Here is a 55,893-nt window from a genome sequence, read left to right as displayed (position 1 = left end):
CGGTGAACTCATCTTGTGCGGTGATGTCACAAGTCTGGCCGCCGTCGCCGAGGGGGCCAAACGAGTGTGAGCGCCGCCTCAACCCATAATCGAAAGAACCGAAGGTGAGCTAACGATCGGAGCGGGTGTGGTCAGAGCGGAAGCACCCGTGCGATCACCGCGCTTGTTGGTGGCCGGGCTGTCCGTCGTGGTCATCACCGTCGCTGTCCTGCAGACGGCCGTGGTGCCGGTGCTGGGCGTCATCGCCGAACAACTCCACGTCTCCACGATCGCCGTGAGCTGGGCGGTGACCGCGAACCTGTTGGCGGCGGTGGCCGCGACGCCGTTGGTCGGGCGGCTGGCCGATCTGCACAGCAAGAAGCGGGTGCTGCTGTGGGTGCTGGCGATCGTGCTCGTCGGATCGGTGCTGGCGGCGACGACGTCCTCGCTGCCGCTGCTGATCGTCGGCCGCGTCCTTCAGGCGGCCTCCTACGCCCTCTACCCCATCAGCATCGCGATCCTGCGTGAGGAGCTGTCGCGTGAGCGGTTGATGTCGGCGATGGCGGTGATGTCGGGGGCGTTGGGTTTCGGCGGCGGTGCGGGGCTGGTGGTCGTCGGGCTGTTGATGAGCGGCGACGCCGGCTATCACCGGGTGTTCTGGCTGACCACCGCGTTCACGATCATGGTCATCGCCATCGTGGTGTGGGTCGTCCCCAACCGTGAGCGCAACGCGGTCGGAACCATCGATTGGCTCGGGGCGGCCGGGCTGGCTGCCGGGTTGTCGACGGCACTGTTGGCGATCACCCAAGGCTATTCGTGGGGCTGGGCCTCGCCGGCCACGCTGGGCTGCGCGGCGCTGGGCATCGCCCTGCTCGTCGGTTGGTGGCAGTGGGAACGCCGCGCCCGCCAGCCGCTGGTGTCGACGGCGATGCTGGCGCGGCGACCGATCATGCTGACCAACCTCGCCACGATCTTCGTCGGGATGGGGTTGTACTTCGCGTTTCTGGGTTTGACGCTGTTCGTGCAGATACCCCGGGAGACCGCCGGCTACGGCTTCAGCGCAACGGTGTTGGAAGCCAGCGTGGTGTACCTGTTACCCGGCGCGGTCACCGGCTTTCTGGTCGCGATGGCCAGCGGCAGGTTCATCGACCGGTTCGGCGCCCGGCCGGTGCTCGTGGTCGCGGCCGTCGCCGGCATCGCGGGGTTCTTGTTCGTCGCGTTCGCCCATTCGCAGGCCTGGCAGGTGATCGTGGCCAGCATCCTGGCCAACGCCTACATCAGCCTGGGCTACGGCGCGCTGCCCGCCCTGATCGTCAGCGAGGTCGACGCCGACGAGACCGGGGTGGCCACGGGCATGAACGCGATCGCCCGCACGATCGGCAGCTCGATCGCCGCCGCCGTGGTCGCGATGTTGCTCGCCCGCACGATGGCCGGGTCCGATGTGCCGGTGCAGAGCAGCTACGTGGCGATCTTCCTCGGCGGCGCGGTGACCGCCGCCCTGGCGCTGATCCTCATCGCGTTCACAGGCGCACGTAGCCAGACCGCGAAAACCTTTGAGGCGCAGTATGAGACACGCGCCATGAACCGTGAGTGGGGTTAACGCAGCGCCGCGAGGTTGTTCACCGACTTGCGCACGTCGGACTCGACGACCTTGGCGACCAGGTTGCCGACCGGGGTGTTGAGCAGACCGCCGGTCAGTTCGGCAACCACCCGGAACGTCGTTCCAGGCTCGCGGCTTTCGACGTGCAGGCACAGCCGGATGCAGACGCCGCCACGACCCTTGCCGATCAGCTCGATCAACTTGGGTTCGTCGTAGCGTGTCACGTGCCAGTGAATGACGTTGCGGAAGCCCTTGACCTTGATCAGCGACGACACGCATGTGCCGACCTCGATGTCGGCGGGCACGTCGCTGCGCCAGCCGCCGAAGATGGTGAGCCATTCGTCGAAGCGTCTCAGGTTCGAGGCCAGCGCCCAGGCCTGCTCGGGGTTCAGCTCCGACGACACCGCCACGTCTACCGTTGCCATGCCCTATCACTACCCGACGACGCGGTTTGGGAAACGAACATCGGCACCGACCGCGTGAGGCACGTAAATTCATCACGGAATCGCTTGCGAAGGTCCGTCTCCCTTCCGAATGAAAGGCACGGTCGTCATGCCGTCTTCCCCCGAGGCACTCGATCCCCGGTTCGCCACCTCGCGGCGGCGCTTCATCGGTGGCGGCGCTGCGACCGCCGCCGCGATGGTCCTCGGTCCGTCGTTCCTGGCGGCGTGCGGTTCCGAGGCCGGCCCTTCGGAGACGACCACCCGCACGGACGGCCCCGCCAGCGGCACGCTGCGCATCTCCAACTGGCCGCTGTACATGGCCGACGGTTTCATCGCCGGCTTCCAGGACTCCTCGGAGATCACCGTCGACTACAAGGAAGACTTCAACGACAACGAGGAGTGGTTCGCCAAGGTCAAGCAACCGCTGTCACGCAAACAGGACATCGGCGCCGACCTTGTGGTACCGACCGCGTACATGGCCGTGCGGCTGCGTAACCTCAACTGGCTCAACGATTTCCATGACGCCGCCGTGCCGAACAAGAAGAACCTGCGGCCCGACATGCTCGACGCCCAGATGGACCCTGGTCGCAAGTTCAGCGCGCCCTACATGACCGGCATGGTCGGATTGGCCTACAACCGAGCGGCCACCGGGCGCGACATCACCAGTCTCGACGACGTGTGGGATCCGCAGTTCAAGGGGCAGGTGAGCCTGCTCTCCGATGTGCAGGACGGCCTCGGGATGATCATGTTGGCGCAGGGTGGCGATCCGGCGGCGCCGACGACCGAATCGGTGCAGCGGGCCGTCGACCTGGTCCGCGAACAGAAAGACAACGGCCAAATCCGCCGCTTCACCGGTAACAACTACGTCGAGGATCTGGCATCGGGCAATGTCGTCATCGCGCAGGCGTATTCGGGTGATGTGGTTCAGCTGCAGGCCGACGACCCCGATCTGCAGTTCGTGGTCCCCGAGTCCGGCGGTACCGACTTCGTCGACAACATGGTGATCCCCTATACGACGCAGAACCAGGCCGCGGCCGAGGCGTGGATCAACTACGTCTACGACCGGGCCAACTACGCCAAGCTCATCGCGTTCACCCAGTTCGTGCCCGTGCTCTCCGACATGACCGATGAGCTCAACAAGATCGATCCGGGGTTGGCGAAGAACCGTTTGGTCAATCCCCCGCAGACCACCATCGACAAGATCACCGCGTGGGCGCCGCTGGCCGACGAACAGAAGCAGCAGTACGCGTCCATGTACGCAGCAGTCACCGGCGGGTAGCGGCTACCTCACATCGGGGTGACGGTGACCGACACGCGCCCCTTGGCGTCGCGGTGGGCCACGGCGTGCGCGGCGCGGTCTACTCCGCCGAAGTCAACCAGGGTGATCGGCCCGCCGTCGCCGAGGAAGTTGCGCCACCAATTCTTTGCGTCGGGCGCCATGACGTTGATGACGATGTCGTCACCGGATCGCCGGTAGCCCACCGGAATCTCGAACGTCCCTCCCGAGCGGCGCCCGACATAGCGGATCTTCACCAGCCCGCGCCGCACGACCGAGCCGAGCACCGGCGCGTTGAGCAGACCGACGAAGAACCCGTTGACGACACGCACGACCGGCGAACCGAAGATGCCACGCGCCATGGGGGAAGCGTAGATGAGCGACGTCAGGTTCGCTGGCGCAGCCAGTCGCGCTGCCGACGCACGAACTCCGCGTCGACGACGGCGCCGTGTCCTGGCACGTAGAGCGCATCGCTGCCGCCCGCGTCGAGCAGTCGGTCCAGCGTGGCGGGCCAGGCCGCCGGATCGGAGTCGTCGTCGACGCACGGGTCGCCGGATTCCTCGACGAGGTCGCCGCAGAACACCACCGTGGTATCCGGTGCGGGCACGATCGCGATCAGGTCGTGGTCGGTGTGGCCGCGCCCCGGGTGTCCGACGGTCACGGCGATTTCGGTCAGGTCGATGACGGCCGCGTGCACCGGATGTTGCGGTTCGGGCAGCGCGTCGATCGCCCGCTGTACCTCACCGGCGTCGGCGCCGTGTTCGACGGCGTCAGCGCGCAGATGATCGCGGCGCTCGGCCATGGTCGCCGCGACCTGCGGCGCGCAGTAGATCTGCGCGTCGGGGAACGCCGACGATCCGAGGATATGGTCAAAATGGTTGTGGGTCAGCAGGATATGGCTGACATCGCGGTGCCCCATCGCCGCGATGTCGGCGGTAATGGCCTCGGCTTCTGTCGGGGTGGTGCCGGTGTCGATCAACAAGGTTCCCGCCCCGCCGGCCACCACACCGATGGTGACGTCGAGAAACGGTAGGCGGCAGCGAAATACGGCGTCGGTTAGACGCTCCCACGAGTAGTTCACCGCAGCGTCAGCGGTTGTGCCGTCCGGTATTGGTCGAGCACCTGCGGGGTGGGCTCGGCGGTGTAGGGCGTTGTCACGCCGGACGACCATACCGGTGGTGAATCCTGTTGTGTCAGTGTCCACGCCGCTTGTCTGGCCGCTCCCAGCGCGACGTACTCGGCCGGGGCAGGCACGTCGACGGGTGCGCCCCAGACCGCCGGCGCGATGCGGCGGATGGCCTCCGAGCGCATCGCGCCGCCAACGAGGATGAGGCGCCTTACGTCGATGCCCTGCGCGGTGATCTTCTCGATGCAGTACGCCATCGAGGCCAGCAGCCCCTCGACCGCGGCGCGGGCGACGTTGGCGGCCACCATGTTCCGGGTGGTCACGCCATGCAACGCGCCTGCGGCGTCGGGCAGGTTCGGCGAGCGCTCCCCTTCCAGGTAGGGCACCAGCGTCAACCCCTCCGCGCCGGCGGGCGCCGACAACGCCAGCCTGTCGAACTCGTCGAAGTCCACGTTGAGCATGCGCGCGACCGCCGCAAGCACGGGTGCGCCGTTGAGCGTGCACACCAGCGGCAGTTGGCGTCCCGTCGCGTCGGCGAATCCGGCGACCAGACCTTCGGGGTCACGTGGGGCGGTGTCGCTGACCGCGCTGACCACGCCCGAGGTGCCCAGCGACACGACGCCGTCGCCCAGCGCGGCCCCCAGGCCCAGCGCGGCCGCGGCGTTGTCCCCCGCCCCCGGCCCGAGCACCGTCCCGGACTCCAGACGCCCCGCCGACTCGGTCGGGCCCAGCACCGTCGGCACCGCCGGGCGGCGGCCGCGCATCGCCAACTCGAGCAGATCGGATTGGTAGGCGTCGTCGGCGGCGGAGTAGTACCCCGTCCCGCTGGCGTCGCTGCGGTCGGTGCGCAGCGAAGCGATGTCGGTCGACCCGCCCAGCCGCCACATCAGCCAGTCGTGCGGAAGACACACCGCGGCTGTCGCGTCGGCGTGCGCGGGTTCGTGATCGGCCAGCCAGCGCAGCTTGGCAGCGGTGATCGACGCGACCGGCACCACGCCGACACGCTCGATCCACTGCTGCGCACCGCCGAGTTCGGCCACCAACTCCGCAGCTGCGCCGCTGGACCGAGTGTCGTTCCACAGCAAGGCATCTCGAACGGCACGCCCAGACGCGTCCAGGCACACCATGCCGTGTTGCTGCGCGCCGACCGACAGCGCCGCCACATCGTCGAGGCCACCTACCTCACCGATGGTGGTCTGCAACGCGGACCACCACAGCTCCGGGTTGACCTCCGTGCCCGCCGGGTGCGGCGAGGACGCCGATCGGACGATTTCGCCGGTGTCGGCCCGGCACACCACCACCTTGCACGACTGGGTGGACGAGTCGATTCCGGCTACCAGATCCACGCCTGCGAACCTACCCCGAACGTTGATCGCGCTGCAGCGAGTCGGTCGGGCTGCGAGAATCAGCGGCGTGGACGTCGAGCGGCCAGGTGCACCCGAACCGTGGGATCACAACCGCGGCGAGACGGAAGCCCAACGGCTGGACCGCAATTGGGCAGCCTTGTTGCAGGAGCTGCGGGTCGCGCAGACCGGTGTCCAACTGCTGACGGGGTTCCTGCTGATCCTGCCGTTCTCCGATAAGTTCGACCAACTCGACGCGGTGATGCGCGGGGTCTATCTCGTCACGGTCATCTGTTCGATCGGCGCGACCGTACTGTTCGTCGCGCCGGTGACCATGCACCGGTTGTTGTTCCGCCGTCGCCGGCTCAAGACGCTGGTGGCCACCTCACACAGGTACGCCGTGGTGGGAACCTTTTTGCTGGGCTTCGCGCTGTCCGGGGTGGCGACCATCATCTTCGACACCGTGATGGGCCGCGCCTTCGCCTGGATCGCCGGTGGCTGCACGCTGGCGACCCTGGGTGCGTTCTGGTACGCGATGCCGCTGCGGGGGCGCAATTCACCTGGCGACCCATACTGAGCGTTTGTCGGGGCGTGACCCTGGGAACACACGGTGCATGTTGATCCGACGAATCGCGCGCCCCATGCTCTCAGCGGTGTTCATCACACGGGGCGTCGACGCCCTCCGAAGCCCCAAACCGGCGGCCGACGCGACGCGCCCAACCCTCGAAGGGCTGAGCAAGCTGCCCGACCCCGTCGGCACGAACGTCCCCTCCGACGCCGAGACGGTCGCCCGCATCAACGCCGCCGTCCAGATCGGCGGCGGCGTGCTATTGGCCACCGGCAAACTGCCCCGGCTGGCGTCGGCGGCGCTGGCGCTCAGCGTCGTCCCGGGCAGCCTTGGCGGCCACGCCTTCTGGCAGGAGACCGATCCGCAGCGCAAGGCCGACGAACGCCGGGCCTTCGTCACCGATATCAGCCTCATCGGCGGGCTGATCATCGCGGCGGTCGACACCGAGGGCAAACCGTCACTGGGCTGGCGGGGCCGTCGCGCCGCGCACAAGGTCACCGAGGCCGTCGGCGCCGCGCTGCCCGCCGGTGCGGCCACGGGCGGAGCGCTCGCCGACAGTCAGCTGGCGGAGAAGGTCGGCCACGGGCTTCAGGTCGGCGCCGAACGGGGTCGTGAACTCGCCCACGTCGCACGTGAGCGCGGCACCGAACTGGCCGAGGTGGCGCGCGAACACGGCCCGGAATGGGCTGAGGCGGCGCGCAAGCGCGGGTCAGAACTGGCCGTGGTCGCCCGTGAGCGCGGTGCGGAACTGGCCGAGGTCGCCCGCGAGCGGGCCCCCGAGTTGGCCGAGACCGCACGCAAACGCGCGCCGGAGTTGGCCGAGACCGCGCGCAAACGCGCGCCCGAGTTCGCCGAGACCGCGCGCAAACGTGCGCCGGAGTTCGCCGGCACCGCGCGCGCTCAGGTCAAACAACGCCGCGGCCGCAAGCGCTGACATCACACCACCATCCAGAGGGCCAGCGCCACCACGAACGCGGTGAGACCGAGCGTCGTCTCCATCACCGTCCAGGTCTTCAGCGTGGTCTTGACGTCCATCCCGAAGAACCGGCTGACCAGCCAGAAGCCTGAGTCGTTGACGTGTGAGAGCACGGTCGCACCCGCGGCGATGGCGATCACCATCAACGTGAGGTGAAAGCTGGTCAGGTCGGCCTCGGCGGCCGCGGCGCCGAGTAGACCGGCCGTCGTCGTCAGGGCGACCGTGGCGGATCCCTGCGCGACGCGCAGCAGCGTGGCGATGACGAAAGCCTGCACGATAAGCGACATTCCGAGGTCAGACAGTGAGTCGCTGAGCGCGTCGCCGATACCGCTGAGTTCCAGCACGCCACCGAACATGCCGCCCGCGCCGGTGATCAGGATGATCGAACAGATCGGGCCGAGCGCGTTGTCCAGGATCGTGTTGACGTCGGCCATCCGGTGCTCGCGCAGGCCCAGTACGACGATGGCCACGATTACCGTGATCAGCAGGGCCACCGTGGTGTTGCCGAGCAACATGAGGTACCGCGCCCAGGTGGCGTCTTCGGCGACCACACCGGCGGTGATAAGCGTGTTGAACACGGTGTTGAACGAGATCAGCACCATCGGCAGCAGCAACAGTGCGAGCACGGTCGGAAACGACGGAGCCGTGCGGGTCCGGGTCTGTGTCCCCGCACCGCCGCCGTCGGCGTCGTCGCCGTCGGTGTCCTCGTCACGTCCGCCGTTCAACGGGCCGAACAGCGTCTCCGGAATGTCGACGTGCACCCGGTGTCCGAGCACCCGTGACACCAGCATCACGCCCACGTACCACGACACGATCGCGATCGGTACACCGACGAGCAACGTCAACCCGATGTCGGCGTCGAGCGCCTCAGCGGCCGCAACGGGTCCGGGGTGCGGCGGCACCAGGGCGTGCATCGCGGCGAACGCGCCGGCGGCCGGCAGCGCGTACAGCAGAAGGGATCCGCCGAAGCGGCGCGCGACCGTCATGATGATCGGCAGGAAGACGACCAGACCGGCGTCGAAGAAGATGGGGAACCCGAACAGCAGCGCCGCCACCCCGAGCGCCAGCGGTGCGCGCTTTTCGCCGAACCGGCCGATGAGCGTGTCGGCGAGCACCTGTGCGCCGCCGGTGATCTCGAGCAGGCGGCCGAGCATGATGCCGAAACCGACGAGGATGGCCACCGAGCCGATCGTGTCGGCGAAACCAAACGACAGCGCGTCGGGGATGTCACCCACGGGGATACCCGCGGCGATCGCGGTCAGCACGCTCACCAACACCAGCGCCACGAACGCGTGCAGCTTCAGCTTCATGATCAAGAACAGCAGAAGGGCGACGGCTGCCGCGGCGATCAGAAGCAGTGTGCCGGCGCCGTAAGCCGGTTCGATTGCTTGCACGAGCCCTCCCAGTCCTATTCGGTTGTGCTGACGTAGGTTTCGATGATCGAATCGATGCTCTGATCGACATCGATGGTGACGCCGTCCTCGTCGCTATCGAGCGGCTCGAGGGTGGCGAACTGGGATTGCAGCAGTGATGCGGGCATGAAGTGGCCGGGACGGCTGGCCTGGCGCCTGCCGATCACTTCCGGGGTGCCGCTGAGGTGCACGAATTCGATGGCGGGACAGTGACGGCGCAGTTGGTCGCGGTAACTGCGCTTGAGCGCCGAGCAGCTCATCACCCCGCCGCGTTCGCCCCGCTCGGCCAGCCACTCCCCGATCGCGTCCAGCCACGGACGGCGGTCGTCGTCGTCGAGCGGTTGTCCCGACGTCATCTTGGCGATGTTGGCCGGCGGATGGAAATCGTCGGCGTCGGCGTACGGCACCCGTAACCGCTGCGCCAACGCCGCCCCGACGGTCGACTTGCCCGACCCCGATACGCCCATCACGACGATTGGCGACGCCATGTGTTGCACCTACCCGTTGTGGCTGACGTCACAACCATGCCGCAATGGTCATATGATTGCAAGACAGTTATGTAAAGATATGTCTTTAAGTGTGGCAATGCAGTTATGACAGGATGTATCCGTGTCGTCGGAATCGAACGTCGGCGCCTTGCACGCCAATTTGCTTACCGCGTTGGGCACCGCGATCGTGTCCGGTGCATATCCGGCGGGCCATGTGCTCACGCTCGACGGGGTGAGCGCCCAACACGGTCTGTCGCGCAGCGTCACCCGTGAGGTCGTGCGCGTACTCGAATCGTTGGGCCTCGTCGAGTCGCGGCGCCGAGTCGGCCTCACGGTTCAGCCGGTCGAGAAGTGGAATGTGTTCGACCCCATGCTCATCCGTTGGCGCATCGACGTCGGCGACCGCGCTGCCCAGCTGATGTCGCTGTCGGAGTTGCGGCGCGGCTTCGAACCCGTCGCCGCGGCCCTGGCCGCGCGACGCGCGAACCCCGACCAGTGCCGGACCATGGCCGCGGCGGTCTCCGACATGGTGGTGCACGGCCGGTCCGGCGATCTCGAGTCATACCTGTTGGCCGACAAGCTCTTTCACCGCACCGTGCTGGAGGCCAGCGGCAACGAGATGTTCCGCGCGCTCGACGGCGTCGTCGCCGAGGTACTCACCGGCCGCACCCACCACGGCATGATGCCCAGCAGACCCAACCCGGACGCCATCGAACTGCACGACCAGGTGGCCCGCGCCATCAGAACCGGCGACGGGACCGCCGCCGAGAAGGCGATGCGCGCCATCATCGACGAGGCGGCGGTTGACCTCTGCCGGGAGCTGAATGGTTAACTGCCACCGTGGACAGGGAACCGAAACTCGCCCGGCGATTCTTCGATCGAATCGAACCAGTGCACGCCGTCACCTACTTCGCGCCCGAAGCCCGCGCGGGCCTCGATGGGCTTGGCTTCAAAGGGTTCTGGATGGGTTACTTCGCGGCCCGGTCGGCTCCGTTCGGTGTAGTGCCGGCCGAAGTGGTGACCGCCGCGTTCTACAACTTCGCGCCGCACCGGGTAGCCAAGGCCCTGCCCGCCGCGTGGGACATCGCCACGCCGGCCGACGCCCTGCGGGTGCGCAGGGAGGCAGCGGTGGCGGCGCTGCGCCGCAACGGCGTCGGCGACGACGAGAACGTGAGCCAAGCCGCCGAACTGGCCGCCAAGGCCGCCCGCAGCGCACCGCTGGACGGCCGGACGCTGTTCGCCGCCAACGCGGCGCTGGACTGGCCCGACGAACCGCTGGCCAAGCTGTGGCACGCCGCCACGCTGCTGCGGGAACAACGCGGCGACGGCCACATCGCCGTGCTGGCGGCCAGCGGCATCTCCGGTCGCGAGGCCAATGTGCTGCACGCGGTCGCGGGCCGGGTGCCCAAGGAGATGATCATGCGCAGCCGCGACTACGACGAGGAACAGTGGCGGCTCTACCGTGACCGGTTGGCGCAGCGCGGACTGCTCGACGGCGATGAACTGACCTCTGCCGGACGCGAACTCAAAGCCCATATCGAAGACACCACCGACCGGCTCGCGCTGTCGGCGCTCGAGGCGTTGACCGACGACGAGGTGGAGACGCTGTTTCGGGCGTTGACGCCGATCACCCGGGCCGTGGTGGCCGGCGGCGATCTGCCCAACGCGACGCCGATGGGCCTGAACCGCGACGACCTCGACAACGACTCGGCCCGCTGACCTTTTCCCGCGCGAGCGTGCGTGTTTGAGGGCGACACGCCGTCACTTCGTAGGAGTTTGCGCACGCTCACGGCAGGCTGGGAGCCGTGATTGTGCTCAAGTCGATGCTGCTGTTCGCGTTGGCCGCGGTGCTCGAGATCGGCGGCGCCTGGTTGGTGTGGCAAGGGTTCCGCGAAAATCGCGGTTGGCTGTGGATCGGTGTCGGCGTCATCGCACTGGGCGCCTACGGTTTCGTCGCGGCATTCCAGCCCGACGCCAACTTCGGCAGGGTGCTCGCGGCGTACGGCGGCGTCTTCGTGGCCGGCTCGCTGGCGTGGGGCATGGTGGCCGACGGCTTCCGGCCCGACCGGTGGGATATCGCCGGGGCGACGATCTGTCTGCTCGGGGTCGGCGTCATCATGTACGCGCCGCGGTGAGGTCGACAAAGCTCCCCCGCGAGCGTGCGCAAACTCCGTCCGAATGGCGGCGTGTCGCCCGGGAACACGCACGCTCGCGCTGATGAAGGGTGAGCTACTGGTTGCGGTTCCATTCCAGCCAGCCGACGCCGGTGCGGCCGTCGGCGGCGGTGACGGTGGCCCACGCCCGCGGGAAGTCGCTGACCCGCCCGTCGGGTGAGGTCAACCGCACCGGCGCGTGACCGCGCACGGCGATGTTCACCGTGACGTCACCCGGCGCCAGTGTGAGCGTCGTCTGCAGCGGTAACCCGTTGTCGGCGATCTCTTCTCGCGCCGTCACCGTCTGCAGTTCGATCAGCTCCCGCTCCGGGTGCTGGATGTAGCCGATACCCACCGGCGGTGCGCCCGGGATCCGGACGTCGACGCCGTGCAGACGGGTGCCGTCGTCGAGGTGCAGCGCGCTCCACACCCACTCCATGGACCACCAGTCGCGCACGCCCCACGAGTGGTCGCGCTGGCCGGGCACCGAATCCAGTTGGTAGCTCTGCCCGTCGGCGGTCACGCTGCCCGACACCCCGCACGGGATCTCGTAGCGCGGGGTGATCCGGTACTGGTACGGCACGCCTTCGGTGCGCAACACCAGGTCCATCGTCAGCTCGGTCGGCCGGCCGGTCTCGCCTCGCAGCAGCGCGGCCGGATCGTCGTAGGCTTGCGCGGGCCCGCGCAGCGTCACCCGGTAGGTCTGCAGCGGCTCGGTGATCTCCATCGTGAGATCCCCTGCCGCACAGTGCACCTGCATCGGGTCGTCCGGCAGCGGGGCCTCGAGGTCGACGATCGCGATGGTGGGCATATCCGGTCCGCACAGCAGCCCGTTGATCCACGCGACATTCTGGTTCGGCACCAGGCCCAGCCGGATCCAGCCGCCGATCTTCTGCGCGGGGTCGACGAAGTCGAAGTACCAGCTCTCGTTCCACAGGTCCTCGTCACCCGGTTCGTGAGCGCCTTCGTCGGTGGGCTCGGGACGCAACGGTTCCAGCCCAACGGGTTCGGGCAGGATCGCCGCGGCGTCGGTGTCCAGCACGTGGTGGCAATGCCGTTGCAGCATCGTCATGAACATCTGATCGCCGCGCTCGGTGCGCTCGACCAGCATCGAGGACACGATCGACATGACCACCCCGAAATAGCTCTGCCTGCGCACGCCCTCGCGGACGTCGTCGAGGGTCAGCGGCGCGTCGGGGCCGAGGGCCTCGTGGTAGGCGCGCAGCAGCGCGTCGTAGTGCTCGCGGCGGTCCTCCACGGGCAGCGCGCAGCCGAGGAAGTAGGCAACGTCGGTCAGCGCCGGTCCCCACGTGACGGTCTGCCAGTCGACCACGGTCAGCGCGCGCTCGGCGCCGGGTTCCCCGAAAAGCATGTTGTCCAGCCGGTAGTCACCGTGGATCAGGCCCATCGGGCGCTGCGGGTCGGCCTCGGCGACGAGGTAGGCGTCGAAGCTGGCCACCAGCCGCTCGCACACCTGGCGTTGTTCGTCGGTGATCCGGTCGGCGAAGCGCTCGGCGAACCCGGCGTAGAGCTGACCGATCAGCGCCTGGTTGATCGGCGCGTCGCGGTTGAGCCAGTCGGCTTGGGCGGCCGTCGTGTCACCGAGCAGCGGGGCGTGCACCCGGCCCAGTTCGGTCAGCGCCAGCGTCGCCTGCTCGATTGTGGCCCCGCGGATTTCGTCGCCGACGGTGGCCGGCGCCGCATCGCCGAGCAGCAGGTGAAACGCTCCCGTCTCACCGTCGTAGCCGGCCGAATGGCACGGCGCCACGGGGCCACCGATGCGCGGCGCGATGTCGGTGTAGAACCGCACCTCGCGTTCATAAAGGCCCAGCGCCAGGCCGGTCTGGCGGCTGGCGGCGTCGGTGGCGGCGACCTTGAGCACCACCGACGGCGGACCCGCCTGCCCGTCGGCGTAGGTCAGCGTCACCCGGTAGCACTCGCTCATCTGGCCGGTGCCGATGCGTTCGGTGGTGAATCCGGTGACGGTTCCTGCGCCGACGGCGGCGGTCAGCCAGTCGGCGCTCAGATCGGTTGGACGTTCGATAACAGCGTTCTGAGTCGGAGCCACACTGGCAACCTAGCAGTGCATCCTTGACGGGTGTCAAGAATGGCGGCAGCGGGTGCCGAATCACCCGGTGGCCAGTGAAAACTCCTCCCACACCTGCCTGCGGGCGGCGTGCGGGTCGTACTCGATGCGGGGACGACGATCGAACACCATCACCGCCCGGTCGGCCGCGTCGTAAGCGGGCCACTCGCCGCCGGGCACCCCGGTGCGCGCGAAGGCACGCCACCGGCGCTGCACCTCGTCGCTGACCCGCAACGCGCTACGGCGATCCGCGCCCGCGGTGAGCAGCCGGCCCAACCCGCCGCGGTAGACGTCGAACACCGCGAACAACTCGGTGGCGTGGGTGGCGCCCAACCCCGACCAGCGCAACGCGCGCGGCGCGTAGTCGTAGCGGTACAGATACGTCGGCGCATGCCTGCTGTGCGCCTCCGCGATCTGCCACGCGGCCGCGCCGAACGCGAAGTCGCCGCCGAACTGAACACACGCCTTGGGGTCCGGGTAGCCCGGGTAGGCGGCGGTAATGCGTTCGCGCTCATCGGGTTCGACCTGCGCCAGCAGCCGTTCGATCATCGGCTCGGTCATCGGCAGCAGTTTGAGGAACCGGCCGAACAGCCGCGCCTCCTCCTTGTTGGTTCCCACGATCAGCGGCACCCGGTGGGCTTTTCCGCTGCGCATCGCCTCGATCGGATCCAGCGGCAGGTAGTCGCCGCCGCTGGTGGGGCCGGCCGCGAACGCGCCGAGCATCTCGCGTTGGCCCTGTTTGATCAGCCGGTCGAACGCGGTCACCAGATCGGTCGGGTGCGCGGCCATCACCGCGTTGGCGCCGTCTGCCTTGCGCGCGCCGAGCAGCGCGGCGAACCGTTCCGCGTACTGCTGCGCGACTTCTTTGGTGCGCACCATACCCGCCGCGGGGCTCTCCGAGATCGCCTGCGCGAAAAGACCTTTGGCTTCCGGTACGGCCAAAAGGGTGGCGACGGCGTGCGCGCCGGCGCTTTCGCCGAAGATGGTCACGTTGTCGGGGTCGCCGCCGAACACCGCGATGTTGTCGCGCACCCAGCGCAACGCCATCACCAGATCACGCAGGTACAGGTTGTCGTCGAAGGTGAACTCGTCGTTGGACAGCGACGACAGGTCCAAACATCCCAGCGCGCCCAGCCGGTAGTTCACCGAGACGTAGACGCAGCCGTTGCGGACCAGCGATGCGCCGTCGTAGATCGGGGTGGCCGACGTGCCCATGAAATAGCCGCCGCCGTGGATGAAAACCATGACCGGAAGCGGCGCTTCGGGCGGCCGCTTGGGCGCGACCACGTTGAGCGTCAGACAGTCCTCGCTCATCGGCTGGTATTTGCCGGGCGCCAACATCGTGTACATGCGCTGCTGGGGCGCACAGTTGCCGTACCCGTGGCAGTACCGCACACCGCGCCACGGCTCGACGGGCTGCGGCGCACGCAGCCGCAGCGACCCCACCGGCGGGCGGGCATAGGGAATTCCCCGCCAACGGTTCACTCCGTCACGGGTGAAACCCTCGATGGTTCCGGCGTCGATCTTTGCGCGGACGGTGCGTTCGTGCATCACCCGACGGTAGCGAATGCCCGCCCGCCGCCGCGCCTGGCCGGGCCTGCCGTGTCGGCCCGCTAACCTGGCCGGTATGCGAATCGCTGGGCTGATCGCGGTCTCGGTGCTGCTAGCCGGATGTTCCCAGTCGGTCGGCGGCGAGGCCGAGCGCATTGAGCCCATCCCCCCGGATCCCGGCCGCACCACCACGACGGCGCCGACCACCACCCAACCTGCCCAGCCGCCCGCTGCCGGCACGCCCATCGCCGACGTCATCGCCTGGATCGAGGCGGGCGACCCGGCCGACGCGGCTCAGTACAACGTCGCGTTCCGCGAGGGCACCACAACGCAACTGGGCGACGACGTCGCGTTCCGCACCCCGACGAGCACCACGCGATGCATGACGGACGGCGCACTGGTATGCCTGGTCGATCTGGCCGACCCGCCGCCGCGGCCGGCCGACGCGTACGGCGAGTGGAAGGGCGGCTGGGTCGACTACGACGGCACCACCGTGGCCGTCGGCTCCGTGCACGGCGATCCGGGACCGTTCACCGCCGGTGTGGGCGCGGAACTGCCCTACGGTCAGGCGCTGGCGTTCGGCGACTACCGGTGTCGCTCCGACACCGTCGGGCTGTTCTGCGTCAACTATGCGCACCAGTCGGCGGTGAAGTTCAGCGACGCGGGCGTCGAACCGTTCGGCTGCCTGCGACCGGTGAGCGCCCCGCCGCAGATCGGGCGGATGTTCAGCTGCTGAGGAACTTCGCGTCAGCGCCAGCCGTCGGCGGCCTTGGCGGCCCGCATCAGCTCGGTGCACAGGTGGCGCAGTTCGTCGCCGTCGGCGCCCTCTTCTATGGCGGTCGCGACGTCTTCGGCGGCGCAGCGGACCTGATACACCCGGTCAGCGAGTTCGGCGGCCTCTTCGGCGGTGAGCACCACCGCGTCGGGCGCCAGGGATGTGCCCTTGACGAGCGAGCGTTGTTCGTAGGCGCGCTGCCGGCACGACTGTCGGCAGTACTGTCGACGCCTGCCCAGGCCTGCGTCGGCGACTTCGCGGCCGCACCAGCGACAGGGTTGGGGACGTAAACGCCGTGCCACAGAACCTGACTGTAAACGTAGGGACCGGCCGATCCCGGTAGCATGGAGCATCGAGTCGGGAACTTATCTGGCGCGTTGGGGCGTTCACATACCGGACAACCAGGGTTAATTTGAGGAGTGTTGACGATGGCTGATCGTGTCCTGAGAGGCAGTCGCCTCGGAGCTGTGAGCTACGAGACCGACCGCAACCACGACTTGGCGCCGCGTCAGGTCGCCCGGTACCGCACCGACAACGGCGAGGAGTTCGACGTCCCGTTCGCCGACGACGCCGAGATTCCCCACACCTGGCTGTGCCGCAACGGCATGGAGGGCACGCTGATCGAGGGTGACGCGCCCGAGCCGAAGAAGACCAAGCCGCCGCGGACCCACTGGGACATGCTGCTCGAGCGGCGTTCGATCGAGGAACTCGAGGAACTGCTCAAGGAGCGCATGGACATCATCAAGGCGCGCCGCCGCGGCAGCAGCTAGCGGGTGACACCGACTCCGCGGGCCCGGTCCATGCGCCCGCGGATCCCCCACTCCGCGACCTTGAACAGGGCTTCGCGGATGTTGGAACCGCTCATCTTCGACACCCCGAACTCGCGTTCGGTGAAGGTGATCGGCACCTCCACCACCCGAAACCCGTTGTTGATGGTGCGCCAGGTCAGATCGATCTGGAAGCAGTAGCCCTTGGAGTCCACGGCGGTCAGGTCGATCTTCTCCAGCACCTCACGCCGGTAGGCGCGGTATCCGGCGGTGATGTCGTGGATGTCGACGCCGAGCAGGATGCGCGAGTAGCCGTTGGCCGTGCGTGACAGCACCAGCCGCCGCTTGGGCCAGTTCCGCACCTCTCCCCCCGGCACGTAGCGCGAGCCGATCGCCAGATCGGCTCCGGCGTCCACGGCGTCGAGCAGGCGGTGCAGTTGTTCGGGCGGATGGCTGCCGTCGGCGTCCATCTCGATCAGCACCGCGTACTCGCGGCGCAACCCCCACTCGAACCCGGCCAGGTAGGCCGCGCCCAGCCCGCCTTTGGCGGTGCGGTGCATGACGTGCACCGTGTCGGGGTCGGCCAGCGCGAACTCGTCGGCGAGGTCGCCGGTGCCGTCGGGGCTGCCGTCGTCGACGATCAGAATGTGCACCTCGGGGCACGACTGCTGAACGCGCCGCACGATCAGCGGCAGGTTCTCCCGCTCGTTGTACGTGGGGATGATCACCAGCGCACGCTGGCTTGGGCGTTCCCCGGGGCCCGGGCCCGTCGTCATGTGGCTCCTCTTACCTTGTCGCCGCTGGATCGACGACGCGCAAATGTCCAATTGTGCAGTATCGCGGCGATCACACTGCCGACGCCGACGGCGATCAGCAGCCCCTGGATCGCCGGACCCCACCCGGTCGCCACTGTGAGCTGGCTTTTCAGCCGAACCGCGGTGTCGAGGTAGGCGGGTTCGAAGAACTGGGTGCGGGCCATCTCATGGCCGTCGGGGGCGATGACGGCGCTGATCCCGGTGGTGCCCGCGACGACGGTGTAGCGGTCGTGCTCGACGGCGCGCAGCCGCGCGAACGCAAGCTGCTGTTCGCTCATCGCCTCGTCGAAGGTGGCGTTATTGGTGGGCACGGCCAGTAGTTGCGCGCCGTTGCGCACCGATTCGCGTGGCGCACGATCGAAGATGACCTCCCAGCAGGTGGCGACCCCGACCGGAACGCCCGCCGCCGTCACCACCCCGTCGCCGTCGCCGGGGATGAAGTAGCCCGCGCGGTCGGCGTACGGCGACAGGTGGCTGAAGAAGCTGCGCCACGGCAGATACTCGCCGAACGGCTGCACGATCCGCTTGTCGTGGCGGTCCACGGGACCACGCTCGGGATTCCACACGATCACCGAGTTCGTCGACACCGGGTTGTCGGGGCTGTGGCCGTCGGCCGCCACCACCCCACCGACCAGGATCGGCGCGTCGACGGCCGCTGCGGCGTTGGAGATCAGCTTGTTGGCGTCGGGGTTGCGCAGCGGATCGATGTCCGACGAGTTCTCCGGCCACACCACGAACATGGGCTGCGGCACCCGCCCGGCGCGCACATCGGCGGCCAGCCGCATCGTCTCGCGCACGTGGTTGTCGAGAACCGCGCGACGTTGGGCGTTGAAGTCCAGCCCCAGGCGCGGCACGTTGCCCTGGACGACGGCGACGGTGACCGGCTGGTCTTCGCCTGCGCCCATGCCGGATTGGCGCACCGCCGGCCCGGCCAGCGCGGTGGCCAGCAGCACGACGGTGATACACGCCCCGGCCAGCACCACGGCAGGCGGGCGCGCCTTGTGCGCTTCGTCGCGGCGCCACCACTGCACGACCTCGAAAACGATGGCGGCGAAGCTGAACCCGACCAGCACCACGGCAAACGACAGCAGCGGCGCCCCGCCGATGCGGGCCAGCGGCAACAGCGGCGCATCGGTCTGGCTGAAAGCGACCACACCCCAGGGGAATCCGCCGAACGGCACGGTGGACTTCAGCCACTCCTGGGCCGCCCACAGCCCCGCGAACCACAGCGGCCAGCCCGGCAGCCGTCGCACCAGCACGGCCAGTGCGCCGAACAACGCCGGGAACAGCGCTTCGACGAGCGACAACGCGATCCACGGAACCGCCCCGACGAACCCGCTGACCCACGGCAGCAGCGGCAGGTAGAAGGCCGCCCCGAATAGGAACCCGTATCCGAAACCGCCTGCGATCGTGGTCGTTTCACGGGTCAACACCCATGCCAGCGCCCCGAACGCGACGACGGCCAGATACCACCAGTCAAACGGCGGGAAGCTCAGACACAGCAGCAGGCCCGCGACGATGGTCACCGTTAGCTGTGGCAGCCGCGCCAGCACCGCCCGGCCGAACCGCTCGGCCCGCGCGCGCCATCTCGGCGGCTCAGCCATGGATGACGACACCACGATGGACCGTCTGTCGGCAACGGGGCAGTTCCCCGTCGAGTCGCGGCAGCGCGGGCACCCGCGAGCGTTGATCCGTCGACCAGCGTTGCACCGCGTCATCAGGTGCGGCCACCTCGAGTTCGCCGGTCTCCCAGAGGGCGTACGAGGCGGGCGCGCCGGGGACCAGCGTGCCGGTGATGCCGTCGCGCACCCCTGCGGCCCGCCAGGCGCCCCTGGTGGCCGCCGCGAACGCCGCGCGCGCCGACAGCGCGCTGCCCGGCGTGCGGTGCCGGATCGCCGCGCGTACCGTCGCCCAGGGATTCATGCTGGTGACGGGCGTATCGGAGCCGAAGGCGAGGGGCACGCCTTGGGATGCTAACAGCGCGAACGGGTTGAGCGCCCCGACGCGGTCGGGCCCGAGGCGCTGCGCGTACATCCCGTCGGCGCCGCCCCACAGCGCGTCGAAATTCGGCTGCACGCTGGCGAACACCCCCCACGCGCCGAGCCGGCGGGCCTGCTCGTCGGTGATCATCTCGAGGTGTTCGAGCCGGTGCCCGCAGCGGGCCACCGCGGGCGCGCCGAAGGTGTCGACGACGCGGTCGAGCGCGTCGACCACGGCGGTGACGGCCGCGTCGCCGATGACGTGGAAACCCGCGGTGACGCCGGCCTCGGTGCAGGCGTGCAAATGGGCGCTGATCGCGTCGGTGTCGAGATAGGTGTTGCCGCAGCAGTTTTCGGCGTCACTGTAGGGCTGGTGCAGCCACGCCGTCCGGGAGCCCAGCGCACCGTCGACGAACAGGTCGCCGGCCAGCCCGTGGGCGCCGGTGCGCTCGATCAGCGCTCGGGCCTGCTGCGCGTCGCTGACCGGTTCACCCCAGTAGCCGACGATGTCGACGCCGTGGTCGATGCGCCGGATCTCGGTCCAGTCGTCGATGCCGCCGATGTCGGGGCCCGCGCATTCGTGTACGGCGACGATGCCGAGCGAGGCGGCGGTGTCCAGGGCGGCCACCCGGGCCTTGTGCCGCTGTTCGGGGGTCAGCCGGTCGCGGGCGGCGGCGCGCACGAGGTGGTGCGCGTCGGCGGTCAGCGGGGCCTGCGCGGCGTGACCGGGCGCGTCGGGCAGCCCGGAGGTGAGCCGGCGCAGCGCGGTGGACGCGACCGCCGAGTGGACGTCGACGCGGGCCAGGTAGGCGGGCCGGTCGCCGACCGCGGCGTCGACGTCGGCGGTGCTGGGCGGGGTGCGCTCGGGCCATCCTGACTCGTCCCAGCCGTGCCCCCAGAGCACACCGTCGGGATGGGCGGCGGCGTGCTCGCCGAGCAGCTGCAGACAGTGCCGAAGCGAGGTGGCGTCGCGCAGGTCGAGCCCGATCAGGGTCAGGCCGGTAGCGGTGAGGTGGACGTGGCTGTCGACGAACGCCGGCGCGACGAAGGCGCCGTCGAGGTCGGTGATCTGGGCGTCGGGGAACTGGGCGCGGCCGACGTCGTCGCTGCCCAGCCATGCGACGACGCCGTCGCGCACCGCCAGCGCGGTCGCGTCGGGCATGGCGGGGCTGTGCACCCGCCCGTTGAGCAGGAGGTCAGTCACTTATTCGGGCTTGCGCTCCACGGCGTGCGGATCGGTGTCGACGACGTCGATCACCTCGCCGTCGATGTAATCACCCCGCGGCTGCGTGGTGTGTCGCAACCCCGCGGCGCCGACGGTGATCAGCGGCATCCGGCGCGCGGCCAGCGCCGTGACCATCGGGCGCGCGACCGCCCTGGTCGGCGGCAGCAGGAGCAGCAAACCCAGCACTGAGCTGGCCAGACCGGGTATCACGACGAACACGGTGCCCAGCGCGACGAGCAGGCTGTCTTGGGCCGCGTCCGGTACGGCGGCGGCGCTGAGCCCCGACCGCAATCGGCGCAGTTGGCGTCGCAGCTGCGATCCGGCCAGCACCAGGCCGGCGCCGAAGGCCCCGACCAGCAGCAGGAGGGTCCAGCCGATGCCGATGGTCGCGGTCAGCGCCACGATCACCGCGATCTCGAGGACCACGTACAGCAGAAACAGCCGCATCGCCATATCCGCACAACGTCCGAAACCACCGGTCTGGTTCCGTAGATTGGCGACGTGACCAAGATCAACCTCGAACCCCCCGACGGCCCGATCGACGCGCTGCTGGACATTCCGCAGGGTGACGGTCCATTTCCGGGCATCGTGGTGGTGCACGACGCGATCGGTTACGGGCCCGACAACGAGGCGACCTCGCAGCGGATCGCCGCGGCCGGGTTTCTCGCCGTCACACCGAACCTGTATTCCCGCGGCGGCCGCGCGCGGTGCGTGACCCGGGTGTTCCGCGAGATGCTCAGCCAGCGAGGCCGCGCGCTCGACGACATCCTGGCCGCCCGCGACCATGTGCAGGCCATGCCGCAGTGCACGGGCGCGGTCGGCATCGCCGGGTTCTGCATGGGCGGGCACTTCGCGTTGGTGATGTCACCCAAGGGATTTGGGGCCTCAGCCCCGTTCTACGGCACACCGCTGCCGCGTAATCTCAGCGACACGCTGGACGGGGCGTGTCCGATCGTGGCCAGCTTCGGCCGTCGCGATCCGCTCGGCCGCGGGGCGCCGCAACGGTTGCGCGAGGTGGTCGAGGACAAGAACATTCCCGCCGATATCCAGGTGTATGCCGACGCCGGCCACAGTTTCGCGAACAAACTGCCTGCTCAGCCGCTGCTGCGGATCACCGGGTTCGGCTACGACGAGGCGGCCGCCGACGACGCGTGGCGGCGCGTGTTCGCGTTCTTCACCGAGCACCTGACGACCGTCTGACGGGCCTAGGTCGCCGGCGACACCTCGATCGCGGAGTGCACCTTGTCGATGCCACCGCGGACGATCGCCTGCGGAATCCACCACCACGCGTGGTACCAGTAGCGCTTGGTGACCTTGTCGAAGACCCGGCGGGTCTCGGACTTCGGCAGGTTGCGCGCGACCGCCTCCACCGGATCACCCTTGGGTTTGCCGAGCGCACCGGACTTCTGGATGGTGACCCTCGGAGTGTTGTTGATCCGCTTGGTTTTCCAGGAGCCGTCGTCGGTGATGATCAGCAGCTTGTCGCCGTCGCGCACGCCCCACACCGGTGTGCGCTTGGGCCTGCCGTCCTTGGTGAACGTGGTCAGCAAGAGGTATTCGGAGTCGGCCACGTCGAAGAACGCGTCGGTCTGGCTCATGCCCTGTTGATTACCGGCGTGATCTCGATCGAAACGTTGTTCTTCATGCCGCCGCGCAGCTTGCTGAAGAAGTTGAACGTCTTGCCGAGCAGCCCATAGCGCTTGCCGAGCGCGTCGTAGGTCTCGGCGTTGGCCGACTTGTCGAGGATCGCCGCGGCCGCCTCGACGGGTTCGCCCTTCGGGTTGCCGCGCGCATCGCATTTCGCGATGGTCACCCGCGACGTGTTGCGGATCCGCTTGACCTTCCACGACTTTTCCTGCGTGATCACCAGCAACCGGTCACCGTCGGGCGCCGCCCACACCGCGGTCGGCTTGGGCCGACCGTCTTTGGTGAACGTCGTCAGCAGGATGTATTCAGATTTCGCAACGTCGGCGAAGGTGACAGACACGTCATCCAACCTAGCCTTCGAGGTCGCCCTCGGTTTCCAGCAGCACCTGGCGCAGGCTTTCCAGCGTCGCCGCATCGGGTTGCGCCCACATGCCGCGGTCCACCGCCTCCAACAACCGCTCGGCCATCCCGTGCAGCGCCCACGGGTTGGATTCGGCCATGAACTTGCGGTTCTCGTCGTCGAGCACGTACTCGGCGGTGAGTTGCTCATACATCCAGTCGGCCATCACCCCCGCGGTCGCGTCGTAGCCGAACAGGTAGTCGACCGTGGCGGCCATCTCGAAGGCGCCCTTGTAGCCGTGCCTGCGCATCGCGTTCATCCAGCGCGGGTTGACGACGCGGGCCCGGAACACGCGGGTCGTCTCCTCCGACAGCGTGCGGGTGCGCACCGAGTCGGGCCGCGTGTTGTCGCCGATGTAGGCCGCCGGGTCCTTACCGGTCAGCGCCCGCACGGTGGCGACCATGCCGCCGTGGTACTGGAAGTAGTCGTCGGAGTCGGCGATGTCGTGTTCGCGGGTGTCGGTGTTCTTAGCGGCCACCGCGATCCGGCGGTACTGGCGGCTCATGTCCTCAGAAGCAGGCCGGCCGTCCAAATCTCGGCCGTAGGCGAACCCGCCCCACGCGGTGTACACCTGGGCCAAATCGGCGTCGTCGCGCCAGTTGCGGCTGTCGATCAGCTGCAGCAGCCCGGCGCCGTAGGTGCCGGGTTTGGATCCGAAAATCCTTGTGGTGGCGCGTCGTTGGTCGCCGTGCTCGGACAGGTCGACTTGGGTGTGCGCGCGCACGTAGTTGTCCTCGGCGGGCTCGTCGAGGTTGGCGACCAACTGCACGGCGTCGTCGAGCATGGTGACGACGTGCGGGAAGGCGTCGCGGAAGAACCCGGAGATGCGCACGGTGACGTCGATGCGGGGTCTGCCGAGTTCGGCGAGGTCGATCGGTTCCAGGTCGACCACCCGCCGTGACGCCTCGTCCCATACCGGTCGCACCCCCAGCAGGGCCAGCACTTCGGCGATGTCGTCGCCTGCGGTGCGCATCGCCGAGGTGCCCCACACCGACAGCCCGACCGACTCCGGCCAGCGGCCGTGGTCGTCGCGGTACCGGTCCAGCAGCGAGTCAGCCAGCGCCACACCGGTTTCCCACGCCAGCTTGGACGGCACCGCGCGGGGGTCCACGGCGTAGAAGTTGCGTCCGGTGGGCAGCACGTTGACCAGCCCGCGCAACGGTGAGCCCGACGGGCCGGCTGCGATGAACCGGCCGTCCAACGCGCGCAGGATCTGATCGATCTCGGCTGCGGTGCCTGCCAACCTGGGCACCACCTCGGTGGCGGCGAACCGCAGCACCGCGGCGACGTCGGCGTTGTCGGTCAACGTGTCGACGATATCGGGGTTCCATCCCGAACCTTGCAGCGCGGCAACGAGTTCGCGGGCTTGAGATTCTGCTGCATCGACGGCGCCGCGTTCGTCGTTGCCGTCCTCGGCCAAACCGAGCGCCTGACGCAGCCCGGGTACGGTGTGCTCGCCGCCGAACAGCTGGCGGGCCCGCAGCACCGCCAGCACGAGGTCGAGTTCGGCTTCGCCGGTGGGTGTTTGGGCCAGGATGTGCAGGCCGTCGCGGATCTGGACGTCTTTGATCTCGCACAGCCAGCCGTCGACGTGCAGCAGCATATCGTCGAACGAGTCCTCGTCGGGCCGGTCCTCGAGCCCGAGGTCGTGGTCCATCTTCGCCGCGCGCATCAGCGTCCAGATCTGCTGGCGGATAGCGGGCAGCTTACCGGGATCCAGCGCGGCGATGTTGGCGTGTTCGTCGAGCAGCTGCTCCAAACGGGCGATGTCGCCGTAGGTTTCGGCTCTGGCCATCGGCGGGATGAGGTGGTCGACCAACGTCGCGTGCGCGCGGCGCTTGGCTTGGGTGCCCTCGCCGGGATCGTTGACCAGGAACGGGTAGACCAGCGGCAGGTTGCCCAGCGCGGCGTCCGGTGCGCAGGCGGCCGACATGCCCAGCGTCTTGCCCGGCAGCCACTCCAGGTTGCCGTGCTTGCCGAGGTGCACGACGACATCTGCGCCGAAACCTTTGTCCAGCCAGTGGTAGGCGGCCAGGTAATGGTGGCTCGGCGGCAGATCGGGGTCGTGATAGATGGCGACCGGGTTCTCGCCGAAGCCGCGTGGTGGCTGCACCATCAGCACCACGTTGTCGGCCCGCAGCGCCGCGATCACGATCTCGCCGTCGCGGTCCTGGCTGCGGTCGACGAACAGTTCCCCGGGCGGCGGACCCCATTGCGCCGTCACGGCCTCGGTGAACTCCGCGGGCAGCGTGTCGAACCATGCGCGATAGTCCTTGGTGGACACCCGGATCGGGTTGCCTTCCAATTGGCCTTCGGTGAGCCAGTCGGGGTCCTGTCCCCCGCGTTCGATCAAGGCGTGGATCAGCGCGTCCCCATCGCCGGCGTCCAGGCCGGGGATGTCGCCGACCGCGTATCCGTGCTCGCGCATCGCCCGCAGCACGGCGACGGCGCTGGCCGGTGTGTCGAGCCCGACGGCGTTGCCGATGCGGGCGTGCTTGGTGGGATACGCCGAGAACACCACCGCGACCCGCTTCTGCTGCGGCGGGATCGCGCGTAACCGGGCATGGCGCACCGCAAGCCCGGCGACGCGGGCGCAGCGTTCCGGGTCTGCGACATAGGAGATCAGCCCTTCGTCGTCGATCTCCTTGAACGAGAACGGAACCGTGATGATGCGCCCGTCGAACTCGGGAACCGCGACCTGGCTGGCGACGTCGAGCGGGGACAGCCCGTCGTCGTTGTCGTGCCACTGCGCCCGCGAGCTCGTCAGGCACAGGCCTTGCAGGATCGGGATGTCGAGGGCGGCCAGATGCGCGACGTTCCAGGTGTCGTCGTCACCTCCGGCGGTGACGGCGGCGGGTGTGGCACCGCCGGCGGCCAGCACCGTGGTCACCATCGCGTCGGCGGTGCCGAGCAGCTCGAGCAGTTCGGCGTCGGCCGTGCGCAACGACGCGCAGAACACCGGCAGTGCCCGCCCGCCCGCGTCTTCGATCGCCGCGCACAGCGCATCCACATAGGCGGTGTTGCCCGCCAGGTGTTGGGCGCGGTAGTAGAGCACCGCGACCGTGGGGCCGGCGGCGTTGCGGACCGGGCGCTCGAGAATGCCCCAGGTCGGGGTGGCCACCGGAGGAGCGAACCCATAGCCGGTCATCAACACCGTGTCGCACAGGAACGCGTGCAGCTGCCGCAGGTTCTCCACCCCGCCCTGCGCCAGGTACAGGTGAGCCTGTACGGCCACACCGGCCGGCGCGGTGGAGTAGCCCATCAACTCCGCGTCGGGTGTCTGCTCGCCGCTGACCACCACCGCGGGCAGCCCGCTGGCCACCACCGTGTCGATGCCGTCCTCCCACGCGCGGTAGCCGCCGAGGATGCGCACGACTGCGATGTCGGCCGCGCCGAGCAGTTCCGCGAGTTCACCGTCGACGAGCCGCGACGGGTTGGCCCACCGGTACCGCGCGCCGCTGGCGCGCGCGGTGATCAGGTCGGTATCGGAGGTCGACAGGATCAGGACGGTCGGGGTGCGCTGGGGCTGAACCACGCACCATTACTACCCCATGGCCGGGCCGCCGGGGCCCACCACCGGTCGGGCCCCGAGGGTCAGCGCCGATTCCACCGATCGTGGGTGTTGTTCGGATACGGCAGGCCGAGCGCGGCAACCAGGACGACCAACAGCGCGCCGAAGATCAGGAGTTCGAACATCGTTGTTCCTTCCAAGAGATCCGGATGGGCAGAAGGTACGACCAAAGCCAGCCCAAGTGATCGACATGTGTGGCACGGATCACTGCGGCCGGCGCTGTGGCCGGCGTCACACGCAACGGTTCAGAGGCGGTCCATTTCGCGGCTCATGAGGGAGTTTTCGAGCCACGCGTGCCGCTTCGGGTACTGGCGTCGCGCCGGCTTCTGCTTCTTCTGCTTTGCGGGCGGCTTCGCGGAGCGCGCGACCGCGGTGCCCCACAGCACCTGCTGTTCGGTGATCAGGACCGGCTCATCGACGGGTGCCTGAGCGGGCGCGCTCCGCGTGCTCAAGGTGGCCGATAGGTCAGAATTGGTTGTCAGGCTGGTCATTTCACATTCTCCACCGTGGTTGTCCGGTATCTGATGAGAAGAGTCTCGGCCGCTGACGCTCAGGGGTCATGCGTAGCCGACTACCTGTGTTTCGGGTGGCCCCGGCGTACGGTGAGGCCATGGCTCGCACCCGCGATCACGACGCCTGCCCGGGCGCACTGCACGTGCACCGCGCCGCCGACGGCGCGCTGGCGCGGGTCCGGCTTCCCGGCGGCATGATCACCGCCGCGCAACTGGAGGCGGTGGCGGCCGCCGCGACGCGGTGGGGTTCGGGCACTTTGGAACTCACGTCGCGGGCCAACATCCAGATCCGCGGCATACAGGACGACCCATCCGAGGTCGCCGACGCGATCGCGGCGGCGGGACTGCTGCCGTCGCCGACGCATGAGCGGGTCCGCAACATCGTGGCCTCGCCACTGTCGGGCCGCACCGCGACGGCCGCCGACGTCCGCGCCACCGTCACCGCGCTCGACGAGGCGATCCAGGTGCGGCGCGCGCTGGAGGCGCTGCCGGGCCGGTTTCTGTTCGGCATCGACGACGGCCGCGGCGACGTCTCCGGGTTGGCCGCCGACGCCGGCGTGCACTTTCTCGGCGACGCGGCGGCGTTGCTGCTGGCGGGCCGCGATACCGGTGTGCGGCTGTCGGCACCTAAGGTGGTGCCGACTCTGATCGACGTCGCCGCGCGGTTCGTCGATATCCGTGGAAATGCTTGGCGCGTCGCCGAACTCGACGACCCTAGCGAGCTCATCGCCGATCTCGCGGTGACCGCGGACGCCGGGGCGACGTGGGAACCGGTCACCCGACCACCCGTCGGCTGGATCGACCAGCACGACGGCCGCATCGCGTTGGGTGCCGCCGTGCCGCTGGGCGTGTTACCCGCCCGCACCGCCGAGTTTCTGGCCGCCATCGACGCGCCGATGGCGATCACCCCGTGGCGGTCGGTGCTGGTCTTCGATCTCGACGAAGCGCGCGCCGACACCGCGCTGCGGGTGCTCGCCCCAATGGGTTTGGTGTTCGACGAGCGCTCGCCGTGGCTGTCGATCAGCGCCTGCACCGGCAGCCCCGGCTGCGCGCACTCGGCCGCCGACGTCCGCGCCGACGCCGCGGCCGCCGTGACCCAACCCGCCAGCGCGCACCGCCATTTCGTCGGCTGCGACCGGGCCTGCGGCAGCCCGGGCGTCGGCGAGGTGCTGGTGGCCACCGGAGACGGATATCGGCCGCGCACCGCGCCACCGTAGGGTGAGCGGATGCTCGACTACATCCGCGACGCCGCCGAGATCTACCGGCAGTCGTTTGCGACCATCCGCGCCGAGGCGGACCTGGTGCGCTTCCCCGCCGATGTGGCCAGGGTGGTCGTGCGGCTGATCCACACCTGCGGGCAGGTCGACGTCGCCGAGCACGTCGCCTACAGCGACGACGTGGTCGCCAAGGCATCCGCGGCGCTGGCCGCAGGCGCACCGGTGCTGTGTGACTCGTCGATGGTGGCCGCGGGCATCACGCGGTCGCGGCTGCCCGCCGGCAACGAGGTGGTGTCGCTGGTGGCCGACGAACGCGCACCCGAACTGGCGGCGCGACAGGGCACCACCCGCTCGGCGGCCGCGGTGGAGCTGTGGGCCGACCGCCTCGGTGGCGCCGTGCTGGCCATCGGCAACGCGCCGACCGCCTTGTTCCGGCTGCTCGAACTGGTCGACGACGGCGCGCCCACCCCGGCCGCCGTGCTCGGCGGCCCCGTCGGTTTCGTCGGCTCCGCGCAGTCCAAACAGGAACTCATCGACCGGCCCCGCGGGATGTCCTACCTCGTGGTGACCGGTCGCCGCGGCGGCAGCGCGATGGCAGCCGCGGCCGTCAACGCGATTGCCAGCGACAAAGAATGAGCACAACACCCGGACAGCTGTGGGGAGTCGGGCTCGGACCCGGCGACCCCGAACTGGTGACCGTCAAGGCGGCGCGGGTGATCGGCGAGGCCGACGTCGTCGCCTATCACAGCGCGCGGCACGGGCGAAGCATCGCGCGCAGCATCGCCGAGCCGTATCTGCGGCCCGGCCAGATCGAGGAGCATCTGGTCTATCCGGTCACCACCGAGACCACCGACCATCCCGGTGGATACGCCGGCGCGATCGAGGACTTCTACCGCGAGGCCGCCGACCGTATCGCCGCCCATCTGGAAGCCGGCCGCGACGTCGCCCTGCTCGCCGAGGGCGATCCGTTGTTCTACAGCTCCTACATGCACATGCACACCCGGCTGACGCAGCGGTTTGACGCGGTGATCGTGCCGGGGGTGACGTCGGTGAGCGCCGCGTCCGCGGCCACCGGCACCCCGCTGGTGCAGGGGGACGAGGTGCTCTCGATCCTGCCGGGCACGTTGGGCGTCGACGAGCTCACGCGGCGGCTGGCCGACACCGACGCGGCCGTCGTGCTCAAGCTCGGTCGCTCCTATCCCGCAGTGCGCGAGGCACTTTCGGCATCGGGGCGGCTCGACGAGGCGTTCTACGTGGAGCGGGCCAGCACTTCCGCGCAGCGGGTGCTGGGCGCGGGCGAGGTCGACGTGAACGCCGTCCCCTACTTCTCGCTGGCGATGCTGCCGGGCCGGCCGCGACGCGCGCAGACCACCGGCAGCGTCGCGGTGGTCGGTCTGGGTCCCGGCGACACCGCGTGGATGACGCCGCAGAGCCGCCGTGAGCTGGCCGCGGCGACCGACCTGATCGGCTACGGGCCCTACCTCGACCGCATCGGGGCTCGGGAGGGCCAGCGCCGCCATCCCAGCGACAACACCGACGAGCCGGCGCGTGCGCGGTTGGCCTGCACGCTGGCCGAGCAGGGCCGCGCGGTCGCGGTGGTGTCCTCCGGGGACCCGGGCGTGTTCGCGATGGCCACCGCGGTGCTCGAGGAAGCCAAGCAGTGGCCCGGCGTCGACGTGCGGGTGATCCCGGCGATGACGGCCGCGCAGGCGGTGGCCAGCCGCGTCGGAGCCCCGCTGGGTCACGACTATGCGGTGATCTCACTGTCGGACCGGCTCAAGCCGTGGGACGTGATCGCGGGGCGGTTGACCGCGGCGGCGGCCGCCGATCTGGTGCTGGCGATTTACAACCCGGCGTCGAAGAGCCGGACCTGGCAGGTCGGCGCGATGCGCGATCTGCTGCTCGACCACCGCGACCCCGGCACGCCGGTGGTGATCGGCCGCGACGTGTCGGGCCCCGCCGAAGAGGTGAAGGTGGTGCGCCTCGCCGACCTGGACCCCGCCGACGTCGACATGCGCTGCCTGCTGATCGTCGGCTCCTCGCAGACCCAGTGGTACGGCGAGCGGGTGTTCACCCCGCGCCGCTACCCGGGTTAGGGCGTGACCTTGATGACTCCGTGCGCGCCGCGTTCGGCGTCGACCATCGCGTGGGTGACGAACGGGTAGTGCCCGGGCTCGTCGAAGCTCAACTCGACAAAACCGCCTTGGGCCGCGGACAATCCGAGGGTCTGGGCCCCGCCCGGGCCCGGCCGCAGCCGGTAGTCGCCCTCGGCCCACACGGTGTCGAACTGGCCGCCGACGACGTGAAAGGACGTGCCGCGGTTAGGCCCGGCGGCCAGCACCCAGATTCTGATCCGTTCCCCGACTTTGGCCGTCAGCGGCGCGTGGTCGTACTGGTTGGCGTAGCCGTTAAACACCACCAGGTCCGGGGTGTCGGCGGCGACCTTGGCGGCGTCGACCTCACCGCCGGGCGGGCCCAGGTAGAACTCCGACTGCACCATCAAATATTCGCGGTCGACCAGCGCCAGATCCGGCGGGTCGATGACCACCGCGCCGAACATGCCGTTGGCGATGTGCACCGACATCGGCATCGTCGAGCAGTGATACAGCCACACACCGGCGCGCGGCGCGGTGAAGCGGTAGACGAGTTGTTCGCCGGGTTGGATCGTGCGCATCGGTTCGTCGGGGGCCAGCGCCCCGGCGTGGAAGTCGATCGAATGCCCGATCGTGCCGTCGTTGACGAGCGTGACCTCGAAGACGTCGCCGACCTTGCCGCGCAGCGTCGGTCCCGGTGCCGAGCCGCCGAATGTCCACAGCCGCTGGGTGATTCCCGGTGACACCTCCTGCTCGGTCTCGGTGACCGACAACGTGATGCGGTGATCCGGTGTCGCCGCGGCCAGCGCCGGGTCATGCGGTGCCAAACCCGCATCCGGCGGCGACGTGAGGCTGCGCGCGATCTCGTTGGCGTCGATCGACCCGGCGGCCGCGTGGTCGTGGTGGGTGGCGGGCGCCTCGGCCCCGATTGCCCGCACTGCCAGCGTCATTCCCATCTGGCGGTGCCCGGCCACCGAACACCAGCCGTCCACGTCGCCGCCGATCACGCCGGCGTCGAGCACGGCGGTCTCCCCCGGCGCCAGGCGTCCGGTGCTCATGCCGTTGGCCAGCACCAGATCGTGGCGGTCGGAGTCGGTGTTGACCAGGGTGACCACCAGCCGGTTGCCGGCAGGCACGTCGATGACGTCGGGCACGTAGCGCATGCCCTCGACGCGCACCTCGACCTCGGTGGTCTCTCCGGTGGCGGGCACCGTCGCCTGCGGCGCGCTGGGGATGCCGACCGCGGCGGGGTCGACGGCCACCGCGGCGGCAGCGGTCAGCACCACCACGCCCACCCCAGCGGCCGCGACCCCGAGCCGGTACCGCACCGACGGCCCGGCCGGCGGCGGCCCCGGCTTCGATTGCGTATCGCGGTGTTTGCGCGCCTGCCACACCGCCCGCACCAGCAGCGGCAGGAACGCGGCGTAGGCCACCAGCACCAACACCGACGCCGCGACCCGCACCAAGCTCGGCGTCGGCAACACGCACAGCAGCAGCGCGAAGTTGGCGACCGCCAGCCGCCACGGCGCACCGCGCTCCAGTTCGGTGGTCGCCGCGATGGCGGCGGCGCGTCCGCCGACGACGATGGTCGTCAGATACGACAGCGCGCCCAGCAGCACCTGCACCAGGAAACCGGCCAGCACCGTCACGGTCAGCGGCGCGGCCCGATCGATCACCGCGAGCCATGTCGGGGCGGTCGCGAACGCGACGACGGCGTAGGCCAGCGAGCCCAGCAGCCACACCACGCCGCACAGCACCGACAGTGTCGCGAAGCTGCTCGGCCGCTTGCGGCGCACTTCGTCGAGGTGGGGCCACAGCACGTAGCCGGTGGCGCCGAGGTAGACCAGCGCGCCTGCGGCGGTGAACGCCGGTGAGCCGGCCACCGCGCCCGCTGCGGCTGCGAGCAGTCCGCCGACCAATGCAGGCAATCCGCGTCGGGCGGCCACCTCGACGCCGTCGGCCATGCGCGTGCGCAGCATCGTCGGCCACAGCGTCACCAGCGTGCCCAGCACCGTCAGCCCGACGAAACCGAACACGTTCAGCGCCGCGTGGGCGAGGATGAACCGATCCTGCAAGGCGCCCGGCAACGTCGCGTTGGCCATCGCCACGCCGAGCCCGGCGCCGACCGAAAGCAGCGCTGCGGCAGCGACGTAGTAGCGCACGGTGTCGCCGAAGCGTGAGGGCAGCGCGCTGCGCAGTTGCCGCACCAACGTGACGGCATGAGCCAGCGCGACGGCGGCGACCGCGATTCCGCCGGCCAGCACGGCGGGCCAGAAGTCCACGATCATGCCGGCGACCACCGCGACCGCGCCGGCGTTGAAAAGCGACAGCGTCCAGGCCTGTCCGGTCCGCGACTTCTCCTGCGGACGACGCAGCAGCGCGTCGGCGAAATGGCGGCTCCAGATCAGGATCGCGTTGCCCGCCGCCCCGAGGCCGAGCAGGTGCACCAGCAACCAGCTCGACACCGGCACCGACCGGTGCACGAGCGCGATGACGACAAGTGCTGCGAGCCAGGCGAATACGATCGACCCGACCCGCAGATGCCAGGTACCGCGGTTCATGCGGGCACCGCGATCGGTTGACGCGACGCCGAACGCACGGCGTCCAGACCGGCCAGCAGGGCAAAACCACCGGGCAGCAGCCACAGCGCCCGCACGGGAATTCGGTTGTCAGCCATGTTTTTTCACCACTGGGTCGGGCAGGAACAACCGGCACGCGCCCGGTTCGGCGAACGGAAGCAGGTCAAGGCCCGGCCCGGTGGGTGCGCCGATGCCCTGCAGCAGTCCCTCGACAATGCCCAGGTGGACCTGGCAGACCACGCTCGGGTAGCGCCGCGCGGCGTCCAGCAACGGGCAGCGCCGCAGCGCCACCCCGTGGCCCGAGCCGTCGTCGTCAGGGGCGAAGCCCAGCCGCGCCAGCGCATCGAGCACGGCCTTCTGTTGGTCGCCGTCGGCGCGGGCGGTCCCCTCGACCAGCTCGCGTCCCCACTCGACACCGGCAGCGCGGGCGTCACGCTCCGGGTCGGCGCTGGTGCGCGCCAGATGCCCAGCCAGCGCAGTGGCCAGGCCCGCGTAGTCACGGGCCTGCAGGGCGGGGTCGGCGGCGGACGGCCGATACAGCGCGGCCGGCCGCCCGCGTCCGACGGCGGGTTCGGTGGCGCGTTCGACGAGATCGAGGTCGACGAGCGCGTCCAGATGTTCGCGGACGGTGTTCTGATGCAGCCCGAGTTCGGCGGCCGCGTCGGCCGTCCGTACCGGCGCGTGGGTGCGCACGTGCTCGAGCACCCGCAGCCGCTGTCCGGAAAGCGGCACGTGACCGGTCGCGGCGGGCGCCGGAGCGGGACCGAGAGACGGTGCACTATTTACCACGGAAATTATTGTAGTAAATTGGCGGGTGTCGGACCAGCCCGACGGAAAGGAATTCACCATGACCATCAACGAGGTGATCGTCGCCACCACATCCGCCGATGCGGAAGCGGCCGAAACGGTCAAGAACCATCACGCCGAGCTGGCCGGACACCTGCAGGCACTCACCGACGCGATGCTGTCGGCGGCCGAGCGCGGCACCGACTTCGAGGCCGCGCGGGCCGCGGCAGCCGAGTTCCTGACCGGGGAGCTGCTGCCACACGCCGCGGCAGAAGAGGAACGCCTGTATCCCGCGGCCGCCAACACCGAGCGGGCCGGGCCGCTGATCGAGTCGATGATCGCGGTGCACCGCATCCTCGCCGGCCTGGTGGACCGGGTCCGCACCGAGCCGTCGCCGCTGCGCGCCGCCGCGGCCGGGCACGCGCTGCGGGTGATGTTCGAGGCGCACCTGGTCGACGAGAACGACCGGATTCTGCCGATCGTGGCCGCCGACCCCGAGGTCTCCCTCGCCGAGGCCCTCGGCGGGATGCACGAGTTGCTCGGCGACCACCACGGCGGCGAGGCCGGGCACACGTGTGGCTGCGCGCACGACGCCGAGCAGCCGGTGCTCGACGTGCGCGACGTCCCGCATGCGATTCGGCACGCGACGGTCTTCGGCGCGTTCGACGCGGTCCCTGCGGGTGCGAGCCTGGTGCTGGTCGCCCCGCACGACCCGGTGCCGCTGCTGCGGCAGCTCTACGACCGCACCTCGGGCCGGATCGCGGTGGACTACCTCGAACGCGGGCCCGACGCGTGGCGACTGCGCCTCGAACGACTCTGAGAGGCTTGCCGCACAGCATCGTTGACGACTGTCACCCTTACCGATAGCGTTTCGGCGCAAACCCGACACCATCCAGGGAGGCGCCGTGACGATCCCCCGCGGTCCGGCCGATGTGACGCCGGCCTGGCTCGGTTCCGCGCTCGGCGTCGACGTGCGCACCGTCGACGTCGTGCCGATCGGCACCGGGCAGACCGGCGCCACCTACCGGGTGACGGTGACATACGCGGCGGAGCAGACCGCGCTGCCCGGATCGTTCGCGGTCAAGCTGCCCGCCCTGGACGACGCGGTCCGTGAACGGGTGGCGCTGGGCTACCGCTCCGAGGTCGAGTTCTACACCGACGTCGCCGACAAGGTGGCAATCCCGGTGCCGGGCTGCTACTACAGCGACATCAGCGAGGACGGAACGGATTTCGTGCTGATCCTTGCCGATATGGCACCCGCGGTGCAGGGCGACCAGATCGCGGGGTGCACCGAGCAGGAGGCCGCGCTGGCAGTCGAGGCGCTCGCGGGTCTGCACGGCCCGACCTGGTGCGAACAGGTCTGGATGGAGCTGTCCGGGATTGCGATGCCCAAACCCGGCGACGTAGCCGCCGCGGGCGGCATGGGTGAGGTGTGCCGGATGGCAGCCGAGATCACCATCGACAAACTCGGCGACCGGATGAGCGCCGACGACCGCCAAACGCTCACCGACGCAATGGCTTTGGTCACCCCGTGGCTGATGGCCGAACCAACCCGGTTCGCGGTGATGCACGGTGACTACCGGCTCGACAACATGCTGTTCGACCCCGGCCGCGAACGCATCTCCGTGGTGGACTGGCAGACCGTCGGTATCGGCCTGCCCGCCCGCGACCTCGCGTACTTCACCGCCACCAGCCTGCTCCCCGAGACCCGGTCGGCCATCGAGAAGGACCTGGTGCGCCGCTACCACGAGGCGCTGCTCCCCCACGGCATCAAGGACTACGACCTCGACACCTGTTGGCGTGACTATGGTCTGGGGATGGTTCAAGCTCCCGTGCTCACCGCACTGGGCTACGCGTTCGCCTCGTCGACCGAACGCGGCGACGAGATGATCCTGACCATGTTGAGCCGGGGGTGTCAGGCCATCCGGGAACTGGACACGCTCGAGTTGATCAAGGCCCTGCCAGCGACCTGACCCACCCGACGGCGTCGTCGACGCTGTTCACCGTCGACACCCCGGCCGGCAGCGGCGGTCGGTCGACCATCACCACCGCGATGTCCAGCGCGGCTGCCGCGTCGAGTTTCGGGCGGGTCATCGGCCCACCGCTGTTCTTGGTGACCAGCGCATCGATGTCGTGCTCGCGCAGCAACTGCAGCTCGTCGTCGTAGCGGTACGGTCCGCGTGACAGCACCACCTGGTGGCGACGCGGAAGGTCCGCCGGTTCGGGCGCGGTGACGGCGCGGATGAGAAACCACGCGTCGACGCCGGCGAACGCGGCGATGCCGGATCGCCCGGTCGTCAAAAACACCCGCGAATACCCCTTGTCAGCAACAGTTTTCGCCGCATGGGTATCGGAGTCCACCAGGATCGCGTCGCCGGGCGGCCAGGCGGGGCGGGCCAGCAGCAGGTGCGGCATCGCGAGCGCGGCGCACACCTCGGCGGCGTGCGCGGTCATGGTCGCCGCGTACGGGTGGGTGGCGTCGACGACGGCGTCGACGGCGTTGTCGGCCAGCCAGCGCCGCAGCCCCTCGACCCCGCCGAACCCGCCGATGCGCACCTGCCCCACCGGCAGCGCGGGATCGGGCACCCGCCCGGCCAGCGAGCTGATCACCTCGACGTCCGGATGCAGTTGTGCGGCCAGCGCGCGGGCCTCCGATGTGCCGCCCAGCAACAGGATTCGCATCAGTGCCGCCCCCTGCGCACCCGGTGAGACGAGTACAGGTAGCTGTCGGCGAACCCCTCGGCGCCGAGCACGTCGCCGACGACGATGACCGCGGTGCGGCTGATCCCGGCGTCGTGCGTCCGTTCGGCGAGCTCGGCCAGCGTGCACCGGACCACCTGCTCCTGCGGCCAGGACGCGAACGCCACGACCGCACACGGTGTTTCGGGCCGGTATCCGCCCGCGAGCAGCTCCGGAACGATCGAGTCGATCTGCGCCGCGGCCAGGTGCAGCACCAGCGTCGCACCCGATTGCGACAGCGTGCGCAGGTCCTCACCGGGCGGCATCGCCGTCGACAGCGTCGCCACCCTGGTCAACGTGATGGTCTGCGCGACACCGGGAACCGTCAACTCGCGGCCCAGCGCGGCGGCCGCCGCAGCGAACGCCGGTACGCCGGGCACGATCTCGTAGCCGATTCCCAGCGCGTCGAGGCGACGGCACTGTTCGGCCAGCGCACTGTAGATCGACGGGTCACCCGAGTGCAGCCGCGCCACATCCAGACCCGCGGCATCGGCGTCGGCGATCTCGGTGACGATCTGATCCAGCGTCAACGGGCCGGTGTCGACCACCCGGGCCTCGGGGGGACACAGCGCCAGCAGGTCATCGGGCATGATCGAACCGGCGTACAGGCAGATTTGGCAGCGGTTCAGCAGCCGCTGGCCCCGCACCGTGATCAGATCGGCCGCGCCTGGGCCCGCGCCGATGAAGTAGACGGTCATCGCTTGGTCACCGACCACTGCGTGACAGGGAATGCAGGCCGCCATCCGGTGAAACCGCCCAGCGGTTCCCCGGAGTAGTGCTGGTAGCGGCGCAGCTCACCGCCGAGGCGCGAATACCATTGGCTGACAACGGCTTCTGATTCGGTGGTGACGGCGTTGACGACCAGCCGGCCGCCGCCGGGCAGCCGGTCGAAGCACTCCTGCAACAGCCCGGGGCGGGTCAGCCCGCCGCCGATGAAGATGACGTCGGGAGCCGCGGTGTCGTCGAAGGCCTGCGGCGCGTCGCCGCGCACGTCGACGTTGACGCCGAACGCCGTCGCGTTGTCGGCGATCCGGGCGCGGCGCTGCTCGTCGCGCTCGAAGGCCACTGCCCGGCAACCGGTTCCGCTGCGGCACCATTCGACCGCGATGCTGCCCGAGCCGGCGCCGACGTCCCACAGCAACTCCCCCGGCCGTGGCGCCAGCGCGGCCATCGTGACTGCGCGCATGGGCGTTTTGGTGATCTGGCCGTCGTTGGCGTAGGCGGTGTCGGGCAGGATGCCGAACTGCCGCTCGTCGGGTAGATAGCGCACGGCCATCACGTTGAGGTCGTCGACGTCGGTCGGCGGGTCGGCGGCCCATTTCCGCGCGGGCTCGGTGCGGCGCCGCTCGGCCGGGCCGCCGAGTTGTTCGAGCACCGTGAACTCGGAGTCGCCGCGGCCGGTGGCGGCGAGCAATCGGGCCAGGGCCGCGGGGCTGGCGGCGTCGCGCGACAGCACGACGGCGGTGCCCCCGCGGCGCACCGCGGTGTGCGGTTCGCCCGTGACCAGGCTGATGACCTCGGTGTCGTGCACCGGCCAGCCGAGCCGGGCGCACGCCAGCGTCACCGACGACACGTGCGGCAACACGGTGACGCGGTGCGCACCGTGCAACCGGACCAGCGAGCTGCCGACCCCGTGCAGCAGCGGGTCACCGCTGGCCACCACGTGCACGTCGCCGTCGGCGCCGTCGCGCAGCGCGCGCAGGGCGGGCAGCATCGGCGACGGCCACTCGCGCCGCTCCGCTGTCACGGTGTCGTCGAGCAGGTCCAGCTGCCGGGGTGACCCGTAAACGACAGTGGCCCTTGCTAATTCGGCCCGCGCAGCCGGTGCCAGCCCGGCCATACCGTCCGCGCCGATGCCGACGACGATGATCATGGCCGTCCGTTCTTCGCGCAAGCGCTCATCACCGCGGCAACCTCCGCCACACGAACTGCGGAAGCAACCGCATCCCCGCGAACACCGGCCGCAGTATTCCGGGCACCCACACGCTGCGGCGGCCCTTGGCCAGTGCGCGCGCGGTCGCGTCGGCGACCTGGGCCGGCGTGCTGGAGAACGGCGCGGGCGCCATCCCCTCGGTCATGCGCCCGATCACGAACCCCGGCCGCACGGTCAGCAGCCGCACCCCCGAACCGTGCAGCGCGTCGGACAGACCGCTGCAGAAGCCGTCGAGGCCGGCCTTGGCCGAGCCATACACATAGTTGGCGCGGCGCACCCGCACCCCCGCCACCGACGAGAACGCGACGATGGCCCCCGATCCGGCCGCGCGCATGGTGGCGGCGAGCACGGTCAGCAGGCTGACCTGTGCGACGAAGTCGGTGTGCACGATCGCCACGGCGTGCGCCGGATCCTGCTCGGCGCGCGTTTGGTCGCCGAGGACCCCGAACGCCAACACCGCGGTGTCGATCGGCCCATGCTCGGCGACGATCGACTCCACCAGCGGCCCGTGGGCGGGCAGGTCGTCGGCATCGAACTCGCGGACCGCGACCGCGGCGGCGCCGGCGGCGCGCACCGCGGCCACCTGCTGGTCGAGGTCGTCGGCGCGGCGCGCCGCGAGCAGCACCGTCGCCCCGGGCGCCAGCCGGGTCGCCAACTCCAGCCCGATTTCGCTGCGCCCGCCGAAAACCACAACCAGCGCCGGATGGGTGTCGGCCGTGTCTTTCATGGCTGGGATTATCCACTGCGCTAAGTTGGGCCGTGATGGCCCAATCAAGTCGCAAGGCAACCACCAAGCTCAACAGCGATGCCTTGGCGTTTCTGTCCGAGCGGCATCTGGCGATGCTGACGACGCTGCGCGGCGACAACTCCCCGCACGTGGTGGCCGTGGGTTTCACCTTCGACCCGACCACCCACATCGCGCGCGTCATCACCAGCGGCGGCTCCCAGAAGGCCGTCAACGCCGAGAACCAGGGCGTTGCCGTGCTCAGCCAGGTCGACGGGGCGCGGTGGCTGTCGCTGGAGGGTAAGGCGACCGTCAACACCGACGCCGAGGCCGTCCGCGACGCCGAACTGCGGTATGCGCAGCGCTACCGCACCCCGCGGGTCAACCCGAAGCGCGTGGTGATCGAGGTCCGCGTCGAGCGCGTGCTCGGCTCGTCGAGCCTGCTGGACCGCGGCGAGCACTGACCGCGAGCAGTCATAGATGGCCCCTTTTTCGGGCGCCCGAGGGGCCTTCCGCGTCTGCTCGGCGGATCAGGCGGGCACCACCACCAGGTCGTGCGGGCGGTTGTTGACCGGCTCTGCGCCGTCGGCGGTGACGACAACGATGTCCTCGATCCGCGCGCCCCACTGGCCGGGGAAGTAGATGCCGGGTTCGACGGAGAACGCCATGCCCTCCTCGAGCGGCAGGTCGTTGCCCGCGACGATGTAGGGCTCCTCGTGCACCGACAGCCCGATGCCGTGGCCGGTGCGGTGCACGAACGCCTCGGCCAACCCCTCGGCGGCCAACGCATCGCGCGCGACGGCGTCGATCTGTTCGGCGGTCACGCCGGGACGCACGGCGGCGACGGCGGCGCGCTGCGCCCGTTGCAGCACCGCGTAGCGCCGTGCGATCTCGGGGCTGGGTTCGCCGATGCTGTAGGTGCGCGTGCAGTCGGAGTTGTACCCGGGTTCGTACGGGCCGCCGATGTCGACGACGACGACGTCGCCGGCGCGCAGTTCACGCTCCGAGCATTCGTGGTGCGGGTCGGCGCCGTGCGGCCCGGAGCCGACGATGATGAACGCTACCTCCGAATGTCCTTCGGCGACAATGGCTTCAGCGATATCGGCGGCGACGTCGGCTTCGGTGCGGCCGGGCTTTAGGAAGTCGGGCACCCTGGCGTGCACCCGGTCGATCGCCGCGCCCGCCTTGCGCAGGACGTCGATCTCCGCGCCGTCCTTGATCATCCTCAGCCGGCGCAGCACGTCGGTCGCCAGCACCGGCGTCGCGCCGAGCACGTCGGCGAGCGGCAGCAGGTGCAGCGCGGGCATCGAGTCGGTGACGGCGATTTTGAGGGTGCCGCCGCCCAGCGCCTCGCCCAGCACGTCGGCCATCATCCGGTACGGATCGTCGCCGTCGACCCAGTCGTGCACCGGCAGGCCGAGTTCGGGCACGGCCGAGGCCTTGAGCGCGGCCAACTCCAGGCGCGGCACCACGACCGTCGGTTGCCCGTCGGCGGGCAGCACCAGCGCGGTCAGCCGCTCGAAGGTCTGCGCGCGCGAGCCGACCAGGTAGCGCAGGTCGTAGCCGGGGCTGATCACCAGACCCGCGAGCCCGGCTTCGGCGGCGGCGGTGGCGGCGGACTGCAGCCGTCGGGCATACACGTCGGCGCTGAAACGACTGGCGGTCATGGCTTTCAGGCTAGTGCGCCCCTGGCAGGATGACAGCCATGCCCGCACCCCTGTTGCTGCTCGACGGCGCCAGCATGTGGTTTCGCTCCTACTTCGGCGTGCCCTCCTCGATCACCGCGCCCGACGGGCGGCCCGTCAACGCGGTGCGCGGGTTCCTCGACGCCGTCGCGACCGTCATCACCCGTGAGCGCCCCGAGCGGTTGGTGGTGTGCCGCGACGACGACTGGCGCCCGCAGTGGCGCGTCAACCTGATCCCGTCGTACAAGGCGCACCGCGTGGAAGAACCCCAACCCGAAGGGGTGCCCGACATCGAGGAAGTGCCCGACGATCTGACGCCGCAGGTCGACATGATCCTGGAACTCCTCGACGCGTTCGGCATCGCGACCGCGGGCGCCGCCCAGCACGAGGCCGACGACGTGCTGGGCACCTTGGCATATCGGGAACGGCGCAGCCCGGTGGTGGTGGTCAGCGGCGACCGGGACCTGCTGCAGCTGGTGACCGACGACCCGGTGCCCGTGCGGGTGCTCTACATCGGGCGCGGGCTGGCCAAGGCGACGTTGTTCGGGCCCAAGGAGGTCGCCGAGACCTACGGGGTGCCCGTGCACCGCGCCGGGCCGGCCTACGCCGAGCTCGCGTTGCTGCGCGGCGACCCGTCGGACGGGCTACCGGGTGTTCCGGGGGTCGGCGAGAAGACGGCGGCCACGCTGCTGGCCCAGCACGGGTCGCTGGAGCACATCATGGCCGCCGCGCACGACCCGAAATCGAAGATGTCCAAGGCGTTTCGGACCAAGCTGCTGGGCGCCACCGACTACATCGAGGCGGCGGGGCCGGTGGTGCGGGTCGCCACCGACTGCGACGTCGACTTCTCGACGCCCGACGACGCGCTGCCGCTGGCCGCCAAGCATCCCCGCAAGGTCGCCGAACTGGCCCAAACCTACGGGGTGACCTCGTCGATCGGTCGGCTGCAGAAGGCGCTGGACGGTCTGCCCGCGCGCTGACGGCCGCTACTTGGGGCGGCCGACCTCATAAGTGCCGCTGTCGTCCTGGAACGTCACGGTGACCTGACGCTTGGTGCCGTCGATGCTGACCTCGCAGTCGAAGGTCGCGCCCTTCTCGACGACGGGGCTCTGGCCGTCGTTGCACTTGACGTCCTTGACGTTCTTGGCGCCGTAGCCGTTGGCCTCGTCGGTGAGGATCTGCTGCACACCGCTTTGGGCCGCGTCGATGTCGAGCTTGGTGGTCACGAAGAAGCCGGGCTTCCAGAACCCGAGCACCAGCACCACCGCGATGATGACCGCGGCCAGCACGCCGATGACGCCGCCGATCACGGCCAGCGAACGCTTGGACCCCTCTTCACCGCCGGGCTGGCCGTAGGGCTGGCCGTACTGGCCGGGTTGGCCGAACTGGCCGGTCGGCTGACCGTACTGGCCGGGCTGGCCGTACTGGCCAGGCTGCTGACCGTACTGGCCGGGTTGGCCGTAGGGCTGACCGTACTGGCCGGGTTGGCCGTACTGCCCCGGCGGATAACCCTGCTGCCCGTACTGCTCGGTCGGCGGGTACTGCTGCGGAGGCTGGTAGGCGGGCTGCTGGTACTGCGGATACTGCTGCGCCTGCTGGGGGTCGTAGGCGGGCGGCTGCCAGGCAGTCTGCTGCTGCTCGCCGGTGGGCTGCTGCTGCCACTGCTGCTCGCCCTGATCGGTCGACGGCGCATCGCTCGATGGCTGGTCCGTCGGCTGTTCCGGCTGCTGGCCGGGCCACGGCTGCGTCGGATCAGATCCCTGCGGTCCGCTCATCTCACTCCTTCACCCGCGGGCGCGCCGCGGTTCGGTTCCGTCTTTCTGCGCACACACTACCCCGCGTCAACTGCCACGACGCCGCGTCGAATGTCGCTGACGGCGCGTTTCGCCGACGCGCGCAGCGCCGGGCTGGGGGCGGCGTTGCGCACCTGGTCGAGCAGGTCGAGCACTTGGCGGCACCAGCGCACGAAGTCGCCGGCCGACAGCGGCGACCCCGATCCGGTGGCGTCGCTGGCCGCCAGCGCAGTGGTCAGATCGCCCGTGGTGGCCCAGCGATAAATCGCGGCGACGAATCCCGGGTCGGGCTCGCGGCTGTGCGCGATGCGGTGGCGCTGCTCATCGGTGCGCAACTCGGCCCACAGCCTGATGGTCTGGTTCAGTGCGCGGCGCAGCGGGCCCGTGGGCACCTCGACGTTCTCGGGTGAACCGGGCGTGTCACCGCGCGACTCGTAGAGCACCGCCGACAGCACCGCCGCCAACTCGGCGGGTTCCAGCCCCTCCCAGATGCCGCTGCGCAGCGATTCGGCGACCAGCAGGTCGCTTTCGCTGTAGATGCGGGCCAGCAGCCGGCCGTCGTCGGTGACCTTCGGGTCGTCTTGCGGCCCGTCTATGTAGCCGCGTTCGGTGAGCAGCACCACGATCCGGTCGAACGTGCGCCCCAGCGAGTTGGTCGCCGCGGCCACCTTCTGCCGGATCTGCTCGTTGTCGCGCTCGATGCGCAGGTACCGCTCGGCCAGCCGGGCCTTCTCCTCGCGGTCGGGCAGCTGGTGGGCCGGGTGCCGGCGCAGTCGCTCCCGCAGCGACGCCAGTTCGGGGTCGACGTCGCGGTCTCTCACCGGACCCTTGCGTTTCCCTTTCGCCGACGGCACGTCCAGCCCGGCCGCGGCCGAACGCAGCGCCGACGCCAGATCGCGTCGTGCCCGCGGGCTGCGGTGTTCGACGCGCTTGGGCAGCGACATCGACCCCAACGGGTCCGAACCCGAGTAGTCGGCCGACGAGATCCGCCCCGCCCACTTGTGTTCGGACAACACCAGCGGACGCGGATCGTCCTTGTCGCGCGCCGGATCGAGCACCACCGCCAGCCCGCCGCGGCGCCCGTGGCTGATGTCGATGATGTCGCCGCGGCGCAGCGCCGCGAGCGCGTCGTTGACCGCCTGGCGGCGCTGTAACCGCGACGCGCGTGACTGCGCCTTTTCCCGGTTCGAGACGTCCTGGCGAAGCCGCACATACTCCAAAACCGGTGCGTCATGGCCGCCGTCGAGTTCGGCGGCGATTTCGTCGAGCATCCGCTCGCCGCGCTCGATGCCGCGTCGCAGACCGACCACCGACCGGTCCGCCTGGTACTGCGCGAACGAACTCTCCAGAAGTTGGTGCGCCTGCGCGGGGCTCATGTGCTGCACCAGGTTGATGGTCATGTTGTAGGACGGCGCGAACGAACTGCGCAGCGGGAAGGTGCGGGTGGAGGCCAGCCCGGCCACTTCGGCGGGATCGGAGGTGGCGTCGTTGGGGTGCCACAGCACCACCGCGTGGCCCTCCACGTCGATGCCGCGGCGTCCCGCGCGGCCCGTCAACTGGGTGTACTCCCCCGGTGTCAACGGCATGTGCTGCTCACCGTTGAACTTCACCAGCCGCTCCAACACCACGGTGCGCGCCGGCATATTGATCCCCAAAGCCAGTGTCTCCGTGGCGAATACGGCTTTCACCAGGCCGGCGGTGAACAGCTCCTCCACGGTGTGGCGAAACACCGGCAGCATCCCGGCGTGGTGGGCGGCCAGCCCGCGCAGCAGCCCCTCGCGAAACTCGTGGTAGTCCAGCACGATCAGATCCGATTCGGGCAGCTCACCGCAGCGCCGGTCGACCACGTCGGCGATGGCCTTGCGCTCCTGCTCGGTGGTGAGCCGAAGTGACGAGCGCAGACACTGCTTGACCGCGGCGTCACACCCCGCCCGCGAGAAGATGAAGGTGATGGCGGGCAGCAGCCCTTCGCGGTCCAGCATGCCGATCACATCGGGCCGCGACGGCGGCCGGTACATGGTGGGCCTGCCGCGGTGGCCTCCCCTGCCGCGACCGCGTGGCTGCCAGTCCGACAGCCGATCGGCTTCGCGGCGATGGGCGATGTGGCGCAACAGTTCCGGGTCGACCACCAACTCGCGTTTGGATTTCTTGGCTTTGGTGTTGCGGTAGTCGAACAGGTCGAACAGCCGCTTGCCGACCAGGACGTGCTGCCATAGCGGCACAGGGCGGTGTTCGTCGACGACGACCGCGGTGTCCCCGCGCACGGCCTGCATCCACCCGCCGAACTCCTCGGCGTTGCTGACCGTGGCCGACAGGCTCACCAGCAGCACCTCGTCGGGCAGGTGCAGGATCACCTCCTCCCACACCGCGCCCCGCATCCGGTCGGCCAGGAAATGCACCTCGTCCATCACGACGTAGGAAAGCCCGTGCAGCGTAGGCGAGTTCGCATAGAGCATGTTGCGAAGCACTTCGGTGGTCATCACCACCACGTCGGCGTCGCCGTTGATCGACTGATCACCGGTGAGCAGGCCGATGTTCTGCGGGCCGTACCGGCGCACCAGGTCGTTGTGCTTCTGGTTGCTCAACGCCTTGATCGGCGTGGTGTAGAAGCACTTTCCGCCCGACGCCAGCGCCAGGTGCACCGCGAACTCACCCACCACGGTCTTGCCTGCGCCGGTGGGGGCGCACACCAGCACACCGTGTCCGTTCTCCAAGGCTTGGCAGGCATCGCGCTGGAAGTCGTCGAGCGCAAACGGCAGTTGCTTGGCGAATTCAGCCAGTTGTTGCCCGCTAGGTTGCATCGTCATCGACCACGGGCCGCGTCGACGTCGGCACGGACGACGTCTCGATCGGTTCGGCTGTCGGTTCAGGGCTGCCGATCGGCGCCGCTTGGTCGTCGGGCACCTCGTCGAGCGCCGCGCGACGGGCCTTGCGCTTGTCGTTGAACCGGGCGATCTGGATCGCGACCTCGAGCAGCGCGGTCAACGCCAGCGCCAGCGCCAGCATCGAGAACGGGTCCGATCCGGGGGTGAAGATCGCGGCGAACACGAACAGTGCGAAGATCAGGCCCCGCCGCCACGCCTTGAGTCGCTCGTAGGTGAGCACGCCGACGAGGTTGAGCATGATGATCAGCAGCGGGAACTCGAAGCTGAACCCGAACACCAGCAGCAGGTTGATCAGAAACCCGAAGTACTGGTCGCCCGACAGCGCGGTCACCTGCACGTCGGCGCCGACCGTCAGCAGGAAACCCAACGCCGTGGACAGCACCACGTAGGCCAGCACCGCGCCCGCGACGAACAGCGCGGCGCCCACGACGACGAACGCGATCGCGAACCGGCGCTCCTTGCGGTACAGGCCGGGGGTGATGAACGCCCACAGCTGATACAGCCATACCGGGCAGGCCAGCACGATGCCCGCGGTCAGACCTACCTTCAAGCGCAGCATGAACTGGTCGAACGGCGACGTCGCGAGCAGTCGGCAGCCGCCGTCGGCGGTGATGTCGGCGCGCGACGACGCAGGCAGTTCACAGTAGGGTCCGCGCAGCCAGTCGCCGAGGCTGGGCAGCCCGAAGACGCCGTGGCTGTACCAGAGGAAGCCGAGGATCGTGGTCACGACGACTGCGGCCGCCGCGATCAGCAACCGGTTACGCAGCTCCTGCAGATGTTCGACCAGCGACATGGTGCCGTCCGGGTTGGTCCGGGAACGACGCTGACGAGGATCGAGTTTCTTCAGGATTGCTGGGGGCTGCACGGCAGGCCTATCGACGCGGCGTCATGCCGCGGTCGGCTTCGTCGGCGACGGTCAGGCTGAACGTTTGTCCGACGGCTGCCCGGGGGGCGGCGTCGTATCGTCGACGCGTTCCGAGGCGATCGGCGTGGCTTGCTGCGTCGTCGTGTCGTCCTGCTTGGAGTCGGACTGCATCTCCTTGATCTCGGACTTGAAGATCCGCATGGACTTACCGAGCGAACGCGCCGCGTCCGGGAGCTTCTTGGCACCGAAGAGCAGCACGAATACGGCGATGACAATCACCCAGTGCCAGGGTTGTAGACCGCCCAATTTGGTCACCTCCAGAACGTCGTGGCCAGTCTACCGTTCCCCGGCGCTCGCGTCGTAGGCGCGCAGCGCCGCGGCGGCGGTTTCTTGGACCTGACGGGCCAGCGACTCCGGGGCCAGCACCCGTACCGCCGACCCGAAACCGAGTACAAAGCGCGCCATCCAGTCCTCGGCGGCGTAGGTCATCGCGGCCTCGACGGCGCCGTCGGGCAATTCGCGGATCTCGCGCAGCGGGTAGTAGTCGAACATCCACGCCGCGGAGCGGTCGATGAGCAGGGTCGCCGACGGCAGCGACGGGTCGGCAGTAAAAGGTGAGAACAGCGAGGTGTCGGGTTCGGCCTGCACGGCCGGCGGCGGCGGGTCCGACGGCTCGTCGAGCACCTGCGCGTCGACGATGCGATCGAACCGGAACAACCGCACGCCTTCGGCCGACCGGCACCATGCCTCCAGGTAGCTGTGGTCGCCGACCAGCACGACCCGGATCGGGTCGACGGTGCGGCTGGACAACATGTCGTGCGACGCCGAGTAGTACTCGAGCGTCACCGCCCTGCCGTCGCGCACCGCCTCGCGGACCGCGGCGGCGGCCTCGCTCTCGATCGGGGCGCGCTCGTCGACCGCGGCCACGGCCGCGCCGGTGTCCTGGCCCAGCGCGCCGGCGGCCGACTCGATCTTGGCGATCGCACTGCGCGCGGCTTCCGGGTCGACCATGCCGGGCACGTCGGCCAGCGCACGCAACGCCACCAGCACGCCGGTGGCCTCCGGCGACGTCAGCCGCAGCGGATGGTCGATACCGGCCGAGAAGGTGACTTCGATGGTGTCACCGGAGAATTCGAAGTCGATGAGGTCACCGGGTCCGTAGCCGGGCAACCCGCACATCCACAGCTGGTTGATGTCGTCGCGCAGTTGTTTGACGCTGACCCCGAGGTCGGTCGCCGCCTCCGCGTAGGTGATCCGCGGGTTGGCCTGGAAGTACGGAACCATGTTGAGCAGCCGCACCAGCCGCGCCGAGACGGCCGTCATGCCGTGGCCCCTTCGGGTCGGTGCGCCTGCGCGTGCAGTCTTTTCACCACGTCGTCGCGCAACGCCTGCGGCGCCAGGGCCACCGCGTCGGGCCCGTAGCTGGCGACCTCCCGGGCCAGCCGGTCCAGCATGCCGATGTCGACGCTGATCTCCTCGCCGGCGCGGCCGCCGAGTTCCCGTGGGCCGATGACCGTCGCGCGGCGACGCAGCGCGGTCGCCCTGCCCTCGGCGACCCATACCCGCGCCTCCCCGGTGCTCGGCCACTCCCCGACCGCGCGGTCGACGATCTCGCGCAGGTTCACGCCCTGCGGCGGCGACACCGCCCCAGGCGGCCCGATCGGGGTGACGTCGGCGCCGATGCGCGACAGCCGGAAGGTGCGCGTCGCGTTGCGGTCGCGGTCGTGGCCGACCAGATACCAGCGCCCCTTGTCGGTCAGCACGCCCCACGGTTCGACGGTGCGGGTGGTGTAGGGGTCGCTGCGCGAGGACCGGTGCGGGAACTGCACCGCCCGGCCGGCGTCGATGGCCGACAACAGGATGCCGAGCACGTCTTCGGAGCCGCGCAAACCGGGTAACGCGCCCGTGGAGGTGATCGAGACGCCGGCGTCGACGGCGTCGATGTCGACGCCCGCGGCCCGCAGTTTGAGCAGGGCGCCCTGGGTGGCGGTGATCAGCTCGGGTGACTCCCACAGCTGGGTGGCCACGGCGACGGCGGCGGCTTCGTCGGCGGTCAGCTCGACGGCGGGCAACGCGTAGGCCTCGCGGTTGATGCGGTAGCCCTCGGTCGGGTCGAACTGCGACACCCGGCCGGTCTCCAGCGGGATGCCGAGGTCGCGCAGCTCGTTTTTGTCCCGCTCGAACATCCGGGAGAACGCCTCGTCGCTGGGGCTCTCGGAGTAGCCGTACACGGTCTCGCGGATCCGCTCGGCGGTGATGAAGGTGTTGGTAGACAGCAGCGCGATGACGAGGTTCATCAGCCGTTCGACTTTGGAGATCCCCACTTGCAACAGCTTAGGGTGTGCCGGGCTGTGGGCGAGCAAGCTACATGCTGGCGATCAGCCGCTTGACCCGTTCGTCGACCGAGCGGAACGGGTCCTTGCACAGCACCGTGCGCTGCGCCTGGTCGTTGAGCTTGAGGTGCACCCAGTCGACGGTGAAGTCGCGGCCGGCCTCCTGGGCGGCGCTGATGAACTCGCCGCGCAGCTTGGCCCGCGTGGTCTGCGGCGGCGTGGTGACCGCGGCTTCGATCTCCTCGTCGGTGGTGATCCGCGCCGCCAGCCCCTTGCGCTGCAGCAGGTCGAACACGCCGCGCCCGCGCTTGATGTCGTGGTAGGCCAGGTCGAGTTGGCTGATCTTCGGGTCGGACAGCTCCATGCTGTAGCGGTCCTGGTAGCGCTGGAACAGCTTGCGCTTGATCACCCAGTCGATCTCGGTGTCGACCTTGGCGAAGTCCTGGCTCTCGACCGCGTCGAGTTGGCGGCCCCACAGGTCGACCACCTGCTGGATCTGCGTGTCGGGCTCGCGGTTCTGCAAGTACTCGACCGCGCGCGCGTAGTACTCGCGCTGGATGTCCAGGGCGCTGGCCTGCCTGCCGCCGGCCAGCCGCACCGGGCGGCGACCGGTCAGGTCGTGGCTGACCTCGCGGATGGCGCGGATCGGGTTGTCCAGCGAGAAGTCGCGGAACGCGATTCCGGCCTCGATCATCTCCAGCACCAACGACGCCGTACCCACCTTGAGCATGGTGCTGGCTTCGCACATGTTGGAGTCGCCGACGATGACGTGCAGCCTGCGGTACTTCTCGGCGTCGGCGTGCGGTTCGTCGCGGGTGTTGATGATCGGCCTGCTGCGGGTGGTGGCCGAGGACACCCCTTCCCAGATGTGCTCGGCGCGCTGGGACAGGCAGAAGGTCGCCGCCTTGGGTGTCTGCAGCACCTTGCCGGCGCCGCAGATCAACTGGCGGGTGACCAGAAAGGGCAGCAGCACATCGGAGATCCGGGAGAACTCGCCCGCACGCACGATCAGGTAGTTCTCGTGGCAGCCGTAGGAGTTGCCCGCCGAGTCGGTGTTGTTCTTGAACAGGTAGATGTCGCCGCCGATGCCTTCGTCGGCGAGGCGTTGCTCGGCGTCGATCAACAGGTCTTCGAGCACCCGCTCGCCTGCGCGGTCATGGGTGACCAGCTGCGTCAGGCTGTCGCATTCTGCGGTGGCGTACTCGGGGTGGCTGCCGACATCGAGGTACAGGCGCGCACCGTTGCGGAGGAACACGTTGGAGCTGCGGCCCCACGACACCACACGCCGAAACAGATAGCGTGCGACTTCATCGGGGCTGAGTCGCCGATGGCCGTGGAACGTGCAGGTGACACCGAATTCTGTCTCGATGCCCATGATTCGTCGCTGCACCTCATCGAGACTACTGGTTGCCGCGCGGCGATGGTGTGCAAGCCGCGCCGATGCCGTCCCCACCCCTGTGGATAACCGCAGCACAACCGATCGCGGGTCTGCTTGCATGAGGCATGGGCGAAGGGACGCGTCCGACCGTGTCGCAGGCCGAGCGGTGGCGGCCTGACGACCTTCGCGAGTTCGCCGACCAACTGTGCGCCGCGGCCGCCGACGTCAACATCCGCATCGAGGCGACGGTGGCCGGCGTGGTCGCCAGCGCGGACTTCTGGACCGGCTCGGCCGCCGAGGCCGCACGGCGCGAGGCGCGATCGATCGGCAAGGAGTCCGACGCCGTCGCGCGGGTCGCGGTACGCGCGGCCGTCGCGGCCTCCGACGGCGCCCAGCAGATCGCTCTGGCCCGAGACGCGGTGTTGGCCCGTGTCGCCGACGCCACCTCGGAGGGGTTCCTCGTCGGCGACGACGGCTCGGTGTCAGGGGGTGCGGATCCGACGCCGCTGCTGGTGGCGTTGGCCGGCGGCGACGACGGCGTCGCACGCGGCATGCTGGCGGTGCGCGCCGACGCGCTGAGCGCCCAGATCGTCGAGGCGCTCGACCGGTTGGGCGCCGCCGACGCCGACGCCGCCGACGACATCGCCGAAGCCCTCGCGCTACCGGTGGCCGCCGCGCCTCCAACAGTGCCGGCCGGGGCGTGGCCCGTGCAGGCCGGCGACGTGGTGGCGGGCTGGCCGGCGCTGAGCCAGGACCGCATCGCCGAGCAGATCGCGGCGATGACGCCCGAGCAGCGGCAGCGGCTGATCGTTGAATTTCCGCGCCAGGTAGGCAACACCGACGGGGTGCCCTGGGCGATGCGGGTGGAGGCCAATCGCACCAACATCGCGCAGGCGATCCTGGACGAAGACGACTCCACGCGCCTGGCCGTCTACCGCGGCCTGCTCTCCGAGGTCGACGACCCCGCGGGCAGCGGGCGCCGCATCGACCGGCAGATCCTCGCGTTCGACCCCGCCCGCGCGTCGCTGGTGGAGTTGCACGGCGACGTGTCGAGGGCCACCAGCGTGGCCGTGCTGGTGCCCGGGCTCAACACCACGATTGCGGGGTCCTCCGCCGTCAACGACACCGCCCGCCGGTTCGTGTCGGCGACCCGGGGCGAGGCCGCCGCGATCAGCTATCTGGGCGGGCCGTTTCCGCGCGGCGACAATCCGGCCACCGCGCTGGTCTCGGCGGCCGACCCCCGCTACGCCCTGCAGATGGCGCCGCGGCTGGTCGCGTTCAGCGAGGACGTCGACCGCACCGTCGACGCCGCGGCCGCGCCGGAACAACCGGTTCCGGTGACGTTCATCGGCCACTCCTACGGCGGTTCGATCCTGGGCACCGCCGAGGCGCAGGGCCTGACCGCCGATCGCACGCTGTATGTGGCGGCCGCCGGGGCCGGCGTCGGTGTCGACGATCCGGGTGACTGGCACAACCGCAACCCCGATGTGCTGCGCTTCTCGATGACCGCGCCCGGCGACTACATCCAGGCCGTGCAGGGCATCCCCGGCGGCCCACACGGCGCCGACCCCGACGAGATGCCCGGCGTAATCCCGTTGGCCGCAGGACATTACGACGACGGTCGGCTGATGGCCGGGCCCCGGGCGCATTCCGACGTGCTCAACCAGCCGTCGGACGCGTGGCGCAACATCCTCGCGGTGATCACCGGGGACCGCGCCGTGATCCCTCTGCCGGGTTGACTTCCCCCGGCGAGCAGACGCAGAAGCGTGTCGAGATGCCGAGAAAAACCCCTTTTGCGTCTGCTCGCGCCAGAAGCCCGGCCAAAATGGGGCGATGTGGTCGCGCAGCGCGCCGGTGGACGGGTTCCGCCTTGCCTTCGACCGGTTCGGCACCAACGGTGCGCCGCCAGTGGTGCTGCTGCACGGGTGGCCCGGCAACCGCCACGACTACCGCCACGTGGTGCCGCTGCTGGCCGGTGCCGCCGACGTCATCGTGCCCGATCTGCGCGGCTTCGGCGGCTCCGACAAACACGCCGTCGCGGTGCGGCACTTCTACAGCGCCACGGCCCAAGCCAGCAGCGTCATCGGGCTGATCAAGGAACTGGAACTGCCGCCGGTGGTGCTGGGTGGATACGACGTCGGCAGCCGCGTCGCGCAGAGCGTGGCCCGGATGCAACCGGACCTGGTCGCGGCGCTGGTGCTGTCTCCCCCGCTACCCGGCGCCGGCGACCGCGTGCTCAGCGCACACGCCCAGAGCGAGTTCTGGTACCAGGCCTTCCACCAGTTGCCGATGGCCGCGCAGCTCATCGACGGTAACGCCGACGCGGTACGGGAGTACTTGCGGCACTTCTGGATTCACTGGTCCGGACCGAACTTCACCTTGCCCGAAGAGGAGCTGGAAAGGCTGGTGGGCGATTACGCGCTGCCCGGTGCGTTCACCGCGTCGATCGCCTGGTACCGCGCGGGGGCGGGGATGATCGCCCAAGCGCTCACCGAGCTACCACCCGAGCGGGCCATCAGGATCCGCGTCCCCGCCGATGTGTTGTGGCCCCACCACGATCCGCTGTTTCCGCGCGAGTGGGCCGACCGGATAGACCACTATTTCACCGACGTGACGCTGAACTACGCGTTTGACTCCGGCCATTTCACTCCGTTGGAGTGCCCGGAGCAGTTCGCCGAGTTGGTCTTGATCCGCGCCGCGACGGACCCTTAGGAATCGGCGGCCTGGTCCTCGGGCAGCAGCGCCTCGAGCGCAGCACCGGTGTAGCGGCGAAACGCCCGGCGCGGCCGGTTGGCGTCGAGGATGGCGACCTCCAGCGTGGCGGGTCCGAGGCTTCGCGGTTCCGGGCCGCCGTTGGCGTCCACCTTCAGCGCGTCGACGGCGATCTTCACCGCGTCGGTCAAACTCGCGTTCTCCGTGTAGGACTCGTTGAGCGCCGCGGTGATCGGGTCGGTGGTGCCGCCCATCACGACGAAATGCGGTTCGTCGGCGATGGACCCGTCGTAGGTGATGCGGTACAGCTCAGGCGGTTTGGACTCGCCGTAGTGCGCGACCTCGGCCACACACAGCTCCACCTCATAGGGTTTGGCCTGCTCGGTGAAGATGGTGCCGAGGGTCTGCGCGTACACGTTGGCCAGTTGGCGGCCGGTGACGTCGCGTCTGGCGTACGCGTAGCCGCGGGTGTCGGCGAACTGGATGCCGCCGCGACGCAGGTTGTCGAACTCGTTGAACCGGCCGACGGCGGCGAACCCGACGCGGTCGTAGAGTTCGCTGACCTTCTGCAGTGAACGCGACGGGTTTTCGGCGACGAACAGCACACCGTCGGCGTATGCCAGCACGACCACGCTGCGGCCCTTGGCGATTCCTTTACGTGCGAGCTCCGAACGCTCGCGCATCGCCTGTTCGGGCGAGATGAAATATGGAAAGCTCACGAGTCCCCTCGCGCGTCAGTCGATCGGTGGGTGGCATCGGGCCCGAAGGTGTCGGTGCGAGAACGGCTTTCGATGACTTGGCGCGCAAGGTCGGCGATCCGTTCTTCGGTCACCTCCTCGGCGCCGTCTTCGCCGATGATCACCGCGGTCGGGTAGATGCCGCGCACCAGGTCCGGTCCGCCGGTCGCGGAGTCGTCGTCGGCGGCGTCGTAGAGCGCCTCCACAGCCACCCGCAACGCCGAATCACCGTCGCGGACTTGGGAGTACAGCTTCTTCATCGACGACTTGGCGAAGATCGAGCCCGAACCCACCGACTGGTAGCCCTCTTCCTCGAAGTTCCATCCGCCGGCGGCGTCGAACGACACGATCCGGCCCGCCGCCTCGGGGTTGGGGTCGTCGAGGTCGTAGCCGGCGAGCAGCGGCAGCGCGACGAAGCCCTGCAGGGCCGCACCGAGATTGCCGCGCACCATGGTGGCCAGCCGGTTGACCTTGCCGTTGAAGGTCAGCGCGACACCCTCGAGCTTCTCGTAGTGCTCGAGTTCGACGGCGTAGAGCCGGGCGAACTCCACCGCGATCGCCGCGGTGCCGGCGATACCGGTGGCCGTGTAATCGTCGGTGATGTACACCTTCTGCACGTCGCGTCCGGCGATCATGTGGCCCTGGGTGGACCGGCGGTCGCCCGCCATCACCACACCGCCCGGGTACTTCAGCGCGACGATCGTGGTGCCGTGGGGCACCGCGTCGGTGACGGCGGCGTGCATGTTCACGGGCAACAGCTCCGGCGCTTGATGGCGCAGCAGATCAGAGAAAGACGACAGGTCCACGGATACGGACGGAACCAGGGGCGTAGGAAAGTTCGACGGGGTGGGCAAGGTCAGCTTGTCGCGATTCGCCCAGCTCACTGTCCGCCCTTCTGGACGTATGCGCGGACGAAGTCCTCGGCGTTCTCTTCCAGAACGTCGTCGATCTCGTCGAGCAGGTCGTCAGTGTCCTCGGCCAGCTTCTCGCGACGCTCCTGCCCGCCGGCCGCGTTGCCGGAGAGGTCGTCGTCCTCGCCGCCACCACCGCCACGCTTGGTCTGCTCCTGAGCCATCGCTGCCTCCTGCTATGTCTATAGCCGTCGCGGGCGGGCCATTTGCCTGCCCGCCGTCCTTCCACCCTACCGGTCGGCACGTGAAATGCCGGGCTTAGCGCTATCAGTTCGTGAGCTGTTCGACCAGTTCGACGGCGCTGTCCACCGAGTCGAGCAGCGCGCCGACGTGCGCCTTGCTGCCCCGCAGCGGCTCGAGGGTGGGTATCCGCACCAGCGAATCGCCGCCCAGGTCGAAGATGACCGAGTCCCAACTGGCGGCCGCGATATCGGCGCCGAACCGCCGCAGGCACTCACCCCGGAAGTACGCGCGGGTGTCGGTGGGCGGGTTCTCGACCGCGTCGAGCACCTGCTGCTCGGTGACGAGCCGCTTCATCGACCCGCGGGCCACCAGCCGGTTGTAGAGGCCTTTGTCCAGCCGCACATCGGAATACTGCAGGTCGACGAGATGCAGCCGGGGCGCCGACCAGCCCAGGTTCTCCCGCTGCCGGAAACCCTCCAGCAGCCGCAGCTTGGCGGGCCAGTCGAGGATCTCGGAACACTCCATCGGGTCGCGCTCCAACAGGTCCAGCACGTGCGCCCAGGTCTGGACGATGTCGCTGGCGCGCGGGTCGAAGTCGCGGCTGTCGACCAGCTTGGCCACCCGGTCGAGGTAAATGCGTTGCAACGCAAGACCGGTCAGTTCCCGGCCGTCGGCCAGCGCGACGGTGGCGCGCAGCGACGGGTCGCGGCTGAGCACGTGCACCGCGTGCACCGGCCGGGCCAGCGCCAGGTCGGTCAGGTCCACCCCGATCTGGTGGCCCTCTTCGATGAGGTCGAGCACCAGCGCGGTGGTGCCGAGCTTGAGGTAGGTCGACGTTTCCGACAGGTTGGCGTCGCCGATGATCACGTGCAGCCGGCGGTACTTGTCGGCGTCGGCGTGGGGCTCGTCGCGGGTGTTGATGATGCCGCGTTTGAGCGTGGTCTCCAGGCCGACCTCGACCTCGATGTAGTCGGCGCGCTGCGACAGCTGGAAGCCGGGCTCGTCGCCGGACGGACCGATGCCGACCCGGCCTGAACCGGTGATCACCTGGCGCGACACGAAAAACGGCGTCAACCCGGCGATCACCGCCGAGAACGGCGTCTGGCGGCTCATCAGGTAGTTCTCGTGCGACCCGTAGGACGCGCCCTTGCCGTCCACGTTGTTCTTGTAGAGCTGCAGTTTGACGGCTCCGGGCACGCTGGCGACGTGCCGGGCGGCGGCCTCCATCACCCGCTCACCGGCCTTGTCCCAGATCACCGCGTCCAACGCGTCGGTGGTCTCAGGTGCCGAATACTCCGGGTGCGCGTGGTCGACGTACAGCCGCGCGCCGTTGGTCAGGATCATGTTGGCGGCACCGACCTCGTCGGCGTCCACGATCGGCGGTGGGCCCGCCGATCGGCTCAGATCGAATCCGCGGGCGTCGCGCAGCGGTGACTCCACCTCGTAGTCCCACCGCGTGCGCTTGGCGCGCTGTATCCCCGCGGCGGCCGCGTACGCGAGCACCGCCTGCGTCGACGTCAAAATCGGATTCGCGGTCGGATCGGACGGCGACGAGATGCCGTACTCGACCTCAGTCCCGATAATCCGTTGCATGTGGCCCAGCGTAGGCGACGCCGCACAGTAGCCTGCCACCGTGCCGTCCAATCGC

Annotated in this window: 56 protein-coding genes (2 of these 56 running past the window's edge); 20 read left to right on the top strand and 36 right to left on the bottom strand. The window is 69.5% G+C overall.

The features are described 5' to 3' along the window. On the bottom strand, window positions 1–25 hold the beginning of the coding sequence (locus ABQE93_RS23115) for a YwaF family protein (protein WP_448410846.1). It extends 671 nt beyond the left edge of the window; 25 of the gene's 696 nt are visible here — the first part of the coding sequence; it begins with the start codon at window positions 23–25; the stop codon falls past the left edge of the window. Between the two features lie 123 nt (window positions 26–148). Here ABQE93_RS23115 and ABQE93_RS23110 point away from each other — a divergent pair, with 123 nt between their 5' ends. Continuing rightward, complete coding sequence (locus tag ABQE93_RS23110) at window positions 149–1,579, top strand: MFS transporter (RefSeq protein WP_448410769.1); 1,431 nt, start codon at window positions 149–151, stop codon at window positions 1,577–1,579. Here the strand turns inward: ABQE93_RS23110 and ABQE93_RS23105 are convergent. Then, window positions 1,576–2,004, bottom strand: a complete 429-nt coding sequence (locus ABQE93_RS23105; protein ID WP_448410768.1) for a type II toxin-antitoxin system Rv0910 family toxin — start codon at window positions 2,002–2,004, stop codon at window positions 1,576–1,578. The two genes, ABQE93_RS23110 and ABQE93_RS23105, sit on opposite strands and share 4 nt — an antisense overlap. A 127-nt stretch (window positions 2,005–2,131) precedes the next feature. Here ABQE93_RS23105 and ABQE93_RS23100 point away from each other — a divergent pair, with 127 nt between their 5' ends. Next, entirely contained in the window at window positions 2,132–3,301 is a 1,170-nt protein-coding gene (locus ABQE93_RS23100) for an ABC transporter substrate-binding protein (RefSeq protein WP_448410767.1), read from the top strand. Between the two features lie 8 nt (window positions 3,302–3,309). Here the strand turns inward: ABQE93_RS23100 and ABQE93_RS23095 are convergent, their stop codons facing one another. From ABQE93_RS23095 to ABQE93_RS23085, 3 genes are read right to left on the bottom strand one after another with little or no spacing between them, the layout of a single operon-like run. Continuing rightward, window positions 3,310–3,660, bottom strand: a complete 351-nt coding sequence (locus tag ABQE93_RS23095; protein WP_448410766.1) for a hypothetical protein — start codon at window positions 3,658–3,660, stop codon at window positions 3,310–3,312. Between the two features lie 23 nt (window positions 3,661–3,683). Continuing rightward, on the bottom strand, window positions 3,684–4,379 hold the full coding sequence (locus tag ABQE93_RS23090) for an MBL fold metallo-hydrolase (RefSeq protein ID WP_448410765.1): 696 nt from the start codon (window positions 4,377–4,379) through the stop codon (window positions 3,684–3,686). Beyond that, on the bottom strand, window positions 4,376–5,770 hold the full coding sequence (locus tag ABQE93_RS23085) for a xylulokinase (protein ID WP_448410764.1): 1,395 nt from the start codon (window positions 5,768–5,770) through the stop codon (window positions 4,376–4,378). Before ABQE93_RS23085 ends, ABQE93_RS23090 begins: the two co-directional genes overlap by 4 nt. 67 nt (window positions 5,771–5,837) lie before the next feature. On the opposite strand from ABQE93_RS23085, the gene ABQE93_RS23080 reads away from it, so the two are divergent. Next, window positions 5,838–6,344: a DUF6328 family protein gene (locus ABQE93_RS23080; protein ID WP_448410763.1), complete on the top strand. Its 507-nt coding sequence runs from the start codon at window positions 5,838–5,840 to the stop codon at window positions 6,342–6,344. A 37-nt stretch (window positions 6,345–6,381) separates the two neighbouring features. Further along, the gene (locus ABQE93_RS23075) at window positions 6,382–7,269 is read left to right on the top strand and encodes a DoxX family protein (protein ID WP_448410762.1); all 888 of its coding nucleotides are present in this window, start codon (window positions 6,382–6,384) and stop codon (window positions 7,267–7,269) included. A 2-nt stretch (window positions 7,270–7,271) separates the two neighbouring features. Here ABQE93_RS23075 and ABQE93_RS23070 read toward each other — a convergent pair whose 3' ends face one another. Then, entirely contained in the window at window positions 7,272–8,705 is a 1,434-nt protein-coding gene (locus ABQE93_RS23070) for a GntP family permease (protein WP_448410761.1), read from the bottom strand. A gap of 14 nt (window positions 8,706–8,719) precedes the next feature. Then, window positions 8,720–9,211 (bottom strand): gluconokinase, encoded by a 492-nt coding sequence (locus tag ABQE93_RS23065; RefSeq protein WP_448410760.1) that lies wholly within the window; start codon window positions 9,209–9,211, stop codon window positions 8,720–8,722. A 121-nt stretch (window positions 9,212–9,332) separates the two neighbouring features. Here ABQE93_RS23065 and ABQE93_RS23060 point away from each other — a divergent pair, with 121 nt between their 5' ends. The 3 genes from ABQE93_RS23060 (at window position 9,333) to ABQE93_RS23050 (ending at window position 11,346) form a co-directional block, all read left to right on the top strand. Next, window positions 9,333–10,043, top strand: a complete 711-nt coding sequence (locus ABQE93_RS23060) for a FadR/GntR family transcriptional regulator (protein ID WP_448410759.1) — start codon at window positions 9,333–9,335, stop codon at window positions 10,041–10,043. 8 nt (window positions 10,044–10,051) lie between these two features. Next, on the top strand, window positions 10,052–10,930 hold the full coding sequence (locus tag ABQE93_RS23055; protein WP_448410758.1) for an SCO6745 family protein: 879 nt from the start codon (window positions 10,052–10,054) through the stop codon (window positions 10,928–10,930). Between the two features lie 89 nt (window positions 10,931–11,019). Further along, window positions 11,020–11,346 carry a YnfA family protein gene (locus ABQE93_RS23050; RefSeq protein ID WP_448410845.1) on the top strand — a complete coding sequence of 109 codons (327 nt, stop codon included), beginning with the start codon at window positions 11,020–11,022 and terminating at the stop codon, window positions 11,344–11,346. Window positions 11,347–11,440: 94 nt separating this feature from the next. Here ABQE93_RS23050 and ABQE93_RS23045 read toward each other — a convergent pair whose 3' ends face one another. Together ABQE93_RS23045 and ABQE93_RS23040 are read right to left on the bottom strand one after the other, a co-directional pair. Continuing rightward, window positions 11,441–13,432 (bottom strand): DUF7064 domain-containing protein, encoded by a 1,992-nt coding sequence (locus ABQE93_RS23045; RefSeq protein WP_448410757.1) that lies wholly within the window; start codon window positions 13,430–13,432, stop codon window positions 11,441–11,443. Between the two features lie 60 nt (window positions 13,433–13,492). Then, window positions 13,493–15,001, bottom strand: coding sequence for a carboxylesterase/lipase family protein (locus tag ABQE93_RS23040; RefSeq protein WP_448410756.1), 1,509 nt, complete (start codon window positions 14,999–15,001; stop codon window positions 13,493–13,495). Between the two features lie 76 nt (window positions 15,002–15,077). On the opposite strand from ABQE93_RS23040, the gene ABQE93_RS23035 reads away from it, so the two are divergent. Beyond that, on the top strand, window positions 15,078–15,737 hold the full coding sequence (locus ABQE93_RS23035) for a hypothetical protein (RefSeq protein WP_448410755.1): 660 nt from the start codon (window positions 15,078–15,080) through the stop codon (window positions 15,735–15,737). Window positions 15,738–15,748: 11 nt separating this feature from the next. Here ABQE93_RS23035 and ABQE93_RS23030 read toward each other — a convergent pair whose 3' ends face one another. Next, window positions 15,749–16,078 (bottom strand): hypothetical protein, encoded by a 330-nt coding sequence (locus ABQE93_RS23030; RefSeq protein WP_448410754.1) that lies wholly within the window; start codon window positions 16,076–16,078, stop codon window positions 15,749–15,751. A 126-nt stretch (window positions 16,079–16,204) separates the two neighbouring features. Here ABQE93_RS23030 and ABQE93_RS23025 point away from each other — a divergent pair, with 126 nt between their 5' ends. After that, the gene (locus tag ABQE93_RS23025) at window positions 16,205–16,546 is read left to right on the top strand and encodes an RNA polymerase-binding protein RbpA (RefSeq protein ID WP_448410753.1); all 342 of its coding nucleotides are present in this window, start codon (window positions 16,205–16,207) and stop codon (window positions 16,544–16,546) included. Here the strand turns inward: ABQE93_RS23025 and ABQE93_RS23020 are convergent. Genes ABQE93_RS23020 through ABQE93_RS23005 form a run of 4 tightly spaced genes read right to left on the bottom strand, consistent with a single transcriptional unit; the run spans window position 16,543 to window position 21,015 of the window. Next, window positions 16,543–17,319, bottom strand: a complete 777-nt coding sequence (locus tag ABQE93_RS23020) for a polyprenol monophosphomannose synthase (RefSeq protein ID WP_448410752.1) — start codon at window positions 17,317–17,319, stop codon at window positions 16,543–16,545. The two genes, ABQE93_RS23025 and ABQE93_RS23020, sit on opposite strands and share 4 nt — an antisense overlap. Further along, a complete protein-coding gene (gene lnt / locus ABQE93_RS23015) occupies window positions 17,316–18,962 on the bottom strand; it encodes an apolipoprotein N-acyltransferase (RefSeq protein WP_448410751.1) in 1,647 nt (548 codons plus the stop codon). The genes ABQE93_RS23020 and lnt overlap by 4 nt, the downstream gene beginning before the upstream one ends. Next, window positions 18,955–20,541, bottom strand: coding sequence for an amidohydrolase (locus ABQE93_RS23010; protein ID WP_448410750.1), 1,587 nt, complete (start codon window positions 20,539–20,541; stop codon window positions 18,955–18,957). Before ABQE93_RS23010 ends, lnt begins: the two co-directional genes overlap by 8 nt. Continuing rightward, on the bottom strand, window positions 20,542–21,015 hold the full coding sequence (locus ABQE93_RS23005) for an FxsA family protein (RefSeq protein WP_448410749.1): 474 nt from the start codon (window positions 21,013–21,015) through the stop codon (window positions 20,542–20,544). Window positions 21,016–21,063: 48 nt separating this feature from the next. Here ABQE93_RS23005 and ABQE93_RS23000 point away from each other — a divergent pair, with 48 nt between their 5' ends. After that, complete coding sequence (locus ABQE93_RS23000) at window positions 21,064–21,762, top strand: dienelactone hydrolase family protein (protein WP_448410748.1); 699 nt, start codon at window positions 21,064–21,066, stop codon at window positions 21,760–21,762. A gap of 5 nt (window positions 21,763–21,767) precedes the next feature. On the opposite strand, the gene ABQE93_RS22995 is transcribed toward ABQE93_RS23000, so the two are convergent. From ABQE93_RS22995 to ABQE93_RS22980, 4 genes are all read right to left on the bottom strand, one after another. Then, window positions 21,768–22,160, bottom strand: coding sequence for a PPOX class F420-dependent oxidoreductase (locus ABQE93_RS22995; protein WP_448410747.1), 393 nt, complete (start codon window positions 22,158–22,160; stop codon window positions 21,768–21,770). Then, window positions 22,157–22,549, bottom strand: a complete 393-nt coding sequence (locus ABQE93_RS22990; RefSeq protein ID WP_448410746.1) for a PPOX class F420-dependent oxidoreductase — start codon at window positions 22,547–22,549, stop codon at window positions 22,157–22,159. The genes ABQE93_RS22995 and ABQE93_RS22990 overlap by 4 nt, the downstream gene beginning before the upstream one ends. Before the next feature lie 10 nt (window positions 22,550–22,559). Beyond that, on the bottom strand, window positions 22,560–26,144 hold the full coding sequence (gene cobN, locus ABQE93_RS22985) for a cobaltochelatase subunit CobN (RefSeq protein ID WP_448410745.1): 3,585 nt from the start codon (window positions 26,142–26,144) through the stop codon (window positions 22,560–22,562). Window positions 26,145–26,425: 281 nt separating this feature from the next. Continuing rightward, window positions 26,426–26,671, bottom strand: coding sequence for a hypothetical protein (locus tag ABQE93_RS22980; RefSeq protein WP_448410744.1), 246 nt, complete (start codon window positions 26,669–26,671; stop codon window positions 26,426–26,428). Window positions 26,672–26,790: 119 nt separating this feature from the next. Between ABQE93_RS22980 and cobG the strand changes: the two genes are divergently transcribed. Genes cobG through ABQE93_RS22965 form a run of 3 tightly spaced genes read left to right on the top strand, consistent with a single transcriptional unit; the run spans window position 26,791 to window position 30,005 of the window. Further along, a complete protein-coding gene (gene cobG / locus ABQE93_RS22975; RefSeq protein WP_448410743.1) occupies window positions 26,791–27,909 on the top strand; it encodes a precorrin-3B synthase in 1,119 nt (372 codons plus the stop codon). Window positions 27,910–27,918: 9 nt separating this feature from the next. Continuing rightward, window positions 27,919–28,545, top strand: a complete 627-nt coding sequence (locus ABQE93_RS22970; protein WP_448410742.1) for a precorrin-8X methylmutase — start codon at window positions 27,919–27,921, stop codon at window positions 28,543–28,545. Continuing rightward, the gene (locus ABQE93_RS22965) at window positions 28,542–30,005 is read left to right on the top strand and encodes a precorrin-2 C(20)-methyltransferase (protein WP_448410741.1); all 1,464 of its coding nucleotides are present in this window, start codon (window positions 28,542–28,544) and stop codon (window positions 30,003–30,005) included. Before ABQE93_RS22970 ends, ABQE93_RS22965 begins: the two co-directional genes overlap by 4 nt. Here ABQE93_RS22965 and ABQE93_RS22960 read toward each other — a convergent pair. Both ABQE93_RS22960 and ABQE93_RS22955 read right to left on the bottom strand, forming a co-directional pair. Further along, window positions 30,002–32,563: a multicopper oxidase domain-containing protein gene (locus ABQE93_RS22960; RefSeq protein WP_448410740.1), complete on the bottom strand. Its 2,562-nt coding sequence runs from the start codon at window positions 32,561–32,563 to the stop codon at window positions 30,002–30,004. The two genes, ABQE93_RS22965 and ABQE93_RS22960, sit on opposite strands and share 4 nt — an antisense overlap. 108 nt (window positions 32,564–32,671) lie before the next feature. Then, a complete protein-coding gene (locus tag ABQE93_RS22955; RefSeq protein ID WP_448410739.1) occupies window positions 32,672–33,370 on the bottom strand; it encodes a helix-turn-helix transcriptional regulator in 699 nt (232 codons plus the stop codon). A 58-nt stretch (window positions 33,371–33,428) separates the two neighbouring features. Between ABQE93_RS22955 and ABQE93_RS22950 the strand changes: the two genes are divergently transcribed. Next, window positions 33,429–34,187 (top strand): DUF2249 domain-containing protein, encoded by a 759-nt coding sequence (locus ABQE93_RS22950; protein ID WP_448410738.1) that lies wholly within the window; start codon window positions 33,429–33,431, stop codon window positions 34,185–34,187. A gap of 85 nt (window positions 34,188–34,272) precedes the next feature. Continuing rightward, on the top strand, window positions 34,273–35,340 hold the full coding sequence (locus ABQE93_RS22945; protein ID WP_448410737.1) for a phosphotransferase family protein: 1,068 nt from the start codon (window positions 34,273–34,275) through the stop codon (window positions 35,338–35,340). Here the strand turns inward: ABQE93_RS22945 and ABQE93_RS22940 are convergent. The 4 genes from ABQE93_RS22940 to ABQE93_RS22925 are packed head-to-tail and all read right to left on the bottom strand — an operon-like array spanning window position 35,318 to window position 38,766. Then, on the bottom strand, window positions 35,318–36,049 hold the full coding sequence (locus ABQE93_RS22940; protein WP_448410736.1) for a cobalt-precorrin-6A reductase: 732 nt from the start codon (window positions 36,047–36,049) through the stop codon (window positions 35,318–35,320). The genes ABQE93_RS22945 and ABQE93_RS22940 overlap by 23 nt on opposite strands. Continuing rightward, window positions 36,049–36,804 (bottom strand): precorrin-4 C(11)-methyltransferase, encoded by a 756-nt coding sequence (cobM, locus tag ABQE93_RS22935; RefSeq protein ID WP_448410844.1) that lies wholly within the window; start codon window positions 36,802–36,804, stop codon window positions 36,049–36,051. The genes ABQE93_RS22940 and cobM overlap by 1 nt, the downstream gene beginning before the upstream one ends. Continuing rightward, window positions 36,801–37,979 (bottom strand): precorrin-6y C5,15-methyltransferase (decarboxylating) subunit CbiE, encoded by a 1,179-nt coding sequence (cbiE, locus tag ABQE93_RS22930; RefSeq protein ID WP_448410735.1) that lies wholly within the window; start codon window positions 37,977–37,979, stop codon window positions 36,801–36,803. Before cbiE ends, cobM begins: the two co-directional genes overlap by 4 nt. 28 nt (window positions 37,980–38,007) lie before the next feature. Then, the gene (locus tag ABQE93_RS22925) at window positions 38,008–38,766 is read right to left on the bottom strand and encodes a decaprenylphospho-beta-D-erythro-pentofuranosid-2-ulose 2-reductase (protein WP_448410734.1); all 759 of its coding nucleotides are present in this window, start codon (window positions 38,764–38,766) and stop codon (window positions 38,008–38,010) included. A 35-nt stretch (window positions 38,767–38,801) separates the two neighbouring features. Between ABQE93_RS22925 and ABQE93_RS22920 the strand changes: the two genes are divergently transcribed. Further along, a complete protein-coding gene (locus ABQE93_RS22920) occupies window positions 38,802–39,227 on the top strand; it encodes a F420-dependent biliverdin reductase (protein WP_448410733.1) in 426 nt (141 codons plus the stop codon). 66 nt (window positions 39,228–39,293) lie between these two features. Here the strand turns inward: ABQE93_RS22920 and ABQE93_RS22915 are convergent, their stop codons facing one another. Then, a complete protein-coding gene (locus tag ABQE93_RS22915) occupies window positions 39,294–40,430 on the bottom strand; it encodes a M24 family metallopeptidase (RefSeq protein WP_448410732.1) in 1,137 nt (378 codons plus the stop codon). A gap of 38 nt (window positions 40,431–40,468) precedes the next feature. On the opposite strand from ABQE93_RS22915, the gene ABQE93_RS22910 reads away from it, so the two are divergent. Beyond that, complete coding sequence (locus ABQE93_RS22910) at window positions 40,469–41,428, top strand: 5'-3' exonuclease (protein WP_448410731.1); 960 nt, start codon at window positions 40,469–40,471, stop codon at window positions 41,426–41,428. A gap of 6 nt (window positions 41,429–41,434) precedes the next feature. Here ABQE93_RS22910 and ABQE93_RS22905 read toward each other — a convergent pair whose 3' ends face one another. Genes ABQE93_RS22905 through pafA form a run of 7 tightly spaced genes read right to left on the bottom strand, consistent with a single transcriptional unit; the run spans window position 41,435 to window position 49,714 of the window. After that, window positions 41,435–42,223, bottom strand: a complete 789-nt coding sequence (locus ABQE93_RS22905) for a DUF4333 domain-containing protein (protein WP_448410730.1) — start codon at window positions 42,221–42,223, stop codon at window positions 41,435–41,437. A 56-nt stretch (window positions 42,224–42,279) separates the two neighbouring features. Continuing rightward, the gene (locus ABQE93_RS22900) at window positions 42,280–45,048 is read right to left on the bottom strand and encodes a DEAD/DEAH box helicase (protein ID WP_448410729.1); all 2,769 of its coding nucleotides are present in this window, start codon (window positions 45,046–45,048) and stop codon (window positions 42,280–42,282) included. After that, entirely contained in the window at window positions 45,032–45,991 is a 960-nt protein-coding gene (gene tatC, locus ABQE93_RS22895) for a twin-arginine translocase subunit TatC (protein WP_448410728.1), read from the bottom strand. The genes ABQE93_RS22900 and tatC overlap by 17 nt, the downstream gene beginning before the upstream one ends. Window positions 45,992–46,042: 51 nt before the next feature. Then, window positions 46,043–46,297 carry a Sec-independent protein translocase subunit TatA gene (gene tatA / locus ABQE93_RS22890; protein WP_448410843.1) on the bottom strand — a complete coding sequence of 85 codons (255 nt, stop codon included), beginning with the start codon at window positions 46,295–46,297 and terminating at the stop codon, window positions 46,043–46,045. 30 nt (window positions 46,298–46,327) lie between these two features. Further along, on the bottom strand, window positions 46,328–47,314 hold the full coding sequence (locus ABQE93_RS22885; protein WP_448410727.1) for a helix-turn-helix transcriptional regulator: 987 nt from the start codon (window positions 47,312–47,314) through the stop codon (window positions 46,328–46,330). Next, window positions 47,311–48,315 (bottom strand): helix-turn-helix transcriptional regulator, encoded by a 1,005-nt coding sequence (locus ABQE93_RS22880; protein WP_448410726.1) that lies wholly within the window; start codon window positions 48,313–48,315, stop codon window positions 47,311–47,313. Before ABQE93_RS22880 ends, ABQE93_RS22885 begins: the two co-directional genes overlap by 4 nt. 40 nt (window positions 48,316–48,355) lie before the next feature. Then, entirely contained in the window at window positions 48,356–49,714 is a 1,359-nt protein-coding gene (pafA, locus tag ABQE93_RS22875) for a Pup--protein ligase (protein ID WP_448410725.1), read from the bottom strand. Window positions 49,715–49,827: 113 nt separating this feature from the next. On the opposite strand from pafA, the gene ABQE93_RS22870 reads away from it, so the two are divergent. After that, window positions 49,828–51,441 (top strand): alpha/beta hydrolase, encoded by a 1,614-nt coding sequence (locus ABQE93_RS22870; protein WP_448410724.1) that lies wholly within the window; start codon window positions 49,828–49,830, stop codon window positions 51,439–51,441. 94 nt (window positions 51,442–51,535) lie between these two features. Further along, window positions 51,536–52,414: an alpha/beta fold hydrolase gene (locus ABQE93_RS22865; RefSeq protein WP_448410723.1), complete on the top strand. Its 879-nt coding sequence runs from the start codon at window positions 51,536–51,538 to the stop codon at window positions 52,412–52,414. Here ABQE93_RS22865 and prcA read toward each other — a convergent pair. The 4 genes from prcA to dop all read right to left on the bottom strand — a co-directional run bounded on the left by prcA (window position 52,411) and on the right by dop (window position 55,838). Next, a complete protein-coding gene (gene prcA, locus ABQE93_RS22860) occupies window positions 52,411–53,133 on the bottom strand; it encodes a proteasome subunit alpha (protein ID WP_448410722.1) in 723 nt (240 codons plus the stop codon). The genes ABQE93_RS22865 and prcA overlap by 4 nt on opposite strands. Then, the gene (prcB, locus tag ABQE93_RS22855; protein ID WP_448410842.1) at window positions 53,130–54,011 is read right to left on the bottom strand and encodes a proteasome subunit beta; all 882 of its coding nucleotides are present in this window, start codon (window positions 54,009–54,011) and stop codon (window positions 53,130–53,132) included. Before prcB ends, prcA begins: the two co-directional genes overlap by 4 nt. Window positions 54,012–54,031: 20 nt before the next feature. Continuing rightward, window positions 54,032–54,226 carry a ubiquitin-like protein Pup gene (locus tag ABQE93_RS22850; RefSeq protein WP_069408097.1) on the bottom strand — a complete coding sequence of 65 codons (195 nt, stop codon included), beginning with the start codon at window positions 54,224–54,226 and terminating at the stop codon, window positions 54,032–54,034. A 103-nt stretch (window positions 54,227–54,329) separates the two neighbouring features. After that, on the bottom strand, window positions 54,330–55,838 hold the full coding sequence (dop, locus tag ABQE93_RS22845) for a pup deamidase/depupylase (RefSeq protein ID WP_448394170.1): 1,509 nt from the start codon (window positions 55,836–55,838) through the stop codon (window positions 54,330–54,332). 40 nt (window positions 55,839–55,878) lie between these two features. On the opposite strand from dop, the gene ABQE93_RS22840 reads away from it, so the two are divergent. Next, window positions 55,879–55,893 carry the 5' end (the start) of a hypothetical protein gene (locus tag ABQE93_RS22840; RefSeq protein ID WP_448410721.1) on the top strand. 1,155 nt of this gene lie beyond the right edge of the window, so the window shows 15 of its 1,170 coding nt (coding positions 1–15); it begins with the start codon at window positions 55,879–55,881; its stop codon lies off the right edge, out of view.

The sequence above is a fragment of the Mycolicibacterium sp. XJ662 genome, from assembly GCF_053484035.1.
This window is presented reverse-complemented; position numbering and strand designations above follow the sequence as displayed.

What these genes read in the sequence shown, in the direction of transcription:
- ABQE93_RS23005 (WP_448410749.1), bottom strand. Translation starts at nt 21,015, where the DNA reads ATGGCGATGCGGCTGTTTCTGCTGTACGTGGTCCTCGAGATCGCGGTG.
- ABQE93_RS22925 (WP_448410734.1), bottom strand. Translation starts at nt 38,766, where the DNA reads ATGAAAGACACGGCCGACACCCATCCGGCGCTGGTTGTGGTTTTCGGC.
- ABQE93_RS22885 (WP_448410727.1), bottom strand. Translation starts at nt 47,314, where the DNA reads ATGACGGCCGTCTCGGCGCGGCTGGTGCGGCTGCTCAACATGGTTCCG.
- ABQE93_RS22950 (WP_448410738.1), top strand. Translation starts at nt 33,429, where the DNA reads ATGACCATCAACGAGGTGATCGTCGCCACCACATCCGCCGATGCGGAA.
- ABQE93_RS22980 (WP_448410744.1), bottom strand. Translation starts at nt 26,671, where the DNA reads ATGACCAGCCTGACAACCAATTCTGACCTATCGGCCACCTTGAGCACG.
- ABQE93_RS22940 (WP_448410736.1), bottom strand. Translation starts at nt 36,049, where the DNA reads ATGCGAATCCTGTTGCTGGGCGGCACATCGGAGGCCCGCGCGCTGGCC.
- ABQE93_RS23025 (WP_448410753.1), top strand. Translation starts at nt 16,205, where the DNA reads ATGGCTGATCGTGTCCTGAGAGGCAGTCGCCTCGGAGCTGTGAGCTAC.
- ABQE93_RS23105 (WP_448410768.1), bottom strand. Translation starts at nt 2,004, where the DNA reads ATGGCAACGGTAGACGTGGCGGTGTCGTCGGAGCTGAACCCCGAGCAG.
- ABQE93_RS22920 (WP_448410733.1), top strand. Translation starts at nt 38,802, where the DNA reads ATGGCCCAATCAAGTCGCAAGGCAACCACCAAGCTCAACAGCGATGCC.
- cobG (WP_448410743.1), top strand. Translation starts at nt 26,791, where the DNA reads ATGGCTCGCACCCGCGATCACGACGCCTGCCCGGGCGCACTGCACGTG.
- cobM (WP_448410844.1), bottom strand. Translation starts at nt 36,804, where the DNA reads ATGACCGTCTACTTCATCGGCGCGGGCCCAGGCGCGGCCGATCTGATC.
- ABQE93_RS22970 (WP_448410742.1), top strand. Translation starts at nt 27,919, where the DNA reads ATGCTCGACTACATCCGCGACGCCGCCGAGATCTACCGGCAGTCGTTT.
- ABQE93_RS23075 (WP_448410762.1), top strand. Translation starts at nt 6,382, where the DNA reads ATGTTGATCCGACGAATCGCGCGCCCCATGCTCTCAGCGGTGTTCATC.
- ABQE93_RS22850 (WP_069408097.1), bottom strand. Translation starts at nt 54,226, where the DNA reads ATGGCTCAGGAGCAGACCAAGCGTGGCGGTGGTGGCGGCGAGGACGAC.
- ABQE93_RS22965 (WP_448410741.1), top strand. Translation starts at nt 28,542, where the DNA reads ATGAGCACAACACCCGGACAGCTGTGGGGAGTCGGGCTCGGACCCGGC.
- dop (WP_448394170.1), bottom strand. Translation starts at nt 55,838, where the DNA reads ATGCAACGGATTATCGGGACTGAGGTCGAGTACGGCATCTCGTCGCCG.
- ABQE93_RS22870 (WP_448410724.1), top strand. Translation starts at nt 49,828, where the DNA reads ATGGGCGAAGGGACGCGTCCGACCGTGTCGCAGGCCGAGCGGTGGCGG.
- ABQE93_RS23065 (WP_448410760.1), bottom strand. Translation starts at nt 9,211, where the DNA reads ATGGCGTCGCCAATCGTCGTGATGGGCGTATCGGGGTCGGGCAAGTCG.
- ABQE93_RS22915 (WP_448410732.1), bottom strand. Translation starts at nt 40,430, where the DNA reads ATGACCGCCAGTCGTTTCAGCGCCGACGTGTATGCCCGACGGCTGCAG.
- ABQE93_RS23100 (WP_448410767.1), top strand. Translation starts at nt 2,132, where the DNA reads ATGCCGTCTTCCCCCGAGGCACTCGATCCCCGGTTCGCCACCTCGCGG.
- ABQE93_RS22865 (WP_448410723.1), top strand. Translation starts at nt 51,536, where the DNA reads ATGTGGTCGCGCAGCGCGCCGGTGGACGGGTTCCGCCTTGCCTTCGAC.
- ABQE93_RS22995 (WP_448410747.1), bottom strand. Translation starts at nt 22,160, where the DNA reads ATGAGCCAGACCGACGCGTTCTTCGACGTGGCCGACTCCGAATACCTC.
- ABQE93_RS22910 (WP_448410731.1), top strand. Translation starts at nt 40,469, where the DNA reads ATGCCCGCACCCCTGTTGCTGCTCGACGGCGCCAGCATGTGGTTTCGC.
- lnt (WP_448410751.1), bottom strand. Translation starts at nt 18,962, where the DNA reads ATGGCTGAGCCGCCGAGATGGCGCGCGCGGGCCGAGCGGTTCGGCCGG.
- ABQE93_RS22900 (WP_448410729.1), bottom strand. Translation starts at nt 45,048, where the DNA reads ATGACGATGCAACCTAGCGGGCAACAACTGGCTGAATTCGCCAAGCAA.
- ABQE93_RS23095 (WP_448410766.1), bottom strand. Translation starts at nt 3,660, where the DNA reads ATGGCGCGTGGCATCTTCGGTTCGCCGGTCGTGCGTGTCGTCAACGGG.
- cbiE (WP_448410735.1), bottom strand. Translation starts at nt 37,979, where the DNA reads ATGATCATCGTCGTCGGCATCGGCGCGGACGGTATGGCCGGGCTGGCA.
- ABQE93_RS22905 (WP_448410730.1), bottom strand. Translation starts at nt 42,223, where the DNA reads ATGAGCGGACCGCAGGGATCTGATCCGACGCAGCCGTGGCCCGGCCAG.
- ABQE93_RS23020 (WP_448410752.1), bottom strand. Translation starts at nt 17,319, where the DNA reads ATGACGACGGGCCCGGGCCCCGGGGAACGCCCAAGCCAGCGTGCGCTG.
- ABQE93_RS22960 (WP_448410740.1), bottom strand. Translation starts at nt 32,563, where the DNA reads ATGAACCGCGGTACCTGGCATCTGCGGGTCGGGTCGATCGTATTCGCC.
- ABQE93_RS23040 (WP_448410756.1), bottom strand. Translation starts at nt 15,001, where the DNA reads ATGCACGAACGCACCGTCCGCGCAAAGATCGACGCCGGAACCATCGAG.
- ABQE93_RS23035 (WP_448410755.1), top strand. Translation starts at nt 15,078, where the DNA reads ATGCGAATCGCTGGGCTGATCGCGGTCTCGGTGCTGCTAGCCGGATGT.